Source organism: Pseudomonas sp. UBA7500, from assembly GCF_002478435.1.
Lineage (GTDB): Bacteria > Pseudomonadota > Gammaproteobacteria > Pseudomonadales > Pseudomonadaceae > Aquipseudomonas > Aquipseudomonas palmensis.
Genome location: NZ_DLNW01000044.1, coordinates 1 through 54,434 on the forward strand (window position 1 = coordinate 1; position 54,434 = coordinate 54,434).

The 54,434-nt window shown below is 58.3% G+C and carries 58 protein-coding genes and 5 pseudogenes (1 of these 63 running past the window's edge); 24 read left to right on the forward strand and 39 right to left on the reverse strand.

Going from position 1 to position 54,434, the window contains the following annotated elements; genetic code table 11:
- The first annotated feature begins 88 nt into the window (after positions 1–88).
- Together B4I46_RS16960 and B4I46_RS16965 are read left to right on the forward strand one after the other, a co-directional pair.
- The gene (locus tag B4I46_RS16960; protein ID WP_286901068.1) at positions 89–1,144 is read left to right on the forward strand and encodes a hypothetical protein; all 1,056 of its coding nucleotides are present in this window, start codon (positions 89–91) and stop codon (positions 1,142–1,144) included.
- Positions 1,145–1,941: 797 nt separating this feature from the next.
- On the forward strand, positions 1,942–3,129 hold the full coding sequence (locus B4I46_RS16965; protein WP_286901070.1) for a DUF4236 domain-containing protein: 1,188 nt from the start codon (positions 1,942–1,944) through the stop codon (positions 3,127–3,129).
- A 42-nt stretch (positions 3,130–3,171) separates the two neighbouring features.
- Here B4I46_RS16965 and B4I46_RS16970 read toward each other — a convergent pair whose 3' ends face one another.
- From B4I46_RS16970 to B4I46_RS16980, 3 genes are all read right to left on the reverse strand, one after another.
- Positions 3,172–4,440 (reverse strand): VWA domain-containing protein, encoded by a 1,269-nt coding sequence (locus tag B4I46_RS16970; protein WP_286901071.1) that lies wholly within the window; start codon positions 4,438–4,440, stop codon positions 3,172–3,174.
- Positions 4,441–4,545: 105 nt separating this feature from the next.
- A complete protein-coding gene (locus B4I46_RS16975) occupies positions 4,546–5,094 on the reverse strand; it encodes a DUF1523 family protein (RefSeq protein ID WP_286901352.1) in 549 nt (182 codons plus the stop codon).
- Between the two features lie 207 nt (positions 5,095–5,301).
- Complete coding sequence (locus B4I46_RS16980) at positions 5,302–6,387, reverse strand: lysozyme inhibitor LprI family protein (protein WP_286901072.1); 1,086 nt, start codon at positions 6,385–6,387, stop codon at positions 5,302–5,304.
- Between the two features lie 288 nt (positions 6,388–6,675).
- On the opposite strand from B4I46_RS16980, the gene B4I46_RS16985 reads away from it, so the two are divergent.
- From B4I46_RS16985 to B4I46_RS17010, 6 genes and pseudogenes are all read left to right on the forward strand, one after another.
- A complete protein-coding gene (locus tag B4I46_RS16985; RefSeq protein WP_286901073.1) occupies positions 6,676–6,810 on the forward strand; it encodes a hypothetical protein in 135 nt (44 codons plus the stop codon).
- A 249-nt stretch (positions 6,811–7,059) separates the two neighbouring features.
- Complete coding sequence (locus B4I46_RS16990) at positions 7,060–8,328, forward strand: hypothetical protein (RefSeq protein ID WP_286901075.1); 1,269 nt, start codon at positions 7,060–7,062, stop codon at positions 8,326–8,328.
- A 24-nt stretch (positions 8,329–8,352) separates the two neighbouring features.
- On the forward strand, positions 8,353–9,204 hold the full coding sequence (locus B4I46_RS16995; protein WP_286901076.1) for an SH3 domain-containing protein: 852 nt from the start codon (positions 8,353–8,355) through the stop codon (positions 9,202–9,204).
- Between the two features lie 86 nt (positions 9,205–9,290).
- Positions 9,291–9,653, forward strand: a pseudogene (locus tag B4I46_RS17000) (transposase); the annotation flags it as partial.
- 260 nt (positions 9,654–9,913) lie between these two features.
- Entirely contained in the window at positions 9,914–10,612 is a 699-nt protein-coding gene (locus tag B4I46_RS17005) for a hypothetical protein (RefSeq protein ID WP_286901077.1), read from the forward strand.
- Positions 10,613–10,801: 189 nt separating this feature from the next.
- The gene (locus B4I46_RS17010; RefSeq protein ID WP_286901078.1) at positions 10,802–11,944 is read left to right on the forward strand and encodes a glycerate kinase; all 1,143 of its coding nucleotides are present in this window, start codon (positions 10,802–10,804) and stop codon (positions 11,942–11,944) included.
- Between the two features lie 158 nt (positions 11,945–12,102).
- Here B4I46_RS17010 and tnpC read toward each other — a convergent pair.
- From tnpC to tnpA, 3 genes and pseudogenes are all read right to left on the reverse strand, one after another.
- Positions 12,103–13,658, reverse strand: a pseudogene (gene tnpC, locus B4I46_RS17015) (IS66 family transposase).
- A gap of 81 nt (positions 13,659–13,739) precedes the next feature.
- Complete coding sequence (gene tnpB, locus B4I46_RS17020; protein ID WP_286901080.1) at positions 13,740–14,075, reverse strand: IS66 family insertion sequence element accessory protein TnpB; 336 nt, start codon at positions 14,073–14,075, stop codon at positions 13,740–13,742.
- The gene (tnpA, locus tag B4I46_RS17025; protein WP_286901081.1) at positions 14,072–14,404 is read right to left on the reverse strand and encodes an IS66-like element accessory protein TnpA; all 333 of its coding nucleotides are present in this window, start codon (positions 14,402–14,404) and stop codon (positions 14,072–14,074) included. Before tnpA ends, tnpB begins: the two co-directional genes overlap by 4 nt.
- A 53-nt stretch (positions 14,405–14,457) precedes the next feature.
- Between tnpA and B4I46_RS17030 the strand changes: the two genes are divergently transcribed.
- Together B4I46_RS17030 and B4I46_RS17035 are read left to right on the forward strand one after the other, a co-directional pair.
- Complete coding sequence (locus B4I46_RS17030) at positions 14,458–14,781, forward strand: hypothetical protein (protein ID WP_286901083.1); 324 nt, start codon at positions 14,458–14,460, stop codon at positions 14,779–14,781.
- 214 nt (positions 14,782–14,995) lie between these two features.
- Positions 14,996–15,190 carry a hypothetical protein gene (locus B4I46_RS17035; RefSeq protein ID WP_286901085.1) on the forward strand — a complete coding sequence of 65 codons (195 nt, stop codon included), beginning with the start codon at positions 14,996–14,998 and terminating at the stop codon, positions 15,188–15,190.
- A gap of 65 nt (positions 15,191–15,255) precedes the next feature.
- Here B4I46_RS17035 and mobH read toward each other — a convergent pair whose 3' ends face one another.
- Entirely contained in the window at positions 15,256–16,968 is a 1,713-nt protein-coding gene (gene mobH, locus B4I46_RS17040; RefSeq protein ID WP_286901087.1) for a MobH family relaxase, read from the reverse strand.
- A 223-nt stretch (positions 16,969–17,191) separates the two neighbouring features.
- On the opposite strand from mobH, the gene B4I46_RS17045 reads away from it, so the two are divergent.
- The 3 genes and pseudogenes from B4I46_RS17045 to ltrA all read left to right on the forward strand — a co-directional run bounded on the left by B4I46_RS17045 (position 17,192) and on the right by ltrA (position 19,795).
- Positions 17,192–17,386: a hypothetical protein gene (locus B4I46_RS17045; RefSeq protein ID WP_286901089.1), complete on the forward strand. Its 195-nt coding sequence runs from the start codon at positions 17,192–17,194 to the stop codon at positions 17,384–17,386.
- 124 nt (positions 17,387–17,510) lie between these two features.
- A complete protein-coding gene (locus B4I46_RS17050; RefSeq protein WP_053868010.1) occupies positions 17,511–17,876 on the forward strand; it encodes a histone-like nucleoid-structuring protein, MvaT/MvaU family in 366 nt (121 codons plus the stop codon).
- 499 nt (positions 17,877–18,375) lie between these two features.
- Positions 18,376–19,795 (forward strand): annotated as a pseudogene (gene ltrA, locus B4I46_RS17055) (group II intron reverse transcriptase/maturase).
- A gap of 81 nt (positions 19,796–19,876) precedes the next feature.
- On the opposite strand, the gene B4I46_RS17060 reads toward ltrA, so the two are convergent.
- The 3 genes and pseudogenes from B4I46_RS17060 to B4I46_RS17070 all read right to left on the reverse strand — a co-directional run bounded on the left by B4I46_RS17060 (position 19,877) and on the right by B4I46_RS17070 (position 21,890).
- On the reverse strand, positions 19,877–20,815 hold the full coding sequence (locus tag B4I46_RS17060) for an ArdC family protein (protein WP_286901092.1): 939 nt from the start codon (positions 20,813–20,815) through the stop codon (positions 19,877–19,879).
- A gap of 87 nt (positions 20,816–20,902) precedes the next feature.
- Positions 20,903–21,226: a hypothetical protein gene (locus tag B4I46_RS17065; RefSeq protein WP_286901093.1), complete on the reverse strand. Its 324-nt coding sequence runs from the start codon at positions 21,224–21,226 to the stop codon at positions 20,903–20,905.
- Positions 21,227–21,525: 299 nt separating this feature from the next.
- Positions 21,526–21,890 (reverse strand): annotated as a pseudogene (locus tag B4I46_RS17070) (DUF3085 domain-containing protein).
- Between the two features lie 464 nt (positions 21,891–22,354).
- Between B4I46_RS17070 and B4I46_RS17075 the strand changes: the two are divergent.
- Positions 22,355–22,717 (forward strand): hypothetical protein, encoded by a 363-nt coding sequence (locus B4I46_RS17075; protein WP_286901095.1) that lies wholly within the window; start codon positions 22,355–22,357, stop codon positions 22,715–22,717.
- Positions 22,718–22,721: 4 nt separating this feature from the next.
- On the opposite strand, the gene B4I46_RS17080 is transcribed toward B4I46_RS17075, so the two are convergent.
- Genes B4I46_RS17080 through B4I46_RS17095 form a run of 4 tightly spaced genes read right to left on the reverse strand, consistent with a single transcriptional unit; the run spans position 22,722 to position 26,904 of the window.
- Positions 22,722–24,260: a conjugal transfer protein TraG N-terminal domain-containing protein gene (locus B4I46_RS17080; protein WP_286901097.1), complete on the reverse strand. Its 1,539-nt coding sequence runs from the start codon at positions 24,258–24,260 to the stop codon at positions 22,722–22,724.
- 9 nt (positions 24,261–24,269) lie between these two features.
- A complete protein-coding gene (locus tag B4I46_RS17085; RefSeq protein ID WP_286901098.1) occupies positions 24,270–24,575 on the reverse strand; it encodes a hypothetical protein in 306 nt (101 codons plus the stop codon).
- The gene (locus B4I46_RS17090; protein ID WP_053868017.1) at positions 24,572–25,927 is read right to left on the reverse strand and encodes an integrating conjugative element protein; all 1,356 of its coding nucleotides are present in this window, start codon (positions 25,925–25,927) and stop codon (positions 24,572–24,574) included. Before B4I46_RS17090 ends, B4I46_RS17085 begins: the two co-directional genes overlap by 4 nt.
- Positions 25,927–26,904 (reverse strand): TIGR03756 family integrating conjugative element protein, encoded by a 978-nt coding sequence (locus B4I46_RS17095; RefSeq protein WP_286901099.1) that lies wholly within the window; start codon positions 26,902–26,904, stop codon positions 25,927–25,929. Before B4I46_RS17095 ends, B4I46_RS17090 begins: the two co-directional genes overlap by 1 nt.
- Between B4I46_RS17095 and B4I46_RS17100 the strand changes: the two genes are divergently transcribed.
- On the forward strand, positions 26,903–27,031 hold the full coding sequence (locus B4I46_RS17100) for a hypothetical protein (RefSeq protein ID WP_256127447.1): 129 nt from the start codon (positions 26,903–26,905) through the stop codon (positions 27,029–27,031). The genes B4I46_RS17095 and B4I46_RS17100 overlap by 2 nt on opposite strands.
- A gap of 93 nt (positions 27,032–27,124) precedes the next feature.
- Here the strand turns inward: B4I46_RS17100 and B4I46_RS17105 are convergent, their stop codons facing one another.
- Genes B4I46_RS17105 through B4I46_RS17145 form a run of 9 tightly spaced genes read right to left on the reverse strand, consistent with a single transcriptional unit; the run spans position 27,125 to position 34,550 of the window.
- Complete coding sequence (locus tag B4I46_RS17105; protein ID WP_053868019.1) at positions 27,125–29,866, reverse strand: conjugative transfer ATPase; 2,742 nt, start codon at positions 29,864–29,866, stop codon at positions 27,125–27,127.
- Positions 29,866–30,285, reverse strand: coding sequence for a TIGR03751 family conjugal transfer lipoprotein (locus B4I46_RS17110; protein WP_286901101.1), 420 nt, complete (start codon positions 30,283–30,285; stop codon positions 29,866–29,868). Before B4I46_RS17110 ends, B4I46_RS17105 begins: the two co-directional genes overlap by 1 nt.
- Complete coding sequence (locus B4I46_RS17115) at positions 30,248–31,756, reverse strand: TIGR03752 family integrating conjugative element protein (protein WP_053868021.1); 1,509 nt, start codon at positions 31,754–31,756, stop codon at positions 30,248–30,250. The genes B4I46_RS17110 and B4I46_RS17115 overlap by 38 nt, the downstream gene beginning before the upstream one ends.
- A complete protein-coding gene (locus tag B4I46_RS17120; protein ID WP_053868022.1) occupies positions 31,746–32,552 on the reverse strand; it encodes a TIGR03749 family integrating conjugative element protein in 807 nt (268 codons plus the stop codon). Before B4I46_RS17120 ends, B4I46_RS17115 begins: the two co-directional genes overlap by 11 nt.
- Positions 32,552–33,190: a PFL_4703 family integrating conjugative element protein gene (locus B4I46_RS17125; RefSeq protein WP_053868023.1), complete on the reverse strand. Its 639-nt coding sequence runs from the start codon at positions 33,188–33,190 to the stop codon at positions 32,552–32,554. Before B4I46_RS17125 ends, B4I46_RS17120 begins: the two co-directional genes overlap by 1 nt.
- Entirely contained in the window at positions 33,187–33,588 is a 402-nt protein-coding gene (locus B4I46_RS17130) for a TIGR03750 family conjugal transfer protein (RefSeq protein ID WP_286901104.1), read from the reverse strand. Before B4I46_RS17130 ends, B4I46_RS17125 begins: the two co-directional genes overlap by 4 nt.
- 7 nt (positions 33,589–33,595) lie before the next feature.
- The gene (locus B4I46_RS17135) at positions 33,596–33,973 is read right to left on the reverse strand and encodes a TIGR03745 family integrating conjugative element membrane protein (protein ID WP_286901106.1); all 378 of its coding nucleotides are present in this window, start codon (positions 33,971–33,973) and stop codon (positions 33,596–33,598) included.
- Positions 33,974–33,988: 15 nt separating this feature from the next.
- Positions 33,989–34,228, reverse strand: coding sequence for a TIGR03758 family integrating conjugative element protein (locus B4I46_RS17140; protein ID WP_041167230.1), 240 nt, complete (start codon positions 34,226–34,228; stop codon positions 33,989–33,991).
- Positions 34,215–34,550: an RAQPRD family integrative conjugative element protein gene (locus tag B4I46_RS17145; RefSeq protein WP_197885018.1), complete on the reverse strand. Its 336-nt coding sequence runs from the start codon at positions 34,548–34,550 to the stop codon at positions 34,215–34,217. Before B4I46_RS17145 ends, B4I46_RS17140 begins: the two co-directional genes overlap by 14 nt.
- Positions 34,551–35,075: 525 nt before the next feature.
- On the opposite strand from B4I46_RS17145, the gene B4I46_RS17150 reads away from it, so the two are divergent.
- The 4 genes from B4I46_RS17150 to B4I46_RS17170 all read left to right on the forward strand — a co-directional run bounded on the left by B4I46_RS17150 (position 35,076) and on the right by B4I46_RS17170 (position 36,750).
- Complete coding sequence (locus B4I46_RS17150) at positions 35,076–35,369, forward strand: DUF6555 family protein (protein WP_197885017.1); 294 nt, start codon at positions 35,076–35,078, stop codon at positions 35,367–35,369.
- 34 nt (positions 35,370–35,403) lie between these two features.
- The gene (locus B4I46_RS17155; protein WP_197885016.1) at positions 35,404–35,553 is read left to right on the forward strand and encodes a hypothetical protein; all 150 of its coding nucleotides are present in this window, start codon (positions 35,404–35,406) and stop codon (positions 35,551–35,553) included.
- Positions 35,554–35,568: 15 nt separating this feature from the next.
- Positions 35,569–35,793 carry a DUF2188 domain-containing protein gene (locus B4I46_RS17160; protein ID WP_197885015.1) on the forward strand — a complete coding sequence of 75 codons (225 nt, stop codon included), beginning with the start codon at positions 35,569–35,571 and terminating at the stop codon, positions 35,791–35,793.
- A gap of 516 nt (positions 35,794–36,309) precedes the next feature.
- Positions 36,310–36,750, forward strand: coding sequence for a response regulator (locus B4I46_RS17170; protein ID WP_197885014.1), 441 nt, complete (start codon positions 36,310–36,312; stop codon positions 36,748–36,750).
- Here B4I46_RS17170 and B4I46_RS17175 read toward each other — a convergent pair.
- Entirely contained in the window at positions 36,747–37,163 is a 417-nt protein-coding gene (locus tag B4I46_RS17175; protein ID WP_286901112.1) for a low affinity iron permease family protein, read from the reverse strand. The two genes, B4I46_RS17170 and B4I46_RS17175, sit on opposite strands and share 4 nt — an antisense overlap.
- A gap of 254 nt (positions 37,164–37,417) precedes the next feature.
- Between B4I46_RS17175 and B4I46_RS17180 the strand changes: the two genes are divergently transcribed.
- Together B4I46_RS17180 and B4I46_RS17185 are read left to right on the forward strand one after the other, a co-directional pair.
- Positions 37,418–38,992 (forward strand): PAS domain-containing protein, encoded by a 1,575-nt coding sequence (locus tag B4I46_RS17180; RefSeq protein ID WP_286901114.1) that lies wholly within the window; start codon positions 37,418–37,420, stop codon positions 38,990–38,992.
- Positions 38,977–40,056: an ATP-binding protein gene (locus tag B4I46_RS17185; protein WP_286901115.1), complete on the forward strand. Its 1,080-nt coding sequence runs from the start codon at positions 38,977–38,979 to the stop codon at positions 40,054–40,056. Before B4I46_RS17180 ends, B4I46_RS17185 begins: the two co-directional genes overlap by 16 nt.
- A gap of 224 nt (positions 40,057–40,280) precedes the next feature.
- Here B4I46_RS17185 and B4I46_RS17190 read toward each other — a convergent pair.
- The 3 genes and pseudogenes from B4I46_RS17190 to B4I46_RS17200 all read right to left on the reverse strand — a co-directional run.
- Positions 40,281–40,505: pseudogene (locus B4I46_RS17190) on the reverse strand (hypothetical protein); the annotation flags it as partial.
- 76 nt (positions 40,506–40,581) lie between these two features.
- Positions 40,582–41,046 carry a hemerythrin domain-containing protein gene (locus B4I46_RS17195; RefSeq protein WP_197885012.1) on the reverse strand — a complete coding sequence of 155 codons (465 nt, stop codon included), beginning with the start codon at positions 41,044–41,046 and terminating at the stop codon, positions 40,582–40,584.
- Between the two features lie 101 nt (positions 41,047–41,147).
- A complete protein-coding gene (locus tag B4I46_RS17200; RefSeq protein ID WP_286901353.1) occupies positions 41,148–42,902 on the reverse strand; it encodes a glycoside hydrolase family 15 protein in 1,755 nt (584 codons plus the stop codon).
- Between the two features lie 348 nt (positions 42,903–43,250).
- Here B4I46_RS17200 and B4I46_RS17205 point away from each other — a divergent pair, with 348 nt between their 5' ends.
- Positions 43,251–43,391, forward strand: coding sequence for a hypothetical protein (locus tag B4I46_RS17205; RefSeq protein WP_286901119.1), 141 nt, complete (start codon positions 43,251–43,253; stop codon positions 43,389–43,391).
- Between the two features lie 24 nt (positions 43,392–43,415).
- Here the strand turns inward: B4I46_RS17205 and B4I46_RS17210 are convergent, their stop codons facing one another.
- From B4I46_RS17210 to B4I46_RS17240, 7 genes are all read right to left on the reverse strand, one after another.
- Positions 43,416–43,859 carry a DUF421 domain-containing protein gene (locus B4I46_RS17210; protein ID WP_209868259.1) on the reverse strand — a complete coding sequence of 148 codons (444 nt, stop codon included), beginning with the start codon at positions 43,857–43,859 and terminating at the stop codon, positions 43,416–43,418.
- Between the two features lie 10 nt (positions 43,860–43,869).
- Positions 43,870–44,322, reverse strand: coding sequence for a hypothetical protein (locus B4I46_RS17215; protein WP_209868260.1), 453 nt, complete (start codon positions 44,320–44,322; stop codon positions 43,870–43,872).
- Positions 44,323–44,387: 65 nt separating this feature from the next.
- A complete protein-coding gene (locus tag B4I46_RS17220) occupies positions 44,388–44,891 on the reverse strand; it encodes a CinA family protein (RefSeq protein WP_286901122.1) in 504 nt (167 codons plus the stop codon).
- A gap of 389 nt (positions 44,892–45,280) precedes the next feature.
- Positions 45,281–46,138: an SDR family oxidoreductase gene (locus tag B4I46_RS17225; protein ID WP_197885009.1), complete on the reverse strand. Its 858-nt coding sequence runs from the start codon at positions 46,136–46,138 to the stop codon at positions 45,281–45,283.
- Positions 46,139–46,233: 95 nt separating this feature from the next.
- Positions 46,234–47,559 (reverse strand): SDR family oxidoreductase, encoded by a 1,326-nt coding sequence (locus B4I46_RS17230; RefSeq protein WP_286901123.1) that lies wholly within the window; start codon positions 47,557–47,559, stop codon positions 46,234–46,236.
- A gap of 36 nt (positions 47,560–47,595) precedes the next feature.
- A complete protein-coding gene (locus B4I46_RS17235; protein ID WP_197885007.1) occupies positions 47,596–47,829 on the reverse strand; it encodes a PLD nuclease N-terminal domain-containing protein in 234 nt (77 codons plus the stop codon).
- A gap of 18 nt (positions 47,830–47,847) precedes the next feature.
- Positions 47,848–49,050, reverse strand: a complete 1,203-nt coding sequence (locus B4I46_RS17240) for a zinc-dependent alcohol dehydrogenase (RefSeq protein WP_286901125.1) — start codon at positions 49,048–49,050, stop codon at positions 47,848–47,850.
- A 244-nt stretch (positions 49,051–49,294) separates the two neighbouring features.
- Here B4I46_RS17240 and B4I46_RS17245 point away from each other — a divergent pair, with 244 nt between their 5' ends.
- Positions 49,295–49,900 (forward strand): DUF488 family protein, encoded by a 606-nt coding sequence (locus B4I46_RS17245; RefSeq protein WP_232109334.1) that lies wholly within the window; start codon positions 49,295–49,297, stop codon positions 49,898–49,900.
- Positions 49,901–49,910: 10 nt separating this feature from the next.
- On the opposite strand, the gene B4I46_RS17250 is transcribed toward B4I46_RS17245, so the two are convergent.
- Both B4I46_RS17250 and B4I46_RS17255 read right to left on the reverse strand, forming a co-directional pair.
- The gene (locus B4I46_RS17250) at positions 49,911–50,066 is read right to left on the reverse strand and encodes a hypothetical protein (RefSeq protein WP_197885006.1); all 156 of its coding nucleotides are present in this window, start codon (positions 50,064–50,066) and stop codon (positions 49,911–49,913) included.
- Positions 50,067–50,307: 241 nt separating this feature from the next.
- A complete protein-coding gene (locus tag B4I46_RS17255) occupies positions 50,308–50,640 on the reverse strand; it encodes a hypothetical protein (RefSeq protein ID WP_286901128.1) in 333 nt (110 codons plus the stop codon).
- Positions 50,641–50,793: 153 nt separating this feature from the next.
- On the opposite strand from B4I46_RS17255, the gene B4I46_RS17260 reads away from it, so the two are divergent.
- Positions 50,794–51,027, forward strand: coding sequence for a hypothetical protein (locus B4I46_RS17260; RefSeq protein WP_197885039.1), 234 nt, complete (start codon positions 50,794–50,796; stop codon positions 51,025–51,027).
- A gap of 182 nt (positions 51,028–51,209) precedes the next feature.
- On the opposite strand, the gene B4I46_RS17265 is transcribed toward B4I46_RS17260, so the two are convergent.
- The 3 genes in view from B4I46_RS17265 to B4I46_RS17275 are tightly spaced (at most 33 nt apart) and all read right to left on the reverse strand, a layout consistent with a single transcriptional unit that may run on beyond the window.
- Positions 51,210–51,938 (reverse strand): TIGR03747 family integrating conjugative element membrane protein, encoded by a 729-nt coding sequence (locus B4I46_RS17265; protein WP_286901129.1) that lies wholly within the window; start codon positions 51,936–51,938, stop codon positions 51,210–51,212.
- A 33-nt stretch (positions 51,939–51,971) separates the two neighbouring features.
- Positions 51,972–54,098 (reverse strand): type IV conjugative transfer system coupling protein TraD, encoded by a 2,127-nt coding sequence (gene traD, locus B4I46_RS17270; protein WP_286901131.1) that lies wholly within the window; start codon positions 54,096–54,098, stop codon positions 51,972–51,974.
- 9 nt (positions 54,099–54,107) lie between these two features.
- Positions 54,108–54,434, reverse strand: the 3' portion of a protein-coding gene (locus tag B4I46_RS17275) for an integrating conjugative element protein (protein ID WP_349681956.1). The gene runs 93 nt beyond the window's last position; 327 of the gene's 420 nt are visible here — the last part of the coding sequence; its start codon lies beyond the right edge, outside the window; it ends in the stop codon at positions 54,108–54,110.

The window sequence follows — 54,434 nt, forward strand, 5'->3', positions numbered from 1 at the left end:
TGAACCCGCCTCCTACTCGATCAGGTGGTTCGGTCTGACCACGTAGCTTTGCGCGCACACATGATGCGCATGGATTGCGGAGTTTTAAGTGTTTAAGAGAATCTTGATTTCCAGTGCTGTGGTCACGATGCTGGCTGGCTGTGGCCAGGCAGTAAATGACGCACGTCTGTCTATGGCACTCAATGAGTTGAGGCAGAATTGTTTTGGCAACGACACATATAGCTGCCGCAGTCAAACGATTGACTTTAACCAGAAGGTTCTTGAGCTAACCCCGTTCAAAAGCGACGCCGCGAAGGAGAACATCACTAAGCTCTTTGGAGAGGAGGGATGGTCGCTGTATCAAGATATCGCTGACGAGTTTGTAGAAGACGGCGTGGACGCGCTTGAGGACTTGAGACCTAATATTTTCGCGCGAGTTTTCTTCGGTGATTCGCAACCTGTGTCCCCAAAAGGGTATGTAATGACCTTAAACCCGGAGGACATGGGCCGTGCGTTGAGCGAAATACAAATGGAGTTTTCTGTTCGTGCTAAGAAGGCAGGACTGAAGCCAGACGATCAGGCACTTCGGAGTTACCAAATGATTGCCGATGCCTTGAACAGCAAAGGTAGCCCCAGCTCTGTCGAGCCAGTGCCTAATGCCGACGTTGATACCATGGCAGCAGGTCCGGCCGAGCCGCAATTGAATAACCCAGTTGCGACCCCACCCCCAGTCGTGATGGCTCAACCAACTGCTGCAGCACATTCGTTCCCTGAACTGACTGGCGCCATCAATGCCTACATTGCGGGGCTCGATACCGACGGCGGTGTAGAGTACCCAGAAGGTCGCCAAATCATTCAGGTGGATCTGAATGGTGACGGTGAGTTGGATGCCGCAGTGCTCTATACCATCGAAGGCTCAGGCGGCTCACAGACGGCGTATCAGACGCTCTCTGCGTTCTACCATGCGCCAGAGGGTTGGCAAGCTCAAGGTGGCGATGCTGCGATCAGTGGCGCCGTTCGGGAGGCGCGTGATGTCGGCAGCCGCACTATCTTCATTGACGCCCTGGTTCAGGGGGATGACGATCCGCGTTGCTGCCCGACGCAGCCATACCCTCAACGCTTCCAATGGAGTGGTGACAAGTTCATCGAGCTTCCTGGCGCCTAGTCGCAACTGGACGGCTTGAGCACGCCCCATCCTTTTAGTCAGGGCCCTATCCAGGCGCAGATCTGGCAGGCCCTGACTAAAAAATCTGGAACTCCCCTGCATTTATCTAACTCGCATGGATTGAATTTTATGCGCGTGTGTAAAGCTCTTGAAGATCTAATTCGGCAAATATGCGACTGATATATAAGGACTTCTTATATTGACTCCGTCATACTCGAAGGCCAGGAGATTAGTGTTTCTCCCACGGGCTAATGAAATTGAAGGATTGTTATGCCATCGTATCGCGAGGATCTCAAGCAAGTGTGCGCCGAGTACCGTAAATGTCTGCGAAGGTGCCGCAGGCTCCGTGTAGACGCGCTTGGTAAAAACAGCCGACCATACGTAATGACACCCGATCAAGACCAGGCACTACGTGATCTAAAATGGGTAATGATGAGCATAAGCGTATCGCCCAGTTGTATGCCGACAATGATGGGCCAGTTCCGAGTAAATACTTGGCTGATGTATCGTTCAGCGGTTTACATCTCGGGCCAGGTGAGGGTATGAGGCCCGTGCATTTTTTCTCAGCAATGCTCGTGATCATATTAACGGTTATCTTTTTTTTCATGCGTCCTGCCTGAGCGGCAGAATGGTTACAATGATCACAGCCCCGCTGAAAAGACTCAGCACACGAAAAGTGATCAGTAATCGCCTCTAATTTCGCTGGTCGGAGTGGAGAATACACCTTTGCTTTTTTTGGGCATGTGGCCTTATCATCTTTGGATAAGTCGGCACGCTTACTCAAAGGGTATTGGGCTATGGGGTTTCGCTTTAATCGTCGGATAACAATAGTGCCTGGAGTTAGGCTGAACATCTCACCTAGCGGTCTGTCCGCCTCAGTTGGTCCAAGGGGTTTGAGTATGACCTTGGGACGCAACGGCACTTTCCTCAATGCCGGACTGCCGGGTACAGGGTTGTCTTATCGTCAGCGGTTAGACGGCGGCCGCCAATCACCGGCGGCCAACTCGACCGCTTCATCAGACTATTCAGGACCAATCAGGATCAGCGTGCAGGATGATGGGACACTGTCTATTGTCGATGACACTGGTTGCCCGCCACCTGCTTCAGTGGTGAGGCGCGTGAAGAGTGAGCAGTCTGCAGAAATTGAGGCGCTGCTTACCAAGGCCGCTGAAAAGTTGAATCAAGATCTCGCTGATTGCCTGAGTGTCCATGTCGGCACACCGCGGCCCGGGAGTCTGCCGGCATTACCACCGCCTTTTTCGATGCCGATTCCGACTGCACCTGCTTCAGTTGAGCCTGGCCTCATTGATAGGCTGTTCAGGTCTGGCAAAGTTGAGGCTGACCGCCTCACCAACGAGCAGCTGTATCAGCAGGATCTAGCGGAGTGGGAGGCAGCCCGTGACGCGTATGACAATGAGCGCTCGGAAGCTGAGAAGACCTTCCGCCTGGCTGGGAAGGGATTCAGTGCTCACATGGAGAAAGCGCTTGATTACGTGCTGAGCGGCATAGCCTGGCCCAAGGAAACGAATGTTGCCTATCAGTTCACCTACGATGCAGCCGGGATAGCTTTGGATGTGGATCTACCTGACGAGGGTGATACCCCGCGGCGTACTGCCGAGGCAAAAGGCAATGGAAAACTCACCTTCAAGACACGAAGTGATGCCCAGGTGCGAAGGGACTTTGTGGGATTGTGTTACGGCTCTTTGTTCAGGGTCGTTGGCGAGATATTCGCGCTGCTGCCGGCAATCAATCGCTGCCTGGTGTCAGGGTATGTTCAGCGTAATGACCCGTCGACCGGTCGCCTAGAGGAGCCGTATATCTTGTCTGTAGTCGTGCGGCGGGAGGACTGGGACCTTTTGGACTTTGGCCGCATTGAGCACATAGATCCTGTCGGCGCGCTGAATAGCTGGGGTGCTCGGGTCGACTTGGACCGAGCTGCGCGATTCCGGGAGATCCAACCGTTTGACCTTGATTATCTGGGCTGAGATGAACTGCGGCACCGTGGTGCCGCAGCTTTCATACAATTACTAATTGATGACTCCTAGAGCTTTGGCCCCTTTGAGCCATGCGGGGAACTCCTCCATTAGTTTGTCGTACAGACCGTCTTCGGTGAGATCATGGAGGTCATCCATTGCAAAGAAGCTGCAGTTGTCGATAGCTCGGCCAGCCAGATCGTCAAGTCGCTCCAGGATGCCGTAGCCGTTTCCGCCCAGGCCGACAAATTGCCAGAAGAAATTCTTGGAGGACGCTTCGATCATCAATTTTGTGATTGCGCGATTCTCGTGCACACCACCATCGCTGATGAAGATGATGTAGACCGGGGTTTTGTCTCCGCTTTGATTGTAATAGTCCATCAGCAGCCGCATCACCTTGGGCTCGTCGTTTACGCGCTGGCCCACATCCCACTTCCGCCAACCACCTTGCTCAGTGTCGATGTAGTCGCTGTAGTTCGAGAGAGTGGCTGGCGAAAGCTGAACTGGTTTGGCCCCAAACCCAAAAACATCCAGCTCGCCGTCATCGTCGAAGGCAACGGCGAGTGGCATCAGCCGGTTCATGGCTTCTTGCACTCTGCCTCGGCTGTACTGGCCATTCATAGAACCACTCACATCGAGCACGAAGGCTAGCTTAGCTCTCACCTTGGTGAGGTTGTTTTTCTCCAGGCTGATCTGAGCTTTTTTTGCCAGGCTGAGCAATGCTGGCGCTTGGGCTGCGACCTTCTTCTCGAGAGAGAACGTCCCCTGGACAAGAGGCGGCGCAGCTGGTGCTGGTGCTGGGGCCGCGGGTTCGTCGCTCACCTCTCCGCCGAAGTGGCGCACAAGCGCGCTCAAGCCTTCTTTGAAGCCCTGCAGGTTGGCGAGCATACGCCACTCGCCACCCTTGCGATAAATGTCGGCAACCATAATCGCCTTTTCAACGGAGAAGGTGCCGCCAGAGAATTCACAGGTTGCGGCGTTTGGTGCACCTGGTCCGCTGACGACAAAGCGACTTGATGAGATGTCTTTCATGGCACCCGCGCCGTCGATCGCTGCGGTGAATACCAATCGATCAATCGTTGCCGGCAATGCGCCCAGGTTGATCTCGAACTGGCCTGGCCCAATCAGCCGGATGGCATCACCAGGTGCGGAGGTTTGGTTGAAGAACACCATGAAGCGGTCATCGGACAGTTTCGACTGCTGATCAAGCCCGAAACAGGCTACGTCGATCACGTGGCTTGACTGAATGGAGACCACAACCGTGAGGCGGTCAGAAATACCTATGCTGGACAGCGGCAGGCGCTGGCCCTGTGTGATTTGCATACTGCGTCCTTGAGAAGTCAGGTCCGGCGGTTGAGAAGCCAGGACAGCGTCCTGGCGGTGCCCAACACAGCTTAACGTCCGTGGGAATAACGGCGAAGGTAAAGCCTACTGGTTCGGGACCATTGGCCTATGCCGGGCGCGAAGCTTTCGGCGGACGAGGAGGGTGATCGCAAGCACTAGAATGAGCAGCCCGCCGAAGAATAGGGTAACGAAAACTGGGAAAGGCTCGGATTTGCTGGTTGTGGCCTTGATGTCAGTGATGTTTGGGAACATCGAGAAAATCTGGAAGCGCCAGCCGTAATACCGGATGACCGCGAGCTGGTTAGCGTCACGCGAGTAATCCTGGGCCTTAGCCTGCAGGTCGGCGCTATCGAATTTGAAGTACCAGGGGAATCCCCAACCGGTATCTTCATTTCGATAGACCGCTACCTCACGTTTTGCGTCGGTTGAAACAGTGTTGATGAAATAGACATCTCGGGTTGGACCATCAGCCGGATTTTCAGCGCTGATCACACCATCCGCATCCATGCGCTTCACCTCGACGCCAGTCACATGAACGACCTCATGGCGCGGCAAGTAGAAGTGGAGGCACAAAGCGATTGCCGTAACCAGCACCAGGCTGAGGATTCCAAGCGAACGTTTTACCCAGGGCATCAAAGTGATCACTCTTGTGAAATTGGCAATATGCAGGGAAACTGGGGCACCTGCGCTGGAGAGTTGTTGCAAACTACTTCAGGCAGGTCGGAGTATATGCTGCCATATCAAGGTGAATGGGCCTAGCAATCTCCCACCCGCCTTGATGCATGGCTGACCCTAATGGGTATGGCGCGCGTGCGTTGGGCGGCGCACGGCGCAGGGGGCTCACGTTAGCGCAGGCACCCGATTGAACTCGAGGCACTCACCCACGGGGGTGAACTTTGGGTTGCGACAAACCCATGCGGTTAGAGCTGTGTACGCTGCGGATAGCACCGTAATCAGCGCCATGGTTGCCTTTCCCTGACGACGCATCCGCGATTCGAACCTTGCTTGGGATTCGCCCTTGCGACGAGCACCACCGTTGAACAGCGAGGCAATCAGCATCCCGATGACGACATAGAAGACTGTGATGAGGGTTAGCTTTGCCATCAACGTAAGGAAAATGCTCAGGCCCCCTCTGTTGTTTTTCACTGTGGCATAGATCGCATAGGTAATCGCGAGGACGAAGCCTGTTATCACCGAGAAAACGGATACGACGCCAGGCATTTCGAGCCATTTACACACCGCGGCCGTGACGATCCCGAGTGCAGGAAGTACGTTAGTGATCAAGGCGTCGGTATAGTCACTGTAAATGGTTGCAGTCCCACGATGGTGGCGTACAACAGCCCAGATGGAGAGCAGTAGGCCCAGCACCAGGGTGTATTTCCAACCAGGACCGTTGATGAACCACGTAGCTACGGGATTCGATTCCTGTTGAGCTTTAGTGCTACCCGGGCGGACTGCCGGCAGTGTGGATGCTTGAGGTGGAGTGCGTTGTGCCATTTGCGCTGACTGGCGCTGCTGATTCGCCAGGGCCGCTGCTTGCCTTTCGCGCTCGGCGTCCGCGGCGCGACGTTGTGCGGCTTCCCGTTCTTCTCGGGCATGCATTGCCAATACGCGTTCGTCACTCGCGATACGCTCCAGTTCCTGAATCCGACTTCCAAGGGCCTTATCCAGGCACTTCTGGTCTTGGCATTGATTTCGGATCTGAAGCCACTGCCTTTGCGATTGACGAAGCCCCTCTGGGTTGGAGGACACTGCGACGGCCTTCTTGTATGTACGATCGAGAACTCCATCCACTCCGGATAGGTAGCCATCTCGGCAAATCTCAGTCTCTGCGAAGCCCGACGCTTTTGAGCAGTCGAAACTTGCTGCTGAAACGCTTCCTGCGGCCAAACCCAGTACCAGCGCGATTGCGCCCTTTGTAAGCATTTTGAACTCCTTTAAAGACAGCTATTCCTGACCCTCCATCTATCGGCTGGCGGGCGATGTAGTAAAGAGCCATCGTGGCATTTTGTCACTACGTAAGCGTCCGGCGAACTCACCTTCCGAACTCCAGCATCAATGCAAGCTTGCCTAAACCGCCCGCCTAAGGAGGGTTAGGCCGTGCATCCGCAGTCCCTAAAAAGCTCGACCCAATTCTGTACGCCCAATTTGGGATGACACGCGCCCTGAAGCCGGTATCCTCCGGGTTTCTTTCGGAGCCAGCTGGAGGGCTACTTGTCGCGTTCGAACGAAAAAGGCGGTCTGGCGCACCTGGTGCACCTTGAAGGCATCCCATTTCTCATCCCGCTAGACAAGGTCGACGCCCTCCTGGCGCTGAATCGTCCAGAGCAGCGTGTGGACTGGCGATGACGGTCACGCTCAGAGGCCGCAATTCAGACACATCCCTGGCGTGAAATCATTATGATATTGCCGCGGGCTGCCTGAGAGCTTCCATATCAGGGAAGGAACCTCTTGAAACCCGAAGATCGGCAGATAGGTTCAGGAATAAAGCTCGGCTCTCACCTGATTCGGCACACTGCTTTTGGATAATGCGTAGCTTCTGGCTTTCGGAGCTGCAGGTGCCGTTTCTACACACCAACACTGACAAGGAACCGTTGGATGCTCCTAGTTTTGCTCGCGTGCCTCAACGCTGTCTGTTTGCTAGCAGGCCTCCTCTTCAACGCTGAGCTCCTAAACGTCGCCGGCGCGGACATACCGCTGAAGAAAATGCAGGATCTCGAAATATACAGCCAGATCCTGGCGTCAGTGACCGTCTGCCTGACTGGCTGGCGAGTGTGCATCTGGGCTCATCGCCGTTGGGGAGGGGAGAAGTACCTCTGGCACAGCGTGGTAGTAATGACATTGGTCGCCGCTCCTGCAACGTGGTGGGTTCAGGGGGAGGCGCCGGATCTCATCGCTGAGAAATTCCCTCACACCCTCCGGGTATCCAGCCTCTACGCCTATGTCACTAAAAAGGGGCTGCTCTACGATTCCGTTCAAATCCCAGGGCTTCCCTATCAGGATTACCGGGAGCACGGCGAGGGCAAGGCATTCATTGCAAACCTCGGGATTTTGATGAGTGCGCAGGGGACCTACGTAGAGAAGATCGACGGGAACTTCCCAGCATTTGCTGAGGCCGTTTTCAAAGGTTACACGCGCCGCAACGGCGATGCGCTCTACGAGCGCCTCCAAGCTGAAGTGGTACCAACCACTCTGGATGTCATCCGCGCGTATGCCCAGCTTGAAGCACTCCGGGCTACTGGCATAGGCAATAGTGAGTGGAAACCCATCCGGCTGCCCAAGCCTGGCGAGGACCTCGGGTTTGAGCCAACAGTTGCTGAATACGCCCAGGCGATCAAGCCAGGCCTGCGTAGTCGGCCGCAGGTCGCTCAGTCTCCTGAGGTCATGTACATGGCCAGCCAAGCGCTAGGGCCAATTTACGTGAAGGGGATGAACGTGCTTGCCAGTCGCGAGCAATTCGAGAAGTACCTTCCGCAGATCGCCCGCAATATGGCCACCGATGTTGCGCACACCGACATCCGCGGTGAGCAAGGCCTGAATGTGCTCAAAAACATGTGGTTCGTCCCCTGGTCGCTGTTGAGCGGGCTCTTTCTTGGAGCACTCAACCTGGTTGGCCTGATCTTGTCCGCCTGCGAGCGGCGGGGACTGATTCGAGGCCGCCAGTGGCTGCTGCGCACCTTCTCCATCGCTGCAATCGTGGTTATCCCCCTAATGGCCGGCAATGCCCTTGTGCAATCTGAAGGGTACAAGAAGGCCTTCCGCAGCATTGATCACGGGCAGACCCTGGTTGCGGGTGTTTTTCATTGGGCGATGACTGCTGAAGCAATGCTCTACAACCTCACCAAGCCACTGCTTAAAGCAGAGTGACTGTTCGTAAAAAGGAGTTTCAACGTGCGTAAGAAGTTTGTCGCCACTTGCTTGGCTATCGCCATCGCTAGCACGACCGGGTGTGCTCAACTGGGAATCAACAAACAGCAGGCCGGTACGATCATCGGCGGCCTCGCTGGAGCTGTCGCTGGCGCGGCAATGGGTAAGGGCACCGGCAAGATTGTGGCAATCATCATTGCCGGCAGCCTCGGCAGCTACCTTGGCAACCGTATCGGCGCCAGTCTCGATGAAAAGGACCAGCAAGCCCTGGCGCTGCGTACCCAGGAAATCCTGAACCAACCTGTAGCCCCCAACCGACCCACCACCTGGGCGTCGGACCATTCTGGGGCGACTGCTGAAATTGTGCAGGGCAAGGAGTTCACGCAGACCAAAGTCGTCGAGGTCAAGCGTGCCCCTACAATCCAGGCCGTTCCGTCGATGCGCTTGATCAACGAACCTTACGTGACCAAGTCGAGCGTGAATGTACGATCCGCCCCGAATTTGAAGGCTGGCAAGGTCGGCGGTCTTGCTCCGAGCACAGAGTTCACCGCGGTCGGCTCCACGGGTGACTGGGTTTTGGTTGGGCGTAAAGGAGTTACAGTGGGCTATGTGCACAAGTCCTATGTGCAGCCGAAAGAGCAAGCCGTAGCCCAGCGCGCGGCTCCAGCTGCCAACCTGGACGATATGGACGTGAAAGCAAACAAAGAGACTCAGGCATTCGACTTGGACTCCATCCAGTCTCTGCAGACTCAGCAGATCGCGGCCGAAACATCCTGCCGCCCGGTGACTGTGAGCCTCAAGTCCGCAAGTGGCCAGCCTGAGCAGCAGCAGAACACCTTCTGCAAGCAGAACAACGGCACTTGGGAACTGATCTAAGGATTCTCCGATCAAGTCAGCACAGTCCATCTGACCTGTGCTGAAATAGCCCTCCGTCCAACTGCCTTCTACAAGTCCGCCATCCCATGAGTCAGATGAGCTTTTCCGATTTCGAGTACGCCGGCAAGCGCAAGCAAACCCGTCGCGAGCGTTTCCTGGCCGAGATGAAACAGGTGGTTCCGTGGAGTGGACTGGTGGCGTTGATCGAGCCTCACTACCCAAAGGCTGGCGGTGGCCGCAAGCCTTATCCTCTGGAAACCATGCTGCGCATTCACCTGCTGCAGAATTGGTTCTCTTTGAGCGATCCCGCCATGGAAGAGGCGCTGTACGAGATCACGTCGATGCGCCAGTTCGCTCGTCTGACGCTCAGCGCTCCGATCCCCGAAGACACGACGATCATGAACTTCCGGCACCTGCTGGAGAAGCATCAGTTGGCGGCCGGCATTCTGGAACCAATGGAGCTGAGCAATTACTGCGAGGGCTTTACGGGCTGTTCGGTGCTTCCCTGGATGGGGCCACAGAAGGCGGCCTGGCTGATTGGGCAAAATACCAGGTTGGATCAACCATCGGCCGCGGCACTGCTGGCGCATACATCCATGCTGATGAGTTAAAGCTCAGCCATAGTGGGGATAGTAAAAGCGGCAAGATCCATATCCAGCTGTTGGGTGTGGACCAGGGCAACCAGTACCTGTCGCACCAAGGGTCAGAAATGATCTTGGTCTCCGATGTACCTGATGAGGTTCAGCCTGGTGATGAGATGGGGCCGCATGGGGAAGTTGTTAAGCCCAAGTACTCGTGGGGTGCCAACATAGCCGTTCGATCACCGGTGACGGGATCATTCCTGATTGCAGCCTCGGGGCAGTTCGGAACCAAGGTCGACCTGGATCTAACAATCACGCGCTCCGACGACGGTGAAGGGACCATGAGTTTTGTGGTCACTCACCGCAGCGATGGGAGCGAGGTGGGCCGTATCGTGCGCGAAGCTCGGTTCGCCGCTTTGCCTGAGCTGGATGCAGTCCAGGAAACACTCAAAACTGGGTTGACCGCCTTCATCGTCGGCGCCTACGACAAAACCGCTAGCCAAGCCATCCTGACTGACGCTGCCGGCAGTTTCGCTCGTAAGACCAAGGTTGAGAGCTATGCGCTGACCTATAAGGGATTCGATTCGCTCAAGGTGCCTTACAGTCAGGCTGGCAATTCGGGCAGTGCGTTCTGCGGTTCTGCAGGCCTTGCAAACTGGCAGAGCGATTTCGGTAGCAAGGGTAATGCGCACAGCGACTCGGAGTGTGCTATCGCGTTGGCCTTGGCGAAGAGCGGCTCGTTTGAGGAAACCTACACGCTCCATCCTGAAAAGACCTTGTTTGCATCCCTTTTTGTTACCCCTGGATTTGAACTCCAGACCGATTAATCCGTGACCTGCGACCCGGTACTCCTGGGTTGCAGGATATTCACCTCGCGCCTCTAGCCCCGCTTCCTTTGTCGGCCTGAACAAACGGCAGCCCCTTTTTGTCATCTCGACTATAGAACCTGCCATGGAACAGGCTTATTATCGGGAAAACACAAAAAAACCTGACCGATTGATCAAGGATTCCCAAAGATGAAAGTCGTCATTGCCCCCGATTCCTTCAAAGAAAGCCTTTCAGCTGAGGCCGTTGCGGCGGCCCTGGCGGAAGGGGTACGAAAGGCCGTCCCCAACGCTGAGATTGTGACCGTTCCAATGGCTGATGGCGGGGAGGGTACTGTCGCAGCTGTTCTCGCCGCAGCCGGAGGCGAACTGCGATCCACCCAGGTCAACGGACCCCTTGGTACGGAGGTCACGGCTAGCTGGGGTTGGCTTCCAGATATCCGCACCGCGGTGATCGAGATGGCTGAAGCCAGCGGCCTCCACCTGGTGCCTGTCGGCCAGCGCGACGCAACGCGGACCTCCACTTATGGCACTGGCCAACTCGTTCAAGCGGCACTTCGGGCCGGGGCTCACCGGATAATCATGGGTTTTGGGGGAAGTGCTACCAACGATGGTGGGGTAGGGATGCTTCATGCTCTTGGGGCCAAGTTCTTGTGCGATGCCGGTACCGAGTTGCAGCCTGGCGGTTTGGCCCTTCAGCAGCTGGCCCGCATCGATCTGTCAGGTCTGGACTCACGGCTGCAGGACGTCCGATTCGAAGTGGCATGTGACGTTGACAACCCGCTCACCGGCGAGAGAGGCGCCTCGCATGTCTTCGGCCCTCAGAAGGGTGCAACGCCTTCCCAGGTCCGGGAACTGGATTCGGCGCTGGGCGTTTATGCCGACATCGCTGCAAACTTACTGGGCAAGGACGTGCGCAATTCACCAGGAGCCGGCGCTGCGGGTGGAATCGGATTCGCAGCGAAAGCATTTCTTGACGCAAGCTTCCGCCCGGGTGTTCAACTAATCGCCGAGCTGGCCGGCCTGGCTGACGCGGTGAAGGGGGCCGACCTCGTAATCACCGGGGAGGGTAAATTGGATCAGCAAACCTTCTACGGCAAAACCCCTGCAGGCGTTGCAGCTGTTGCAAAAGCGGCGGGAGTACCGACGATCGCTATTGCCGGTACCCTTGGTGAGGGCTACCAGCTCCTGCGCGAGATTGGTATCTACGCGGCGTTCTCTATCACCGCCGGGCCTATGACGCTCGAGCACGCCTGTAGCCACGCCGCGGAGCTGCTTCGTGATCGAGCATTTGATGTGATGAATGTTTGGGCTCTCGGCGGTGCGAACTCATAAGGAATCGCACGAGCTAACTGCTCAGGTTTAGTCCACGACTTGCTAGCGTGCCTTAGTGAGTAATTGATGTTACGACATACACTAGCATGCATTAATCAATGCAAAGCTATGGTAAGTGTTGATACAGAGTAAGCGTACTGGCAAACCGTCTTGCACGACTAAGCCGGACGCCACCTATGCGGCAGCAGCGTTGCAATCTCACTCGCCCGCTGCGTAGGCAAGCGCGTCAGCACATCCTTCAGGTAGGCATACGACTCATGCCCATTGTTCCGGGCCGACTGGATCAAACTCATGATCGCAGCGGCGCGTTTGCCCCTGCGAAGAGCCAGTTCTTGCGCCCCAGTGCCCACGGCCGTATCTGGTTCTCACACCAATTATTGTCAATGGGTACAGCCCCGTCATCCAGGTAGCGCGACAACGCAGTCCAGCGTTTCAAGCTGTAATCCAGGGCTTTGCCAATAGCCGAACCGTTGTGCACGATATCGCGCTGGGCAACCATCCAGGCATGCAATGCATCCATCACTGGTATCGCCCTTTCTTGCCGTATTCGGCGGCGTATGTCCGATTCCAGATCCTTGATTTCCCCCTCGATCTCGCACAACGCCTGCATGTAACGCAAGGCTTGTTCAGCCAGCGTGCTCTTGTGCGTCGCATGCAGTTCGAAGAACTTGCGTCAGGCATGGGCCATGCAGCCGATTTCAGTCACGCCGAGTTCGAAGCTGGCCTTGTAACCGCCGAAATCATCGCAGATCAGCTTGCCCTTCCAGTCTTGCAGGAAGTTACGCGCATGCTCGTCGCCCCGGCTGAGGCTGAAGTCGTAAACAACAGCCGAGGTTTCGCAAAACGGGCTGGTGGCGTAAGCCCAAACGTAGGAACGATGGGTTTTCTTGGTGCCCGGCATGAGCATTTGCACCGGCGTTTCATCAACATGAACGACCGGCTGTTCAAGCACCACTTCGCGCAGCGCATCGACCAGTGGCTGCAACTGCACACCGCAGGTGCCAACCCATTGGGCGAGGGTCGAACGCGGGATAGCCAGGCCGGCGCGGCCAAACATGGCTTCCTGACGGTACAGCGGTAGGTGGTCAGCAAAATTCGCAATCATGACGTGGGCCAACAAGCCCGCAGTCGGGATGCCCTTATCGATCACCTGCGCCGGCACCGGAGCCTGGATCAGTGTTTCGCAACTGTTGCAGACCCACTTGCCACGGATATGGCGCTCCACGGTGAACACGCCAGGTGTGTAATCGAGCTTCTCGCTGACATCTTCACCGATGCGTTTGAGCGTGCAGCCGCAGGCACACTCCCTGTTGTCCGGCTCGTGATGGATCAGCGTGCGGGGAAACTCTGGCGGCAAGGCGCGACGCTTGGGTTTCTGCTTTTCCTAGGTAGGTACCGGAGTAACTTGCAGCGACTCCAGCTCCGCTTCAATGGCAGCAATATCAGTGTCGATCATATCGTCGAGCAAACTGGCCTGTTCCGGGCTCATTTGCTCGCTGCGCTTGGCGAACTTGAAGCGCTTGAGCTGGTCGATCTCGTGGCTGAGTTTTTCGATCAGCGTTTTGTCGTGATGGATCTTCTTGTCCATGACCTGAACGGTCTTGCCCATCGTCTCGACTTGCTCGTCGAGCGCCGAGATGCGTTGCGGCAACTGCGCCGCCAGAGCGCGCAGTTGTTCGGGGTTCAGTTGGTCGAGGTCGGGGATCGAAGTCATGCCGCCGATCTTGCCAGATCAGCGTAAACAGGACGACAGGCTGATCGGACAATTGCCCTGCCGGATGGGGCAAGGTTCGGCTTAGAGGATGGAAATGGCGTTTCCGGGGCCAACTCTTCCCCATGGCAAGCCCAGTATCAAGGCGTGTAGCTGTTCGGCGCTCAGCTCCATTTGTGAACCGTGACGCGTGCCAGGCCAGGCGAATTTACCTTGGGAGAGCCGACGTGCCGCCAACCAGATGCCCAACCCGTCGTGCACCAGCACTTTCATGCGGGTGGCGCGGCGGTTGGCGAACAGATAAGCGCAGTGCGGCTGCGCCGCACCGAACACTGAAATCACGCGGGCCATGGCAGTGTCGGTACCGGCGCGCATGTCCATCGGCTCGGTGGCGAGCCAGATGGCGTCGATGCGGATCATCGCAACAGCTCTCGAAGGAAGCTTGCGCAGGCGGTTGCGCTGTCCACTGGCCAAGTCATCTTGATGGGCGTGCGCGGGTGCTGGATTTCCAGGCTAATACTGGGGGGCTGAGCATGCGTTCCAGCGTCGAGCATCTGCGGATGCAGCGGGATGAACGCAGGCTGAAGAGCCACGGCTTTTTGATTGTGCAGCCGAATCCATTTGTGGACGAGGTTGGCATTGAGGCTGTAGCCCAAGGCGATGTTTGCGATGGAGGTACCGGGCTCGGAGCACTCCTGGATGACCTGGGCTTTGAAAGATTTGCTGTAGGTACGGCGCTGAGGGTGCATGGAAAATCCGCTTGATGGGCCAGAAATGGTGTCCACTTAATTAGGTGGACACCATGGCCTTCGGCGGTTGCGTCAGGAAGATGTGTTGGCCGGACGGATACGATACAGACTCGGCGAAGCTGAAAAAGCTTGAGCAGGAACTGGTTGAGTTGACCAGCAGGCTGAGAATCGGCACATGCTACATTGCTGATGCAGACCTGGCGATTGAGCAGCAAGCCTTCCATGTGAAGGACTTCACCGCCTCTAGCCTGAAGCCCCTGCTCAGTCCTGCAGCTGAGCTGTTTTCCAGAATGCATGCCGGCGAAGTGTACAAAGGCTTGGGCGTTTCGGAAGGCGAAGATGCATTGAAATGGAACTGTCTTCGCCGAGGGCCATAAGCCTGCATTGGACGCAGAAGGGAAGCTTAGCCGGAGGCAGCGCCAGGATCTGGCATTGTCACCCTACTAGCCCGAGCTCGGAATACCGGAGGAAGCTTCTTCCTCGATGAGCCAATTGCGCATTTGGATGACCTAAATCGAGTGGCAATCTTGGATATCTTCCGGCTGGTGTCCGCCTCGATACCGTCCATGAACCTAATCTTGACTACTGCCAATGATTCGCTGGATCGGCGCATGGCTCAAAAAGTTTTCCAGCATTACGGACAAGCATTTGTTGAACATGATTCAATTGGAAGGTTACTCCCGCACCGGAGCTAAAATGACAGTTCAGGGCAATGCGGCGGTGCCTAATAACCCCGGTCAAGCCGAGACAACTGAAGGATCAGCCTTAGCGTATCCAAGCGGCTGAAGCGTGGCAATCCTTTGGAATCCGTCGTCATAGAGTAGGTCCAGCCCTAGCCACGCTGTCAATCGTCAAGTTTGCAAATTTAGGAAGGGGTTGTTTGGGGGGGGCAGCAGACCAACGAGATTGGCGTCACGCAGGATGTAGCCGTTAAGGGATGTGGTTTTCCGCGGGCCTCGTACAGTACAAGTCCAAATGTTCTGGCTATTGGGCTTTCTGAGATGAGCATTCAGCTTTTCAAATTGACGTTGGATTCGTCGCCAGGCTTCGCTTTCAGGATCTTCCGCTGCTAGCTCTGGATGCTCCGCAGCGTAGCGCTGGAAAATGCCCGGCGTGACCAGGAAAAAGGTGCCGTCCACGGTGTGGACCTTTGCCTTGCTGTCGTTGACCATTAAGCGATGACTATGAATTCCTTCGCGCAGCCATTCGAGAAAGGCAAGCCCCGCGCCATCTTGTGGTGGCGCAGCGGTGGAGTACAGGCTTTCCGCGCTTGGTCCAGTTTCAACCTCGCTCGGTTCTTGCAACATGTCGATCAAATCGTCGAGATAGTCAAAATCCTGGTTCGGGTGCTCGGGTACGGGCTGTTTTCCTTCCGGAGTTGGTTGCGGTAGGTCCAAAGCCGACTCGCAGGTTTCACCGGTCGGCAGGGAATGCTCCATCATCGGCTCAACCGTTCCTTTAAAGCAGTCTGGCCGGGGTTCATCGGCCCAAATCAGGCTCGGTTGCAGGCGGAGAAAGGTAAAGCGATGTTGCCAGTCATCGTCTGTTACGTTGGCACTCCATACCGCTTTGCCCCCAGGTGTCGCGTCCACTAATCCGTGTGATTGCAGTTCATCGAACATGGCGATGTTGGAGGAGGGAATACCGTCCACCGATTGAGCCAACAGGTAGGCACGCAGCCTGTCGGTCGCGGTTTTGCTGACCAACCACAGATGGTCGGCGGTGAGCCAGCCGGCCGCGCCGGGCTGGTTGAGCTTGAATTCGTTCTTGATCAGGTGGCGCAACCCCGTCAACAGGTGATGCTGCAGCGAGTGCTTGGGTGCTTGCAGTGCCTTTGTCGGGTTGGCACCGATGTTCTGTGCCGTGGATACCCGGTCGGCTTGCAGGACCAACTCTCCGAGCGTGCCGGCGAGCTCGTAGTGGTCGGCTAGCAAGGACAGCAAATGCCCCCACAAGACAGGGTAGCTGCTGAGCCAGTCGAGTAGGCCAGGACTCAGGATCTGCATATACAGCAGCCCAGCGGCGGCACCGTGTAGCTGGTAATCCCGGTCGGGGTGGTAGCGGAAGCGATAAGGCTGATTCAGGGGGCCGTGCCAAGGGTGCCAGGGTTCACCGTTCTGGTACTCCACATGAAGATCGACGGCGATTTTTCCAACATCATGGAGCAGGGCGCCGTAGGCAATGGCGGCACTCCAGGCGTCAGCCTGCGCGGCCTGATCTTCCGGAGCGGCACCACTGGGGAGTAAGTAGGACTGGCGTAACTTCAGGCTGCACGCCACCAGCTCCAAGCCGTGGTCGAGCATGCCACCTGGATAGGCATGGTGATGGCTCTCACTGGCCGGTAGTTGCTGTACATAAGTGGCAAAGCGACGTATCGGTTCGAGGTAGAGTTGTTCGAACTGTAGCGGGGAGAGGGCCGTGTATTGCCAGATGCGCTCGAGCAGCCTTTTCCGGTGGCTGACAGCGAGCAGTGATTCCGCCGACAGTGGTTGATGAAAGCCCACGGCGGCGGGAGAGGTCTCTTCGGGAAGGCCTTTTTGCGGTTTGAACCACCAGCGTCTCATCGCAGTACCTGCCTTGCGTTCAAAAGGTCCTTTTGCCTTTTCGGATAAGCCTCTTACCCTTGCGCCCCCTTCCATTGACACCATTACCCTTTACCGCCTTGACCTTTTTCGCGAGTGCGATAATCCGAAGTCTGGCGCGTCGGGTTAACCGGTCGATCGGCATAGCCGACCCTTTCGAGTGGGGGTAGACTGCCCGGCATCATGTTTCTGATCTGGGGCGCTGATGACGCTGAGTGATGCGGTATTGATCGTACTGCTGGCGGACCGGATTCATGGCACAGATGCTGCCATTCGGTCTGCCGCCAAACGCTGTGCGAAAAAGTTGCCGCGCAGCCAGCGCGACAGCTTGTTCAAGATTGGTAGCAGCGCCGTGCCTCGCGAGGTGGTGGCGCACCTCCGTCAGAACTTGTCTGATTGATCTGTCACTGAGTTTTGCAATTAATGAGCATGAAATGACCCTTAGATTGGGAATTAATACTCGGATGTTGAGTGTGTCTCAGTTAGTATTCATTCACGTGTCTCATACCTAGGAACGATTTCTCATGTCCAAACTTGCCGAATTCAAAGCACTGGAAGCGCAACTGGCCGCGCAACTTCAACAGCTGGATGCGATGAAAAACGATTCCGGCCTGAAGCAGGAAATCGAGTTTGAACAGAAGCTCAAGGCCTTGCTGGAAGAGTACGGCATGAGCCTGCGCCAGGTGATCAGCATTCTGGATCCGTCCAAGGGTGTGAGCGTGAGTGCCGCAAGCGTGTCGAGCGGTGCTCAGCGCAAGCCGCGCGAGGTCAAGCGCTACAAGAACCCGCACAGTGGCGAGGTCGTGGAAACCAAGGGTGGCAACCACAAGATCCTCAAACAGTGGAAGCAGGAACACGGCTCGGACGCCGTCGAGAGCTGGCTGGAGTAATCGACTCCGCATAAGCGGTCGATGCTGACCCTGCAGAAAAACAAAGGCCCCGAATTGGGGCCTTTTTGCTGGGTGCGCCAGGCATGGCGCGTTGCGCGTAGCGCAACCCGCTTGGTTGTGGTGGCCAAAGCGGGTGACTTGGAGGTGAAAGTCCTCTACACACCCGGCAAGGGGAAGTGTTAGCCGGAGGCAAGGGTGTCGTGGGTGACCGCGAATCTGAAGGAAGCCCGAGGCAAACTGCTGGCCTGACGAACAGGAAGCGGATAGAGGCGGCACAGCGGGGTGAGGCGGCCCAAATCGTCAAAGCCCAATACTTGCACGGGGCGCTGTGACGTAAATCCGACAGGCATAAGCAGGAAGGTCGCGCGAATTACCCTGGGAGATCTGCACGTTTGCCGATGTGCTACCGAGCGTCGAGAGGCGACGGGATGAACGTGCAGAAGTCAGCCGAAGCCGTAGTAAGTGGCGGATAACCGCGCCACCAAGGGCCGAACAGGTTATGCCGCTAGTAGGCGTCACTGTCTCGTTGGTAGCCGTAATGCAGAAATTTCCTACAACGGAATCTGTCACTCCGAATCCCGGCCAGAAGCCGAGGGTGATGCCTGACAGTGCAAAGGTGCCGGCGGCGTCAGCGACGTGGACGAACGCGGAGCCGGACACGCTGATGGAGCGGGTGCTTGCACCGGCCAACCTCAGGCGTGCGTATCAACGCGTGGTCAGCAACAAGGGGGCTCCGGGTGCCGATGGCATGACGGTCGCTGACTTGGCGGGCTACGTGAAACAGTATTGGCCAACCCTCAAGGCCAGGTTGCTGGCCGGTGAATACCATCCCCAAGCAGTGCGAGCGGTTGAAATTCCCAAGCCGCAGGGCGGCACACGGCAACTGGGAATCCCCACCGTCGTGGATCGCCTGATCCAGCAAGCATTACAGCAACAACTCACGCTACTCTTCGATCCGCTGTTTTCGGACTACAGCTACGGTTTTCGTCCGGGCAAAAGCGCTCACCAAGCCGTTGAAATGGCCCGCTCCCATGTGGCGTCGGGGTATCGCTGGTGCGTGGAACTCGACCTGGAGAAGTTCTTCGATCGGGTCAACCACGACATCCTCATGGCTTGTATCGAGCGCCGTATCGGAGACAAGGGCGTGCTCAGGCTGATCCGTCGCTATCTCGAAGCCGGTGTCATGTCGGGCGGTATCGTCAGTCCGCGGCAGGAGGGGACGCCGCAAGGCGGCCCGCTCTCGCCGTTGCTGTCGAACATCCTCCTGGATGAACTCGACCGCGAGTTGGAGCGACTGGGTCATCGCTTCGTACGCTACGCCGATGATGCGAGCATCTATGTTCGCAGTCCTCGGGCAGGCGAGCGGGTGTTGGCCAGCACCGAGCGCTTCCTGTGCCATCGTTTGAAATTGACGGTGACGGAAGAAGAGCCAAGTGGCAGAGGCTTGGAAGTGTGACTATTTGGGCTACGGGATGAGCAGGCACCAGCAACCAAGGCTGCGCGTGGCAACGATGAGCCTGGGGCGCTTACGCGAACGACTCAGAATATTGCTGCGCAGTGTAAGGGCCCGCAAAGTGGCGACCGTCATTGAGCGAATCAACCCTGTCCTGCGAGGCTGGGCTGGCTATTTCAAGCTCAGCCAGAGCAAACGCCCACTTGAGAAATTGGATGGTTGGGTCAGGCATAAACTTCGCTGCGTCATCTGGCGTCAATGGAAACGGCCCTCAACGAGGGCGCGCAACCTGATGCGCCTGGGCCTGAGCGAAGAACGTGCCTGTAAATCGGCCTTTAATGGCCGAGGCCCGTGGTGGAATTCGGGGGCGTCTCATGTGAATCAGGCGCTACCGAAGAAGCTGTGGGATAGACTCGGACTGGTCTCGATACTGGATACGATCAACCGACTTAGCCGCATGATCTGAACCGCCGTGTACGGAACCGTACGCACGGTGGTGTGAGAGGACGGCGGGTGCGAACCCGCCTCCTCCTCGATTTGAGGGAAATCACGCAGTGAGTCGCTCCGGCGCTTCTGTGGTGCGGTCGGCCTGCAGTGCCAGCAGGAACTCCGAGGCCTCACGGGCCTGGCCACTGGCGCGGAAAATCGCACGCTTGTCTTCCTTGAGGATCTTCAGCCAGGGGGCCAGGTACTCCTCGTGGCGCAATTCTCCCTGGGTGGCGGTCAGTGCGCAGAGAAACGCTGCACCCATTTCCGCGACCAACTCCTCGAAAGCATAGGCTGCGGAACCGAACGCATGCCCGCCGGTGATGCCATCGCGATTCAAGCGCGATCGATGACCCGACCAGTGAGTCAGCTCATGCAGGGCCGTCGCGTAGTAGCTGCCGACGTCCTCGAATTGAGCCTTGGTGGGCAACTGGATGCGATCGCGCAGCGGCTGATAGAACGCGCTGTCGCCATAGCAATGCTCGATTTGCGCGCCGCTGGCTAGCAGCAGCTGTTCGGCCGGGGCATGGTCAATAAAAGCGGGTGGCTCGGTGTGCTCAGTGGGGCCTGGCTCCTCGTCAGGCAAGCCTTCGGTCTGCTCGATGTTGAACAGGCAGTGCGTGCGCAAGAGGGCAAACTGCACCATCTTGATATTGCCCTGGTCATCGCGAACGAGCTGGCCGTCCTCGTCGTGCGCCTCCTTGCTCATCGGTTTGTACAGCACCGCGAGGGTGGATTGCTCGCCCTTGCGTACATGGCCACCCGCTTTGCGTGCCTGGTTGATGGTCAGCCAGCGATCCTGGGTGAAACCTCGCAGGCGCGCCTCGGCCCACAGCAGTGGAATGTTGATGCCGGTGTAGGGTCGTCGGGTGATGGCGTTGATGGGAAAAGGAGATTCAGCTTTTGAACCGGTGGTGGTCCAGGGTTTGATCCAGGGGATCACGCCTTGGCTCAAGGCGCTGACGATCTTGTTGGTGACATCCAGATAGATATCGGACATGGCGTTCTCCGGGCGTGTAGGGGGAACGCTTCCCAGCCGGGAAGGGTTCCCGGTGGGGCAAGTGAGGCAGTAGCGGTGCTGACAAGGTCAGAGGGCGGCGATATCGACTACGATCTCGCCGGGTAGCCGGATGAGCAGAAAAGCCGGGCCCCTGTGTGGCGTGATGCGATCCAGCTGAAGCTGCGGCAGGTGAGCAGGTACTGAAGTGCCGTTGTGCCGCAAGCGGTCGAGTTGCAGTTCATTGGGGCAGTGTGAAGCACGCGGTGCCGAAGTCAGCACGCTGTTGAGCAGGTCTGCCAAGCGCAGGCCTGACTGTCCAATCGGTTCCTCGCCTGTGACAGGGTCAATGAACTGCTGCCAAACGCCTGGGCTCAGCACCACCGCATCGGAAAAGCGCTTCATCCTGGACATTGGGACCTCCGCGTAGCTGATCCCGCGGCACCTCATGTGAGGTTCGTGCGTGGACCTGCTCAATCTGAACAAGGCATTGAGCTGGGTGCGTCCATGTATTAAACCGCGCTTGGACGTGAGGTCAATCTCCGATCTACACCTCATATGGAGGGCTCTATCCAGGGAGTTCCAGCGAAGACTTCCGTCCTTGGACTCCTGACAAACGGCGATCTTCAAGCGACTGAAGATGGATGCGAGAGGCGCCCAGAGAGGCCCGGTTAAGGTGCCGCTCTGGGTACGCGTATAGCTCGCTTCTGCGTTCAAGACTTGCCTGCCGGATCAACCTCGGCGGCCAGGTACAGGTGAGTGAAGGTGGCCTCTACCACCAACGATCCTGCAGTGCCGCGAAGGCTGGCGAGGACAGGATCATCGATGTCGAAGTACTCGGCAAAATCATCGCCGCCGAATTCTTCGCGGGCCGATTCCACCAGGTGTCGAAGTCGTCGACGCTGGGGTTGCAGCCAGTGGCATAGGCCACGCGTTTGCGGCCGCCACCGTCCGGTTTGCTTTCGCCGATCTCGGACATGAGGTAAACACCGTGGTCCTTGACCAGTATCAGTCTGCAACCATTGATACCGGCCTCGGCCAACACGGCGTGAAGTTCAGTGCCTGTGAAACGCAGCATGATGAGATCCTCCAGAGGGTGCGGATGAACGCCACCCGCGTGGGAGAGTTCCCAGCACTGGAATGGATGTGAGTAAGGTGCAACGAAGAGGCAGGTTCAGTGAACCCGGGGATTAGAAAGCGTTCATCACCGGGGAGCGGTGACCATACGAGCTGCCGAACGCGAATCGCATTTCGGGGTAACCATCACATGCGTGACGTAGCCTCAAAGGTTATGGCTACCTGGGATGCCAGAAAAACCAGCGATTGCACAAGTGGTTTACCAAGCGAACCGATATTGAGTCAATGGCGCTTTTCAGTGGAGGCAATGTTCCCTATCCAATGAGCACCACCGGCGATAATCCGGGTTGTCCAAGTGATCAACGGTCATGGAATTCAGCGACAGAGGAGTAAGCTAAAGCTTGGATCCAAATTAACGGTAGTGGTTTGGCCGCAAGCGCGGTGATGGGTAAGGGAGGTAATCAAATGTCGACTCCAGCTTCTGCCAGTTCCGGCCGGACCGGTCTCGGCAGGTTTCTCATTCGCACTGCGGTTGATGCTGGTCGAATGATGCAACGACTCGAAACGAAAGTGCTGCACTCTCGCATATTGGTTTCAGTACCTTGCAAGTATCGGCGATTTGGCTTGCAGGTTATCAAGTTGCTCCTCGTCCTTGCGGTTGCGTCAGTTGCACTTTTCCTGGCGATCGGAATGGTCGCTCTCTGGGCTATGGCGGCACTGCCCATTACGGCGTCCGATGATGAGGAACCTGGTGTGCATCAGGTCAGTCACCCTCAACATCAACACAAGTATCCAGAGCTGTATGACGAGTACGGGGCGCTCAAGTAGAGTCTTATTTGAGTTTCTGGACACCTGTCATTAGCTGTGATGAGCCTCTTCCTGCTTGTGTCTGAGCGGCCTCTGTTCCACGAGTAAGAAGGGTCTGGATAGCACTTCCCACGTTGTATCCCGCCCAACTCATTGCACCGATAAAGATCATCGGTAGCAAAACAAACATTGCGCCCATGACGTACTCGATCACCTGCGCGGTGACCGTTCCGTCCATGAAGCCTGCTGTCGGCAACGACAACAGCGCCTGGTCTGTGACCGATACCTGGTTGTACAGCGTTTCGAGCATGCTCGAGTCGATCCAGCGCGCGAGCTCCCACCAGAAGGTGAGCATGTGCAGCGTGAACAGCGCGAACGTGATCGTCATTAGCGCTTTGAGCTGGTACGTGCTGATCAGCAGTACCAGCGGCAGGCTGATAATCGTGCCCATGATCAAGAAGGCCTGGACCATCGGCAATGCTGCGCGTAGCGCATTCATTGCCGGGAAATTACTGAACGAGCCTAGGGCCAGGCCGGTGTTGGTGGCCAGGTCGTTCAGCCCTTGCGTCAGCGAACCGCCGCGGGCGCTGCTGCCGTAGTCCTGGAACACCTGCCCAGGCGCCATGCTCAATGACTGCTGCCGTGGGCTCACCAGCTCGCGCAAGGTGGCGTCTTCGACCTCCGTAGAGGTGCGCCCCGTCAGCCAGCCCCGTAGTTGCGATAGCAGTGATGGATCGACCTCGGCCACCAAGCGATCGCGCAGTCCGATCGTGCCGTCGCTCCACCATTGTTTGCAGGTGGGGTAGCCAGCGCCGTTGTCGAGCTGCGGCAGCGAGGTGTCGCGGATTTCGTCGTACGGCCAATCGACTCTGGGCATTCGCGAGCGGTCAGTATCGTAATAACCCGGTGTATTGAGCAGGTAGGTCGAGCCTATCCAGGACGCATCGTAGCTTTGCGACTCGTCCAGCTCGGGGCGATTGGTGAACAGCCGCGAGCGCGAAAAGCCGTAGCAGTCCCTGGTGAAGTCGGCGACTTCCTGCAGAAGCACTTGGTCATTTATGCGCGAGCTGTCGATCTCCATGCGCATCGCGCGGATGTCGGGCGCGCAGGGAATCGACGCAGTCGCGGCGGCAGTGATGCCTTTGCTCATGGCATGCACGAGAAACCACCACACCGGCACGTTCGCTGACTTCTCGCCGATGGTGTTGAAAGTCGTGCCCCAGGCCGTGTCGGCGGGCCTGGCCATTGACACTCCACAGCGCTGGCTCGCGGCATCGTCGAAAGTCAAGGAGGACAGGTTCAGCGGGAAGAACGGCATGCAGCCGAACAGAATGACCACGTAGCTCATCCACAACCGGTTCTCGACGCGAGGGATCGACAGCAGGCCCTTGTTGCCCTCGTCGGCACCCTGTTGGCGGGCCGACAGCCACTCCTGCAGGATGATTGCACCGAAGGGGGCGGCGAACAGCCCGGTGTCCGCCAGCGTGTTCCAGATCCCGTTGTTGATGATCCAGGCCAGCAGCGACAGGTAGTACTCGAGGTAGCTGTTGGTGCTCATGTTCATGGCTGCACCTCACACGCGACACAGCTCGACAAGGATGATCGAGCTGAAGCCGATCAATCCCAGACGCTTTAGCCGTTGCTGGTCCACAGGCGCATGCCGCCTGCGCAACGCTGCGGCCCAGCCGGTGAAGATCAGGGTGTACAGCAGGGCGCGCCACCACGCGAAGTAGGTGGCAGTTGCCCGCGTTGGTGCGAGCCAATCCAGCTGGGCGGCGAGGAGTTGGATTGCCATCAAGGCAATCAGCAACATGATCAGCATGGTGCCGAGGATCAGCAGCACGTGGACGATCAGTGATCTCATAGATGACGTGATCATGGCGTGCTCCTCTCCTGGTCAGCCCGACGCAGTCGGTCCGGCTCCGGATCGCGCTGATCAATGCTGCGCGAGGCGTCGGCGCCGCCGGCGTGACGATCGAGGACCAGGCTGGCGGTGTTGGTGGCCAGCGACTGGCGTACTTGCAGCTCGGTTTGTAGCAGGCGAATCTCCCGTTCCAGCGTTTCGACGTTGCTGTTGAGGGCAGTCGTGGCGGGCTGCGCCGATGCCACGTTCGGCTCATGGCTGCCGGCGAACAGCGTGCGCTGCAGCAGCATCGCCTTGTAGATCACGCTGGACAGCGCGGTCTCACTGGCGAGGCGCCGGGCCAGCAAGTTCTGGTCAGGGTCATCGCGCAGCCCCTCGATGACGCCGCGGGAGACCTGCAGCAAGGGACTGGAGACCTTGCCGAGGTTCTCTGGGGTGGGCTGGTCGGCGCCCGAGACCATCCGTTGAAGTCCCTCCAGGTTTTCTGCGTAGGTTTCCTGTATTAGCGGCGACAGGCCCGTACCGGCGGTGACGCGCAGCGTCTCGCAGTCATCGCAGGTTTCCACCTCGGTTTCACCGAGCACCTGTGTCGCCCATTCCGAGGCCTCCTCGGGGCTCGACCAGGCTTGGCAGATAGCGCCATTCTGGCAAGCCGATCCGAGGGCGGAGGTGTCTTCGACGGATCGGTTGTGCAGCAGGTTGTAGCCGGCCTTGACCACGTCAGACGTCACCCGGATGGGTTGCTGTCCGTTACCGCCGGCCTTCTGCCCACCGACCCAGCTGACGCCGTTGTTGCCGTTGTTCGACTCGGTATCCTTCACCGCCATTACCGCATCGCCGCCGGACTGCTCGAGGTTGTGCTGCATTTCCTGATTCTGGGCCAGCGCGCCCCAGCCGGCTTGGTCGACATTGTCGGCCATTTTCGCCGCCATCGCCTGGCAGGTGAGCTTGGAACGATCGAAGTCGATGCGCCCCTGCAGCACGCCATTGCTCAGCAGCTCATACAGCCCGGGGTTGGCGCGCTGGATGATCATTGCCGGCAGCGACATGACCGCCTGTGTGGCGTTCTGGATGACGTTGCCCATGATCTGCTGGAAGCCTTGGGTGGCGCCATTGAGTTGGTTCTGCAGGGTGTTCGAGAGGTTCATGTTTCCGCACATCATGTTGGCGCGCCACGACATGCCCACGCCGAGGCCATTGGGTCGGTAGAGCGAGGAGGGCGCTCCCGCCGCCGAACCGCCGCCGATGGTGTACATCACGCGGTCATCCAGCACTGGCGCCTGGTCACCAAGGTGGTAACCGTTCTCGGCGGCATGGCCCGTGGCACACACGAGGAAGCACACCAATCCGAGCGCGAGGTTGTTCATCATTGGCCTCCATCAAAGTCGATGCTGAACAGGAAGGTCTGGCCCATGCGCTGGCAGCAGCGGTAGGGCCGCCACAGCGACCAGGCGTAAGCGCCGTCGGTGCTCTGGACCGTTGGGCTGGGGAAGATGGCGCAGGTGTTCTGGATCACCGGGACCAGCAACTGCCAGCGGTGATTGTTGACGTTGTTCTCCATCACCGGCTGCGGCGGCCAATAGCCGGGAGCCGGCATCGGCTGCAGCGGCCAATAAACGTGCGGCTGGCCGACGCGGGTGATGAAGTCGCTGGCGCGCTGGGCCATCACGGCCGCCGCTTTGAAATCATCGGGCTGCACCAGAAAACCGTGGCGCGGATACACGCTGCCCCACATCTCCCCGAGAGCCTGGTTGCCGATTTCACGCATACCCGGGACCAGCGCCTGCGGATAGACGGATTCGGGAACGGCCTGGCGCCAAGCCAGCGGATCTAACGTGCTGAGGTAGTAGGGCGCAAACGGCAGCGCCCCACTTGGGCAGGCATAGCCGAACGTATGCGCCAAAGCGGTGAGGGCAGCCCCGCCGGGATGGCCAATGCCGTCGACATTCTTGAACCTGGGCAGGTTATCGCGCTGCGGCGAAGGCGTGATCAGGTTGCCACCCCCTTGCGAGGCCGGCGTGGGCGCCGACAGCGCCGACATTTCGCTCCAGGGATTGGCGCCGGTGTCGGCATAGCTCGATACCACCAGCTCGGGAATGAAGTGACGGATCTTCGGTGAGGTCCGCACCGTGCAGCCGAACGGTGTGCACAGCAGCCAGTAGCAGATTCCTACGACCCGATATTCCAGACACTGCAGCGAAGTGACGGAGGCTATGAGGGTTGGCGTGGTCAATGCCAGACACTGCTCGGCGGCGAGCATCAGAGCTGCCGCAGTGAAGGCACGGCCACGGCGAGCGGTTCTGGGTTTCGGCGCTTGGCTTCGGGTGAAGGCGGTGAGGTTCATGGGCAACGCTCGTCAGGTTGCAGCGGTGTGCATCCGTGCGCCAAGTTTCAGCATCCCTGATCCGGTGCTGGAGGAGGGCGGACAAACCGAGTCCGGGGTGATCGGTTTCGTCGGGCGCTCGATTTAGAGGCGCGAGATGAGCAAAATGCTGAAGGAGTACATATGTGCTCTTTCCGATTTTTTCTAAGCAGAAGGGCTCGGATAGCCCTGACGGTATCGTTCACGAGATGCCGCGCAGGCGATCAATCTCCGCCGCGATCTGCAGGGCGGCTTCCAGCTCGGACTGCTGGTGCTCTTCCATCAATCGCCAGCGCTGGGCTTTTTCCTCGGGTTCGGTCATGGCCAACGCGAGGTACAGGCTCGGTGGGACCGCGCGGAACAGAGTCTCCAGATTCTTCGACAGGACCACGCCCTCGGTGTATTTGCCCGAGGCTTTGCTCGCGGAGAGCAGCAGTGCTTTCTGCGCCGGGGTGAGTTTCTTGAAGCGGGCGATCTCCTCGATTTCTGCTGGCGGCATATTCAAGCAGATCCACCACTCGATCATGTTGAGCATGGTCTGCGCCGCATCGGGCAAGTCGGCCATGTTCTGCGTTGCCAGCCAGAACCAGGCGCCGAGCTTACGCCACATCTTCGTTCCCTTGACCACGAAGGGTGCCAGCAGCGGGTTCTTGGTGATGATGTGGCCTTCGTCGGTAACCATGATGATCGGTCGCCCCAGGTACTGATCGCGCTCGGCGATGTTGTTCACCGTGTTCATCAGGCTGATGTAGCTGATCGACATCTGCGCCTCGTAGCCCTCACGGGCGTACGTGGCGAGGTCGACGATCGTCACGTCGCTCTCCGGCCAAGGGGTGCCGGGCCGGTCGAACAAGGCACCTTCGAAACCCTGGCAGAACAGGTCGATCGACTCGGCCATCTCCTGCGCGCGCTCGCGGCGTTTGTCCGGAAGGTGAGTGTCGCTGGCGACCTTACGCAGGGCATCGCGAACATGCCGGGTCAGCACCTGCTGCTCAGTCGCCGCGCAGTGCCGGGCGGCATCGAGGATGCACTCGCGGATCAGACTGCGGTCTGCCCGGGTCAGGCGCGCCTCTTCCTTAGCTTCGCCGCCGGTGATCATCAGCCTCGCGGTGATCTCCAGTTCGCCCAACACATCGCGCTGCTCGTCATTGTCCGGCGCGGCCTCATCCAGGTCTTCAGTCGACAGACTGGCGACCTGGTCCGGATGTTCGATCAGGCGTCGGGCATGGGCGAACGGCGCCAGGCTCACATCACTGCCTGGTTTGAGCTGAACCTTGTTGACGGACAGCCCGAGGGTGGCGAAATAGTCACCCTGTAGACCAAAGGAGTTGCCCGCCTCGACGATGAACAGCCGCGGCCGGTACACGGCCATGACCTGCATCAGGATCGAGACCAGGGTGGCCGACTTGCCGGCGCCGGTCGGGCCGAACAACAGCAGGTGGCCATTCATCGAGCGGTCGAAGCGTGACAGCGGATCGAACGAAAGCGGCGCACCGCCACGGTTGAAAAAGGTGATGCCCGGGTTGCCGGTACCGATGCTGCGTCCCCAGAGCGGCAGTAGGTTGGCGACGTGCTGGGCAAACAGCAGTCGGGTGTACCAATTCCGTGCGTCCCGCGCCGGGTTGTAGACCATCGGCAACCAGCGCAGATAGCTGTTGCACGCGGCCACTTCATCGCCCTCGCGCACCGGCTGCAGGCCGGCGCCGAGCAGGACGTTGGCAGCCTGGACCGAGCGCTGGCGCAACTGCTGTTCATCGGCACCGCGCAGGTACAGCGCCAACGTGCCGCGGTACAGCTTGTGCTGGCGACCAATCAGCGCGCGGGCCTCTTCCACGTCCTGGCGGGTTTGGGTCGAGGCGAGGTTCTCGCCGATGGCTTTGCGCGCCAGGCGATTGAGCTGCTCCTCGAGCACATCCTGGGGCGTTATCACCAAGGTCAGGCTCATCACCGCCTGCTCGGGCAACTGGTCGAACAGGGCGTTTAAGGCTTCGCCCTTGCGCGTTTCGCCGGTCAACTGGCCGATATGCGGTGGCCTGCGCAGCTTGTCGACCACCATCACGGTGTGCGGCTGCTGATCGAAGTACCACAGACCTTGCTCGCTATCGGAGCACGGCTCCTGAAAGAACAGCCGCTCGGCGAAATCGTGGTCGAACGGCAGCGGCAGCTCCTCGCCGCCCTCCGTCTCCGTGTAGGGCACACGTCGATAGAACGCGGCAGGCGTTTCGTCGGTGAGGGCAGGGGCGGGGTTGAACCAGGGCAGCAACCAGGCGTAGAAATCACGCCCGGCTAGGCGTCGAGGGCTGACCCCGCAGGCCTGCAGCGAGGCCACCAGGCGATCGCAGGTGCGGTTCAACAGCTGAACCGAGCTTTGCCCATCATCGTCAGCCTGCTCTCCGAGCCAGCGGTAGACCACTAGGCGAATACGCCGATTGCTGCCGCGCCACGGCAGGTGAGACACCACGTGGTCGTCGAACAACCCGCCCGGTTTGCCGACGGCTTCAAGATGGCGGTGCATTGAGGCGAGGAAGGCCTCGGTGAACGGCGTACCTCGCGCGCGCGGCGCGATGTAGCACTCCAGGCGTTCAAGGAATGGGGCAAAATCAATGTTGTCCTGACAGAAGAACTGCACCACCCAAGGTGCCTGATCGAGCTCGTCGAAGCTGTCCTGCAGTGCATCTTCCAGGGCGTCGCGTGCCGCCATTAGCCAATCGGGCTCACGGCCCTCGGTGCCGATCGGCTGCAACTCGAACACGGCGCCCACGGAACGGTTGTCGTCGAGCAGAAAACACTGCTCATCCTCGAGGTATTCGACCCAGGGCAAATGGTCGGCAAAGCTGGGGTTGTGCGCGTACTGAGCGGCCTCATCGGCCAGAGTGGCGCGCCGACGCCGCGCTGCGCGCCAGGGCTGCCAGCGCGGCGGGTCGCGACTCGCGTCATCGGCCATCACAGATCGTCCAGGCGCTCGCCGGGCAGCGCGTATTGGACCTTCTCGTACAGCGGGAACACGGTCGAGTAGCCAGGCACAGGCGTCTCTTGGGTACCGGCCAGGTGCGGGTAGACGTACATGACCAGGTCTGGGTTAGGCAGGCGCGGGAACTGTGCACGGATTTCGTTGGCCGCCGTGCGCGTGTAGGCGCTCTGGTCGTTGATCAGGCGCTCGGGATCCAGCACCGGGCGACGCAGTTCGCCACGCGCCTCCAGCAGCTGCTGCTGAGTACCAACCGAGCCACCGCCGTTCCAGATATCCAGCATGGTGTGATCGCCGTGGGGCAGCATTTCTTCCTTGCTGGTGGAGCAGCCGGCCAGGTGCAGGCCGAGCAGCAGGCTAATCCAGATCCAGTACCGAGACGGATGGGCTTTCATGGTTCACTCTCCGGCCTTTGGGTTCGTAGTCGATGCTGATTTCGTGGTCCAGGTGTAGAGCCACCTTGGCCCCAGGGGGCACGTAGATGGCGGCGAAGGCTTCGCCGTAGAGCTTGTTGATCCACGCACGGATGTCGCCAATGCCACCGCTGATCACCGAGTTCAGCGCGCTGTTACCGCTGTCCTGGGACAGGCTCAGACTGCCGCTGGCCGAATTGATGAACGAGGTGTTGGTCTGCTCGCTGCCCAAGGCTGCAGCGAAGCCGGCGCCGGCTGCGGTGATCAGGCTCTGGCTGCCCAGGTATTGCTGCGCGTTGGAGCGGCGCTCGCCGGAAATGCAGGGAATGCCGTACGGGTCGGAGATGTAGCCCAGGCCGCCGCGGATCTTCTCGGTGTCCGAGGTCTGAGTGCTGCTGCGATTGCGGCTGACAACCTTCTGCGGCTGCGGCACCGTGCGGACAGTACCGTCGCTGAAGACGAAGGTGATCGACTCGACTTGGCCGCGCACGCAGGACAACGTCCAGTCACCGGCGGCAGTGCCGCTCATGACCGCGCCGACCACGTCCGGCAGGTCGATGCCGTTGGCAGTTAGGTTGTCTGGCCCCACCAGCACCTTGAACGGATAGGGATCGTTCACTGTGCCGTCCACCGGCACCCGGCCAATCAGCGCGGTCATGGCGATCGAGCCCATCAGCGTCGAATTCTCGGGGATGGTGTAGACGGGCCTGGCGCCTTCGGTACGGTCCTGAGCGTTCTCCAGATCACGCTCGCCTTTGGCGACGGCACGCAAGCGGTCCTGGCCACGGTCGATGGCGTTGTTGTCCAGGGCGTGCAGGTCCTTAAGCTTTGAGGTCAACGACGACAGCGGACCATCAGCTTTGCCGGTATCCTCTTGCCCGACGCGTGCATCCGACGGTTCGATCCACTGCACCGCATCTGGCGGTGCTTGAGCCCCTGCAAACTGCTGCTCGTCGCCCTGTTCAAGACCGAAGCCCGCAGGTACATCTGACTTTGCGGCTGGCTTGCCAGTGAGCTGGTCCTTGAGCCTGGAGAGCAGCCCCTGGGTCTCGCGGTGTTGCTGCTCAGCCTTCTGCCGAGCATCGTTGGCCTGCTGGCGCTGCTCGGTGACTTGTTGGGTGACGCTGCTCAGCGTGCTCTGGATGCGCGTGTCGATGTTGCCTTCGCGCGTGCGCAGCCGGTTGTTCTCGGTCTGCAGCGCATCGTTGCCTTTCTTCAACGTCAGCATTTCGCTGCGCATCGCTTTTACCTGGCCGATCAGCGTGGCCACGGTGTCGCGCGGGGTGTCGCCGGCGATGCCCAAGGCTTTGGCCTGTTCCGCACTGAGCGTGGCATTCTCCGGATCGTGAGTTGGCTGGCCATCCGGGGCGGTCACCCAGGACTTGATGATGATCAGCACGATGGCCAGCAGGACCGCAGGCACCAGCCACTTGAGCAGGCTGTTAGCTTTCATGATCGGCAGCCTCCGGTTTTGGCGGGGGCAACAGCAGCGCATGCTTCAGGTCGCCGCCGCGGGTGACGAGGTAGGCCACGGTGGTGTCTTCAGGCGTACCGGTGAGACCGAGGTCCGCGTGCTGGAAGGTTGCGGCGTACAGCGTGGCCTGCAGGTGACGCGGGTCCAGCGCCACCTTGCCCGGACCGCGATTCACGATCTTCACTGCGGTCACCCAGTAGTCGCCCAGCCGCCAGGCCGCGAGTGCCTTGATCGAAACCCGTTCGGTGGGCAGCAACGAGCTGAGTGCCACAGAGCCGCTCAGCGGCACTCGTCGCACACCGGGCAGTGGGGCCACGGTACGCAGGGGCGCATAGAGGTTCTGCGCCGCATAGCGGGTGAGCACCACCGGTACTGGCGTCGCTGCAGGTGTCGCCTGCTTCGCAGCTTCCACCTCCGGTACCGGAGCCTGGGCCACGATCTTGACCGGCTCCAGCGTCTCGCTGCCCTCAAGGGCCTCGATGTCGATCAGGATGATGTCGCCTGACTTCACCGACTGCAGCTGCAGCCGGGTAGGGGGAAGGGGTTCTGCGGCACGCAAGTACACCGTGCCGCCGACGGATTGCACCCTTAGCTTGCCGGCGATCGCGCCGGGCAATCCCACGCGAACATCCTCATCCAGCAGCAGGATGCGTTCCTGGCCCACCGTAAGCGGTACGGCCAGCGGCAAGCGATCCCAGTATTTGACCTCGACGGCCCCAGCGACTGAACACCATCCGGCGGCCACCACCAGCATCAGGATCAAGAAACGCGTCATCACGCACCTCCCGGCAGCGCCAGCTTCTGCGGTGTGCCTTCGTAGCAGTCCAGGGCGAGGCCCCACTTGTTGTGCTCGGGGTCGACGTCAAAGCGCACCACGCGCAGCGGATAGCGAACCACCACGCGTTTCACCGGCTCAGCGGCGTAGTACTCGTCGGCGTTGAGGTCAAGCTTCACCAGCCAGCTGTGCTTATCCAGCTGCTTCACCCGCAGGTCGGGGTCGTCGCTGTAGCCGCGGCCCAGCACCTCATACACGCCGCGCACCCGGCCGCGCAGTTCGCCGGCAGCCTTGCGGTACTCGAAGTCGCCGTCGAAAAAGGTCTTGCACGCCGGCGTCAGGTAGGGCTGCAGGGCAAAGATGGCGCGGTGGTAGTCAACCTCGCCGTCGGTGGGCCAGCGGTTGAGCTGGCCGAAGATGTACAGCGCGAAGGCGTAGATGTTTTCCGGGGGTACATCCCACCACTTGCGCGTACTGCCGGAGCGCAGATCGGGCGGCACGTGAATGGTCAGCTCGGAAGGCGAGGACTGCCAGCCGTACCAAAGCCCGCAGCACAGAAGCGCCAGGATCGAAACGGCCAGTCGAAGGCTGAAGATATGCGCCTGCTGCGCATCCACCTTGTTGCGAAAGCGGCTCATGGCGTGACCCTCGCATGTCGACGCGTGCGGCGCACGGTCCAGGGGCCCGAATGCAGGATCAGCTGGTGGGTACCAATGCTCCAATACACTGCCAGGTGCCATTGCAGATGCCGGTAAAGCCAGGTTTCGGGGCGGGCGCGCTTGGCTCGGCGGAGTAACTTGCCTCCGCCTAGCAACACCAGCGCCATGCAGATGAACATGCAGGTGGGGAGGGTGGCGATGGAAGCGGTGGCCACCGCCAGCGGTGCACCGAGGATCACACCTAGCCCGGCACCGACCACTAGCGCGACCCACATCTCGTCGTTGGTGAGCCCGCGAAGAACGGCCGGATCACGGTTTAGGCGTTCCGGCAGGAAGGTCAGCGTACCGTCAGGTAGGGTGGCAGGGGCTTCGGACATGGTGACCTCACAGGATCGTCGCGGCTTTGGTGAGGAACCACAGGATCACCACCACCAGCAGCGCGCCGACGCCGACCACGACGCCAAGGTCCTTCCAGGTCTTGCGCTGGTTCTGCACGTCGGCGTAGACGGTGAGCGAATGCCAGGCCACACCGAGGAAGGCGAGGGTGGCGATCAGCAGGCCGAGCAGGATGCCGCCGTCGTAGGCGTAGTTCTTGATGGTGTCGATCAGTCCAGAGCCTTCGCCGCGGGAAGGCGCCTCCATGGTCGGCAGGTCAGCCCAGGCTAGCGTCGAGCTCAGCAGCACCAGGCCCCCGAACAGGACTTGAGAATAGGATTCCCGCAACAGAACGAGCGAGCGATGGCAACGACGGGAGAGATTCATGGCAAAGTCTCCTGCTTACGACAGCATGAAAAACATCAACACGATCAGGGCGAGGGCCAGACGCAGCGTGCTGCCGCCGAGCGCACCGAAATTGAGGTTGCCGGCCGCCCAGCCGCGGTAGCCGGTCCACAGGGCCCAAGTGCACCAGAGCAATGCGAGCACCAGCACTGATGAGCGCCACAGCACCGAGCTGAGCTGGGGAGTAAACCCGGCCACGGCAGAGAACGCGCTGAGTTGGGCGTCAGTCATGCTCATCGGATGGCCTCGCGAGGGACGCTTCAGTGCGATAATCACCGGTCAGCTCAGCCATGTCAGCTGGCTGCGCGCGGCAGGGCGATAGGTATGTGTGGATGCCTTGACGCACACGTTCAAGGTCCGCAGCGAACCTTGAATAATCGAAGCGATAGCGGGCCCCTACGGCATCGACAGAAACGCTGTTTGCACGGTCGACCAACTGCTCGATGGCGGTGATCTGCCGTTGCACCAGGCCGAGATCTGAACGCTCCGGCGAGTCCTGAGCGGTGGAGCCAAGCGACACCAGACAGGTAAGCAACAGGGCGGAAGAGGAAGTGTTCATGGCGAAATCCAGCCGGGTATTTGGCATTCACCCTGAGTACTTAGAGCGCGTTTGGCATGGGTTAAAGGGATCTGCGAGCTTTCGCTTTAGGACAGAAGGAAGCAGCGGGAGCACCTTGCACCATCCGTAGCTCCGACTCTTAGCGGTCTGGCCACCATCAGCACCGGTAGCTAAACGGTAACTGCCAGTCTTTGATCGAAAAGCAGCTGACAAGAAAATCGCCACAGTTCCTCAATCCCGATCATGTCATGTGACTGCCGGACATCCATGTGGGGCGGATTTCAAAGCATCGTGTGCGGGATTGCCCTTTAGCTCGGGCTGCGGAAACTCACCGACTTTGGCAGTAGCCGATAAACATTCAAGTCTGTGGACCCCGAGATCGTCCATAGCAGTGATGTCCGGGGCTATATTCCGTCGCATCCCGCCCCTCTCAGTAGCGCCTTCTCTGCCTCACCGCTTGGCTTCGAGACTGAATTTTTGCTAATACATTGCATCAATAGCGGATAGGCAGAAGGAGGGACTCTCATGGCTGGACAGCAATTGTATGTAATTGAATACGAACTCCACGGTGAGCAACGCACGTTTATCATCCGTCTGGAGAAGATGGACAACGCCGCCGCGTGGCATTGGGCGAGCTGCGATGCCGGTGTCGGCATCATCCCAAGGTTTGGTCAGCACAATATCAAGCTGGTGAGCCGTCCTTTGGCCGAGCGCTATGGCGTTTCCGAGGTCAGGTGGAGGCTAGCGGGGCAGGGGCCGGAATTCGTACCTCCGCCTATTGATTTCAAGAAGTTCTCGGAAGGGGCTAGTGGCGCGTAGCGCTATGCAATGGATCAGTTTTGGAGAATCAGTTATGCAGACTAAGACCGAGGGAACCGAAGAGAAGGGGCCAAGCGACATCCCCTTCATCAATGATCCGGAAAAGCCTAGTTCGCCGCCTCTGAATGATGCGGGCGCAGTTGAAGCGGAAGAAGACATTCAGGCCGATGGCCAATCGATATAAAGAAGGGATGACACTATGGACAATTACCACCTCAGCCCGACGTCAGATGGATGGGAGTTGAAGAAAGCCGGTGCCGACCGTGCATCCAAACGAGCTGCGACGAAACATGAACTGGTAAGCATGCTGTCGGATTTCTTGGATGGTAAAACGGCCTCTGTGAAGATTCACAAAGCAGATGGCACGATTGAAGAGGAGCGCACTTACCCCCGCTCAGCTGACCCACGTCGAACCAAGGGGTGAACACTGTCACAGCTCGTGATCTCGGCATTGATATCACGAGCGCCGAAGGGTTGTTCAGGTGGTTGCTCGCCAGTTTCCTGATGGGAAAGCGGATTCGCTCAAGCGTCGCAGTGCAGACTTATCGAGTACTGGTCGACCAACAAGCTGCGGATACACCGGGTAGGCTCGCTCGCTGCTCGCATTCGACACTCGTCCGTTTGCTCGGCCAGGGAGGTTACGCCCGTTACGATCAGTCGACTGCCCGGCGTCTGCATGTGATAGCTAGCATATTGGAAAACGAGTGGGGAGCTCAGCTTGAGGCGCTGCAAGCTGGCGACCTCAGCAATGAAGGTTTTAGCCGTTGGCTCCTGTCATTCGAAGGGATAGGGCCAAAGACCTTGGAGATCTTTATGAGAGAGGGCCAGGGTCAGTTGCCGGTAGGCAGCGAGGTTTGAATGTTGCATGGCCATATGCCGCCATCGACGTAGTCAACCATGAGTGGAACACTCAATTCTTCCGCTATGACTGGAGAGGCTGATGAAACTGGATGTCGAGGGGCTGTCGCTGTCAGGGATGACGGTCGTTGTGGTAGAGGACGATGAAACCTTACGAACACTTTTGGTGGATATCCTCGTGGAGCTGGGAGCAGGCTGCGACGCTTTTGGCAATGCCGAAGATGCCTTGATGCACCTCATGCGTTTGAAAGGTGAGTGCGCCTTGATGGTTGTAGACCATGGGGTTCCTGGCAGCATTAAAGGCATGGAGTTCATCTCCATGGCTCATGAAAAATGGCCCGGGTTGCCTGCCATCCTCACCTCCGGCTATCAACTGAATGCTTCAGAGGTAACACCTCCCGTTATCTATCTTTTCAAACCCTGGTCTCTTGAAGAACTCATCGTCGCGATAGACCAAGCGCTTCCACACCGAAAACAGCAACCGATTCAAATAGCAGGAGGGCGGGTACTGAGACGTATCTAGCGCTGCAGGGTGTCGCCCAGGGCCTCATCTGTTGATGGTTCGGTAGGGTCAGCAGGGCGGCTTTCGCATGCACTTCCCATCGCACGGTACTCCTTCCTGAGCTCGTGTATTTGCCGGTTGTCCAGTGCCTCCAAATCAAGCACTGAGCGCTCTGCTGACTTTGTGGCCCGGATGAGCTCATCCAGCTTTACATGGATGATGTCATTGTCACGGTTTTGAGTGTTCTGGATTAGGAAAACCATCAGAAAGGTGATGATCGTGGTAGACGTATTGATGATCAATTGCCAGGTATCGTTGTAATGAAACCAGGGGCCTGAAGCCGCCCACATGGCGATCAGTACCACCGCGATCAGGAATGTACTCGGCTTGCCAGAGTGATTTGCAAGCCATTGGCAGAACTGGGCGAATTTCATGATTGGTGTCCAAAAGGGGTCACATTTTTCTGACCACACTGACGCTGGGAAATTTTTTTTACATTTGCGTAGTGCAAGCTGCGCCACATCTGAAATTTGGATAGACAGTAGCTGTTGCCCGTACGGTGGCTGGATCCCGCCTTCTTCACCTCTCTTCAGCCGCCAGGTGTTTGGAGCGCAAACTGTCTGACAGCCAGGCTCAACGCCTGATCATGGTTTAAATTTAAGTACTCCATCTGAAGGTTTGGGCAACCATGAGCGCCGGCGATCATCAATCAACTATAAGCACAAGCCTCGCAACGCGAGGTGATTTGTCCGAACCGTGGGGCCTCATCGATTGGCGCTCAACTGCCATTGGCGATAGAGCTCAGTGGTCGGATGCACTGCAGCATGCTTTTGCATTTCTGCTTACCTCAGATCTGCCATCAGCGCTTCTGTGGTCGCCTGATCGTGCGGTGCTCTATAACGATGCGTGGATTCCAGCCATGGGCCATCGTCATCCTGAGGCGCTTGGCCAGCCCGCTCATGCGGTGTGGACGGCGGTTTGGGGGCGCGTAGCGTCGCAGCTTGATGCCGTAGTGGAAAAAGGTGCCTTACTGCTCCTATCCGATTCGGAATTTCCAGTTAGGCTCGATCGCGAGAAACCTTGGGCGTTTAGCCTGAGTCCTATGAGAGGTGCAGCCGGGGAGGTGAGTGGAATCCTCGTGCAAGGACAGGAGGTGCACCCTTCGGCAATGGAGCCCGTTCCATCGCATATCACATTAGGTCGTGATCGACGAATGTTCGATCAGGCACCGGGCTTCATTACCATTCTCCGAGGCCCCGAGCACGTGTTCGAGTTTGTCAACGAAGCCTTTCGACGAAGTTTCGGTGACCGAGGTTATCTGAATCACTCGATACGGGAAGTCTTTCCTGATTTGCAGGGTCAAGGATATTTCTCCTGGCTCGACACGGTCTATTCAACCGGTGAACGTTTCGTCGCAACAGGTCAGCCGATTTCGCTTTCCTGGAGCCCGGAAGGCAAAGCCACACGCTTTCTTGATTTCGTCTACGAGCCTATCTTTGACGACAGTGGGGGCGTGACCGGAATTTTCTGTGAAGGCTTCGACGTTACCAATCGAGTCGAGACTGAACAGGCTTTGAGGGAGGAAAGCCGGACGCTCGGCATCCTTCGGGACATCAACGCCGTATTCGCTAGTGATCTCAATCTCGAACGCATCGTCCAGAATCTGACCGATTCCGGAATGGCCCTGACTGGTGCGGCATTCGGTTCCTACTTTGCCAACGAAGTTGATGCGACCGGCGCTCATCTAAAGCTCTATACACTGTCGGGCGCGGATCGCTCGGCATTTGAGACATTGGGCCATCCCCGCGCCACCCCCGTGTTTGCACCTACTTTTCGCAACGAGGGCGTTGTTCGTTCTGCGGACATCCTGGCCGACCCTCGTTATGGCCAGTTTGAACCCCATCGCGGCATGCCCAAAGGGCATCTTCCTGTGCGCAGCTATCTGGCTATCTCGGTGGTATCCAGAAGCGGGGATGTACTCGGTGGGTTGTTCTTTGGCCACCCCGAGCCAGGCCGTTTTACTGAGCGACATGAACAGCTGATGGTAGCGTTAGCGGCGCAGGCGGCGGTAGCCATCGACAACGCTCAACTGTATCGCCAGGTGCAACAGGCGAAGGCGACACTTGAAGATAGGGTAGCCCAACGCACCGAAGAGCTTTCACAGGCCAACGAAGCGTTGCGCCAAGCGCAGAAAATGGAGGCGCTCGGGCACTCACCGGCGGCATTGCGCATGATTTCAACAATATATTGGCTGCCATTCTAGGGAGTGCGGATCTGCTTTCCCGTCGATTGAGGCAAGGCAATTCGGATTCCAGCGAGCTACTGCTCAATGGCATCCAGGTCAGCGCCAAACGCGCCGCCTCGCTCACCCAGCGACTGCTGGCGTTTTCGAGAAGACAAACATTGGATCCCCGTCCTACAGACATCAATGTTTTGATCGAAGACCTGAGGGATCTGATCAGTCGCTCAGTTGGGCCAGCGATTACGGTCATCACACAGCTAGAGCCTGAAATTGGATTGGCTCGGATTGACCCGGCGCAGTTGGAAAGTTCGCTGTTGAACCTGGCGATAAATTCTCGGGATGCCATGCCCAATGGTATCGGGGCAATTTCTATCAGCACGGAAATCATAGAGCTCGAAGCCGAAGCAGCGCTCCGAGCTGACCTTACCGCTGGTGAATACATTGTGATTGCGGTGGCAGACACGGGAACAGGCATATCTCAGAGTGATATCAAGCGCATCTTCGACCCTTTCTTCACCACGAAGCCATTAGGGCAGGGCACCGGACTCGGACTTTCCATGGTGCATGGATTCGTGCGCCAATCTGGAGGGCAGGTGGATGTTCATTCCAAAGAAGGTGTGGGCACCACGATTCGCCTCATGCTTCCTCGCTTCGAGGGACAGTTGGAGGTCGATGAGGGAGACCACTCAAGAAACCGCGAGACTCCAAGCGAGGGTGGGGGCAGAGTGCTGGTCGTTGACGATGAGCCAATTGTGCGAATGTCCATGGTTGAAGCGCTGCTAGATGCTGGATACGACGTCGAAGAAACCGAAAGCGGAACCGGCGCCTTGAACGTCCTACGGACGGGTCGTATCTATGATTTGCTGGTCACCGACGTCGGTCTGCCAGGCGCGCTGAATGGTCGCCAGGTGGCTGATGCTGCTCGTGAATTGATTCCTGATTTGCGTGTTCTGTACGTCACCGGTTTCGCTGAAGCATCTGTGCTGAAGGGTGGATTTCTCACGCCGACCACTGCAGTCATAACGAAGCCTTTTGACATCCGCCTGCTGGTTGAAAAAGTGGCTGGAATGCTTCAGCAACGCTAGAAAATCATGAAGGGGCTACAGCCTCAAATGCTGGGTCTGGCTATGGGGCGCAACCTGGCATGGAACTGTTGCGGGGAGGCGGCCGGAGGCATGGAACTCAATACCAAAAATTAGGGGTTGATTTGCCCATGCGAATTTGAGAACAACGACTTTTCCCCGTCTGAGTTCTTCCAGTGTCCTGGCCGTGAATCACCTCCGCGGTGTGCTTTCTCAGAATTGCTTTTGTTCTTTCTCCAGCCCCTGAGGTTCATGAGGCACAGCACTACCTGCAGCACGATTAACGCCCAAGCTTCTGCGTGCCAGCCCCAGACTGACCACAGTATGTTGCTGGCAATGAAAAAACAGAACCCCACCTTGCGCCGTCCGGGACGGCGCGATCCGATACACCAGGCTGCCAGCACAGTAACCGCCATGGCAGGCCATTCCAGCAATTCGATCCAGTTCTCCATCAGAGGCAGTCCCAATCATTAAGCTAATACGCGCTTGCCAGACCGGTTGAACCGAGTCCGGCGAAGCGCTCTGAAATCAAGCTGCCCGCTGCTCGCCCTTGAGCAATTTTCTCTGCGCCTCCATCGTGAGGCCTAACTGTTCAAGTTCGTCTTTGTCTAGAAGCTTCTTCGCAGTAGGGAACAGCTCGGCTTCCTCCTCCTCGATATGATGTTCAAGCAGCTCTTTCATCACCTTCACTCGTCCGGCAAATTCGAGTGTGCCGGTTTCCGTATGAAGCAGATCAGGGAGCACTAGTGAGTCGACAGTACGGTGCTCTTCCTTGGCTTCGTAATACATCTTCGCCTCCTCCTTGCCACCGGCCTGTTTTATCGCCGGATAGAGGATTTCTTCCTCTAAGGCAGTATGGATTTGCAGTTCCTGCTCAATCCGGTGAAGCAATTCAGCGCGCTTCTTGACGGCACGTTCCGTGGTTGATGAAAGCTCTTCCAGTAGCTTCTTCACCACCTTGTGATCTCGAATCAACAGGTCAATTGCATTCATACGCTCACCTCATCGCGGTCGGGAAAATAGTGAATTCTTGTGAGTTGAGTCGTAGTTGACCCATGGGGTTCAACGCTTGTGATGGCTGGTGCGCGCCCCAATCACCTTTTTGGCCCTTCGCCGCCAAGTGCCAGGGCAGCGCGTAGCGCCGCAAGGTGGGTCAAGCCCTGTGGCAAGTTGCCGAGAAAGTGACCGGTAGCGGGATCAATCATTTCGGAGTAGATGCCGATGCCATGATCCAGGCCGTTCACCGCACCGTGAAACGCCGACTGGGCGCGCTCGCATTGCCCCAGCAGCGCCCAGGCTTCGATGAGCCAGAAGGTACTGGCCAGGAAGCAGCCTTCTTCTTCACTGGCTTGGCTATAGCGGTAGTGGAAAGGGCCAGTACCGAGCTCCGACTCCACGGCTTCGAGTGTGCTGCTCAGGCGCTGCCGTGAGGGGTAGCCAAAGCGCACTGCAAGTGCGATCGACGCATCGAGACGGTCACTGCCTGCGTAGAATACGTAAGCCTGGCGCTTTTCACTCCAGCAATGTTCCTCGATCCATGCCGTAATACGCTGCCGCTCTCGTTGCCAGCGCTCCCGGCATGTAGTCGGTAGGTGGCCGCCATCGGCCAATTCGATGGCCCGGCTCAGCGCCTGCCAGCAACTGATCTTGGACAGCGTGTAATGACGCTGTTCGTGCAGCTCCCAGATACCGGCGTCGGCCTGCCTCCAGCTGTCGGCGCATTGATCGGCCAGCCCAGAGAGGATCATCGCGCTTGTCGCATCGAGGATATTGCCGCTGTCGATAAAGCAGCGGGCGGTCTCGAATATGTCGCCGAATACTCCATGCTGGAGCTGGTCGCGAGCGTCGTTACCCACCACCGGTGGCGAGTTTTTGTAACCCGGCAGGTCTACCGGGCGGGTGCACTCTCCGATTGCACCGTCGAGTGTATAAAACACACGTGGGCCATGTTCACCTAGCCGATTCAGCAGCCAGGTGAAGGCTGCCTTGGCCTCAGGCTGCGCGCCGATAGCGAGGAAGGCTTCAATGGTATAGCCGGCATCCCGGATCCAGGCGAAGCGGTAATCGAAGTTCTTGTTCCCGCCTATCCGCTCAGGCAGCGACGAGGTGCCCGCCGCCATGATCGCGCCGCTCGGTGAGGACAGCAGAATCTTCAATGCCAGCGCATTGCGGACAACCAGCGATTTGAACGGGCCGTCGTAGATCAGGCCTTTCGACCATTGCTGCCACTCACGGTGGGAGCCATCGATACGTTCGTCGATGAGTTCGAGCGGGGGAAGCACCAACGGCTCATCCCGGCCCGCGACGATAGCCAGTACGGTTCGCAGTCCCTGGCCAACGCTGATGAATGCCCTGACGCCCATATCATCCTTGCGATCAATACGCACCTGGGTGTCGTGGATGAACATGCCGAGAATGTGCCCGGCATGGAAGACACAGCCGTTGTCGTTCGGTGCGAGGTAGGGACTGACGGTGTCGGCTTGGGTGCCAAAGTCGATGGCGATCTTGAAATCGACTTGCCCTTCGATCCCCTCTATGCGTCTGGCGAGTTCGGCCCATGGCAAACGGCCCGCTGTCCCGCTGTTGAGGGACTCGGTCAGCCGGGCCCGGCCACTGGGCGTGACGAACAGTGTCTCCAGTACATTACTGTCCGGAAGGTAACGGCGTTCTGCGCGGCAGTTTTCGCATGGCGTAATGGAAAAGAATCCACCTGAATGGGGCGCGAGTAATCGGTCGAACAGCGGAGGGGAATCCATGTGGGGTACACACCACCAGTCGATAGATCCATCCAGGCCAATCAAGGCTACAGAGCGCCCATCGCCGAGCGCTCCGTATTCCTCCAGCAACAACCAACCGCCGTCATCCCGCTGAGGCTCCCCGTGTTGCCATCCATCGAGCGATGTAATTTCCACGCGACGCCTCCGAGATAGGTTGTCCTGTTCGGACATAGCCGTCGAATACAGAGTTCGTCTCAATTTCCAGCTCGTGAGCTTTTAAGGATTCACAATAAAGGGAATTTCAAATGGCCATCGAAATCTCAATAGCGTCACAGGCGCCAGTCGCCTGACTTCAACCCTCCACTAACAAGAGCAAAAGGAGGCTTCATGACTTGTCTGATTTGCGCCGGGCATGCTGAGTCCGTTGAATGTGGTACCGGTTGGGAGGAGCGCCATTGCTCGCAGTGCGGGAGCTATCGCATGTCCCAAACGCTCGTTCTGGTGATGATGGAAGAGGAGCAAATCTTCGATACCCCCCGGATGCGAGAGTGGCTCATTACCCGGCGCGGTTGTGTGTCCGTCCCCGTTATCGAACCTCATCATGCCATCCTCGTCACTTGAATCAGCACAGGCATAAGAGCGTCGTCACTCGTCGGGAATGATCGAGATCTTTCCATTGCGCTCGACGATGGCAAATTTGATCTGCTCTACTTTTTCGAGACCTTGACTGTCTCGCGCCGATTCGAGGATGTCGTCTTCCGTTAGCCGAGCTCGACGCATGCGATGGTGGAGAAAACGGCCATTCTCGACGACCAGCGTTGCGTGGCCGTCCAGCAGTCGCGCCAAGGGCTTGGAATTAAGTTTTGCGAGCGACAGTCCGACATCCAGCACTATCAGCGTCGCAATGACCAACATGGCATTGGTGAAGGAAAAGTCATCGCCCAGCAAAGCCTGCTGGGTCGCTTCGCCGATGATCAGTAACAGGACGAAGTCAAAGGTGGTCAGGTCGGCCAGTGAGCGTCTGCCGGCGACGCGAAACAACAGCATCAATGCGATGTACATGCCGGCTGCGCGGAGGATCGAATCCATCAATCGCTCCTCAAGGAAATAGGAAGGTGGTGAAGTGGACAGCACTGGATGGGCCTGCACGCACCATACCTTCAAGGGTGCCCACATACTCGCTGCGCACGGTGAGGTAGAGCGTGGCACTACCATCCTCGCTAGTACCCAGTTGCAGCAGAATGGCCTTGCCCTGTGAGAGCGAGGCTTGTGGTTGGGGTTGCAGTGTTTCGATACTGGCTTCGCGCAGTAGTGAACCATCGAGTAGCACCATGATGGGGTCTCGGGCGCTACCGCGAACCGTGATGCGCAAGGAATCAGTCGTGCCGCTACGGCTGAGGCGTTGATACTCGACATGCAAACGGCCATCCGCGCTTGTAACCTGGGCATTGCTGAGCGGGCCATTGCCGAAGACGCCGGCCAACCCAAGTAAGACAACGACCACCAGCACGTACCAACCCACGCGTTCGAAGCGCCAAACGCGCTGTTGCATGGCCATGTCTTCCTGAACAGGGTGCTGTCTGGACACCAGTTCATCATCCGTCACAGTTTTAGCCCTCAGGCGCGCTCCCCACGTAGCCAGCGCTTGTGATAATGGATCAGGCGGGTGAGCCCATAGACGGCACCGTCGTGCATGACCTGCGCTCGCTCACCAAAAAAAAGCTGGGTACAGGTAAACACGGCAATCGGGTCGCCGGCGAACGCCCACGCGAAGCACAGCGTGCCGGGTAAAACCCCGGATGCTGGGCCAGGCCCGGCTACACCGGTTGTTGCAATAACGACGTTGGCATCGCTGTCTTTCAATGCCCCTAACGCCATTTCCCAGGCAACTGGCTCGCTGGTCAGCCCGTACCGCTCGATGGTTTCCGTACTCACACCTAGCAGCCGCTTCTTGGCGGAGGGCGAATACACGACATAGCCGCTTTCCAGTACCTCGCCCGTACCTGGGAAGGCCGCCAGCAAAGCGACCATGCAGCCTGCTGTACAGGACTCGGCAGTGGTGAGTACCAGGTGGTGGTCTTTGAGATAGCCGAGCACGGCCAGTACGGGGTCACTTGCCATCTTGGTGTAGACTCGTTGTTCTTTTGCGGTGGACGCATTTGATGTGCGAATGGTTCACCGTGTTATCGCCAGTCTTTTCTCGGATATCTGATCTGAAATCGGCTAACCGTGATGTCCCCACTGACGGCGAAGGTCGAGCGAGCTCACATTCTCAAACCATCACAGCAGAAAGATAGATACCGAAGGCGAGTCGAAGCTCAAAGAAGGTGGGTCTCACGTAGTCACTTTTGAAGCCTCAGGCTGACGAGAAACGCGTCGACGGTGCGCATTGACCCAATTTCTTCATCAATTACTGATCACCAATCGAGCGCATAAGCGCATAGCAGTCAGCACGAGATGAAGGAATGAGAAAGCATTGAGGCTCGCAATAGCAAGCCTCATCAGCACGCTTAGAGGATTGGTTTGCCTCCGGTCACAGCGTAGCGCGAACCGGAGATGTAGCTGGCTTCATCCGATCCCAGCAAGACGTAGATCGGTGCGACTTCAACCGGTTGGCCAGGACGACCCATCGGGTAGCTCGCGCCGAAGTTCCTGACGGCTTCATCTGGCATGGTGGCAGGAATCAGCGGTGTCCAGATCGGGCCGGGTGCCACGCTGTTGACCCGAATGCCTTTCTTGCCCAGCAGTTGGGAGAGGCCTGCGGTGAAATTGGCAATCGCACCTTTGGTGGCGGCATATGCCAACAGGCTGGGTGACGGGTCGTCAGAGTTGACCGAGCTGGTATTGATGATCGAGCCGCCTTTTGGCATCGAGGGCAGCGCACGCTGGCAAATACGGAAAATGGCGGTGATGTTGGTATCGAAGGTCTTCACCCACTCATCGTCGTCAATCTCGTCCAGGCCCTCATGTGCCATCTGGAAAGCGGCATTGTTGACCAGAATATCAATACGACCGAACTGCGCCACGGTCTTGTCGACAATGTCGTAGCAGTGTTGTTTCTGCGCCAAATCGCCGGGGAGCAGCAGGCACTGACGGCCAGCAGCTTCAACCCAGCGCGCAGTCTCTTGCGCATCTTCGTGCTCATCCAGATAGGAAACAGCAACGTCTGCGCCTTCACGGGCATACGCAATGGCCACGGCCCGACCGATGCCGCTGTCTGCACCCGTGATCAACGCGACTTTACCCTCAAGCCGGTTGTTGCCGGTATAGGTCTGTTCACCACAGTCTGGATACGGCTCCATCTTGCGCTGCGAACCTGGCACGCTTTGCGGTTGGGATGGGAATGGAGGAGTAGGGTAGTCGCTCATGGTGGGAAGCTCCTGCAGTTAAGAACGCTCACTTCAGTTCGAACGGTTGGAGAAGCCACTGTTGAACTGAATGCCGATTTTGAACGACAAGTGGTCTAGCGACGCTTGCGTTGCGAACGGGAGACGGCAAAACCAGCAATAATTCCCAGCAAGGCAGCGCCCACAAACAGTGGTTTTTTGACTTTCTGGGTTCGCCAACCACCTTGTACACTGCGCCGACCACTAGGTGGATTGAACAGGTTCCCAGACGATATCTCGCTACTCGGGCTGCGATCTAGGCCCCATCGCGTCAGCCGGCCTGAAAGCAGTGGCAGTCCCGGTATGAGGAAGCTGACCAGGTGGGCGAAGCGGGCGGCGGCGCCCACAGTGATATGCGCACGAGGGGAAATAGCGCAGGCAACCATGGCCTTTGCCACCAATTCCGGATCGTAGATCGGCCCTGGCGGTGTGAGCGCGTGGCCGGTGTAGTTGCCCCCATCTCTGAAACCCGGTGTGTCCATGACTGCGGGATAGATATCGCAAACATGGATGGCGGGAAATTTTACCAGTTCGCCGCGTAGTGCATCGGTTAGGCCACGCAAGCCGAACTTGCTTGCAGAGTAGGCAGCCGCATAGGGCTGTGCGATCCAACTACCCAGTGACAACGTGTTGATTAAAATGCCGCTGCGCTGTGCCTTGAAGTAGGGAAGGGCCACGTATGCGCCGCGCAGGTAGCCGATCAGGTCGGTTTGGATGACCTGCTCATGGGCCTCGAGGGGGGTATCTTCGAAATTGCCCACTGCGCCCACTCCGGCGTTGTTGACCCAGATGTCTATCCGTCCATGGCCAAATTCGGCCGCGCGTGCAGCGAGTGCTTCGACCTCATCGCTTTTAGTGACATCGGTGGTGATCGCCACAGCGTCAGTACCGCAATCTGTGCACTCATCCAGCACATCGAACAACGCTTCCTCATCGCTTGCAGCAAGCACCAGACGAGCATCTTTGCAGGCAAACGCTAGCGCAGCGGCCCGGCCTATGCCACTGGAGGCGCCCGTGATGACCACAACTTTGCCTCGCAGAGGGCCTTTGATCGGATAGGTGTTAGTGGCATCTGCCGATTCCAGGTTTTGTTTGCCGTCATCAAGGGACGCGATGGTTTCACTGGCCTCGATTCTGCAAAGCTCGAGCGATGTGCCATCGACCAATGTCAGGATCAGCCCCTCAATGGTGCCCGCCGCCCGATTCGGGAATACGGGCTCGCCCTTGGCATCCAGACTGTCGTAAATGAAACGAGTACCTTCTAGCCAACCTAGTGCGGTCAAAAGCTCTGGGCAGAGGTAATACTTGCCGTCGAGAAAAAAGCCCGGGAATTGATGAGCACGCTCGACATTTTCCACACGATAGCGTTCGCCGTTTTTCATGCCTGTCGCTTGATCAATCATTTTGTGAACTCCTTCGGTCAGTCGAATGCAGGATGCTCAACCTTTGCTGTGCTCATCGGATGTCGGCCCTGTGCCGCGCTTGATCCCGCGCGGGCCGGCGATCCCCCAGATAGCTAGCCCCACAAGGGGAAACACGACAATCAGTAGTGCCCAGAGCGCCTTGGTTGCATCGGACTTGTCGCTTCTGAACACACTGACAATGGCCCACAAGTCAACAAGCAGGAGAATCGCCGCGACCGCGATCCAGAAGTACATGGCTAGATCGTTCATATTCTTGTCTCCCGTGCCTTACACGTAGTCAGGGCCCAAGGTTCCGGCGACAGCCCCGGGAACGAGGATGACCTTGCGGCAGTTGTCCTGTTTCTGGTCGAACATCTTGTAGCCCAGAGCCGCTTCTTCCAGAGCAAGACGGTGGGTGACGATCAGTTCGGGTTGCAGGCGCCCGGCCTCAATGTGTTCGAGCAGCTCATGCAGGTATTTATGTACGTGGGTCTGGCCCATCTTGAACGTCAGTCCTTTGTCGAAAGCGTCACCGAACAGAAAGCCGTGGATGAAGCCGGCATAGACTCCCGGAACGCTGATCACCCCCCCGCGTCGAACTGCTGCAATGCTCTGACGCAAGGCTTTACCGCTGCTGCCTTCGATCTTCAGCGCGGTCATTACCGTTTCGGTGGTGCTCCCCTTGGCCTCGAAACCTATTGCATCAATGGCCGCATCCACGCCACGCATGCCCGGCGTCTGGCGAATGATGCTGTCGGCGGGGTCGTCATCCTGCTCGAAGTTGATCGGGATAACGCCGTAGGCATCCTGGGCGTAGGCCAAGCGGTAGTCGTTGTCATCGACCATGAAGATCGTCTGGGCACCGAGCATTCGGGCGCAGGCGGCACTGAGCAAGCCGACCGGCCCAGCACCGTAAATAGCCACGGAAGAACCTTGGCCAATCTCGGCATTGATGACCGCCTGCCAGGCGGTTGGCAGGATGTCGGAGAGAAACAGCACCTTGTCGTCGCCCAGGGTGGTGGGTACTTTGAAGGGCCCGACATTGGCCTTGGGCACCCGCACGTAATCGGCCTGGCCTCCCGGCACGCCACCATACAAGTGGCTATAGCCAAACAGGGCGGCGCCCGGTGGGATGCCTTTGTTGTTGATGATCGAACCGCGCCCGGTGTTGGTGGTTTCGCAGGCGGCGAACAGATCGTGCTGGCAGAAGAAGCAACTGCCACAGGCGATCACGAAGGGGATCACCACGCGGTCACCAATTTGCAGGTTGGTCACGCCTTTGCCGACGTCCTCGACAATGCCCATGAACTCGTGGCCGAAAATGTCGCCGGTCTCCGTCTGCGGGATCTTGCCCCGATACAAATGCAGATCCGAGCCGCAAATGGCGGTAGCGGTCACCCTGAGGATGATGTCATCCGCCTCCTGGATGACGGGGTCAGGGACGGTATCGACTCTGACATCGTTGGCTCCGTGGTAGGTCAGTGCTCTCATCGGGATCAACTCCTTCAGCTGCATGGATGAATAATGGGTATGCAGGTGAAGGCATTATGGGCAGCAAAGTTCAGAGCAATATGTCGGGCGGCGGGGCATGCAATGCTTCTGTGAGAAGTGCTGAACAATCATGGCCCTACTAGTATCGAATCATCAGATCTGATGCGAAGCGCGGATGCCCATCGATAGGTCAACGTGCCCACGATGACGTGAGCATTGGCATGGAACCCAAGGTTGTGGCGACATGATGCTCTTGATCGTCATTCATAGGAGGCTGTGGAGTATGAGCAGTTCTGTGATCTATACGATTGGACACTCAAACCGATCCTTCGACGAATTCGTGAGGCTATTAGACAGCTTCAAGGTCGAGTGTGTGGTTGATATACGTACAGTGCCGAAATCCCGAACGAATCCTCAATACAACATCGATCTGCTTCCTGACTCATTGAACCGGTGTGGGATCACTTACCGTCAACTACCCAAGCTAGGCGGGTTGCGCAAGAAGTCGACAACGATTGCAGAAAATGCAAATGCGTACTGGGAGAATCGCGGCTTTCACAACTATGCGGATTACGCGCTTTCCCCGGCTTTTGCTGAGGGGCTAGGAGAGTTGATTACCGTAAGCAAAACGCAGCAGTGCGTGATCATGTGCGCTGAAGCAGTATGGTGGCGCTGTCATCGGAGAATCGTCAGCGATTACTTACTGATCCGAGGAATCCCGGTGTTTCACATCATGGAGAAGGCCAAATCTAGCAAGGCTACCCTCACTCCGGCAGCGCGCCCTCAAGAGCTGAAGGTGCTGTACCCCCGCCCCGAGGAAAAAGTGGATATCAAGAGTCTTACAACCTAGCCTCAAACCTTCAGCCATCAGTTTGTTCTTCAGGCGGCACCTGACCTTCGAGCCAATCTGGAACTTCCATCTCCGGCTCTGGTACCGGCTCACCGGGGTTGTGCGGGATTGGGTCTACGTAAGGATCGAGTGTCAGGGGGATATTGTCTTGCTTTGGATCGGCCATGGCGTTTACACCTCGTTGCATGAATGACTGTTCAAGGCGTTAGGCTGCTGGCGGGAGCACGCGTTCATTCTCATTCCGCGAGAAAAACTTCCGCCACAAAGCTGCCTACGCACTGAGTGAGTCGTTAAAGCGCAGAAGTGCTGCAGCCCGGATTCGGGCAAGGAGCTATCTGCCTTTCAAGGGCACTTGCAATGCGTCCCTGCCGGTCGATGTCGTCCTCGAGCTGAGAAATTTTATCCATTCACCCCCCAGCTTTGGTGTGGATCACGCTATGGGCACCTGAAGTACTTCGCCCCTCTCCAGCAGGTCTCTGTTCCCTCGCAACTACCCTAGCTCGACCTGTAGCCCATACCATCGCTCGACTCATCGTTTCTCCAGGCCGCTTGTCATATGCTTCCTCGTATCTCATCGCGCCTGTCGACTCATAGATACCGATAAAGAGTTGGGTGTCGCCGGTACGCGACAGGCGAACCTGGACGTCCAGGGAAGCGCCATCGTCAAGCAGCTCCTGATGTGTCCTGTGGTGCAAGTTCGGATCTGCCCAAGCCCAAAATACCTCTCCCCGCTGTCGCATGACTGACTCCTCATAATCTTCGTCAAGACAGCGTAGCCCGCGTGAGGCGGTGCTGCTAGCTGAATAGTGTCAGGCTGTGCCCCCTAGGAAAAACCATGGTCTGGCTTGATGCTTTCACATAATCCTACTAATACTAATGGCTTGCGAAGGGGGGTGATCATGCAGACGCGCTTTGTTGTGGTTCCTGCTGTGCCACGGGAAAAGGAGCTTTTTCCAAGGCGCACCGGTTTTCCAGCCGCACTAAGTAACGGCTATGATCTTTACGATACTCAAGAGAAAATTCGATTGAGCTTTAACTTCTCCTCACGCGCTGAAGCGGAGCATGAGTGCGAGTACCGCAATAGCCCGCGAGATCTGAACGACTCAAATGTTGCTGGTCATGCTTAACGTAGGCGAACGGGTCGTGCGCTTGTCTATTGAAATAAGTCGTGGCCACAATCCGGCTTAGATTGATTGGTCGCTGAAAGTATTGAGCGACTATGACGGTCGGCTTACTTATTGAATTGAACGACCTTTTTTTACTTACTTCTAATTAATGGGGCTGATAGTCCGCTGTGAATAAATGACAGTCAAAGATATTTTTTGAATGTTGCAGCCGTGATTGCCACCATCCATCCAAGCAATGCAGCGCATGGCAGGAGCACCCAAATAGGATTCACCGTGAAAGGGAGGGAGAGATAAATTACCCAGGGGCTGACCATCAGCGGTAACAGTGTCCTCTTCGCACGGTGGTATACAAAACTGCTTTCGCGGCCCGCTCCGAATTTGCGAAGGTCACGGCGCATCAAACCGTCGACGGCACCGGTGATCACCGCGAGCAGGAACAAGGGCATCGCCAGTGTGAGAACGGCCAGTCGCACCACAAAAGTGAAGACCGTAAACAGAGCCGCTAGCAGATACTCCTGTGTCACAACGTAGATCTGCGCGAGCTGCCCATGTAATGACGCATCTCGACTGAGCAGTTTCAGCTGGTTATGGAATGTCGCCCATCCAGAGCGCACCACGACCCAGTCGTTCAGGTGTTCGATTACCTTCGCCGTCGCTTGTGCTGGTTCTTGCACAAGAAGAGAATTCTTGAAGTGGCCACTGAGCCAGCCCAGCTCGCTTAGCCCCATGGCATAGCTGTGATGCCAGCCCTGCTCGGGCCAGAACCACAGCATGCCTACGAATTCCAGCATGATGGAGAAGATCAGCGACGCGAACAGCAGGCCGAGTAGCCGCAGGCATAGCTCGAGCGTGCCGAAGATGAGTCCCGGACTTCGCTGTGGAGGAGTCGGGCTGGCTGGGGTGGTAGGCATATGGGGCTCCAGAGTATTCGGTTGCTCATGGCGCTAATTTGAGTGCCTGCGCCCTGGTGGAGGCATCTCGGGATCGAAATCGACCGTCGGTGCACCGCCACCGCTCCTCCACCAATTCCCTGCACTGGCGTTGTAGGATTCGCGCATGCGCGCGGCCAGGATCTGCAGGTCCGCCGGCATTTGATCGTCACTGGCGGGTTTGGGCAGTGGCATACGCACTTTCCATAGCTGCCCCCCTTCCTGGAACGAGAACATCTGCCCCTTGGGCAGGGCGATGATGTGCGCCGGTTCGATCAGTGGCACGGCGGTCGTGGTAACCCGGTCCTGCGAGGAGGAGGTGAAGTCAGTCCGGGCATCAGGATCGGCTGTGTCCGTCGCGCCGGAGACCAGGGTGCGGGTCTGCACGTTTACCTTGGGCAATTGGTTGGTCAGCAGTTCCGCGGTCGCGGTTTCCCGTACCCGCAGCATCTGCAGGGTGTTGAAATTGCCGATGACCTGGCCGGCCTTGGCCCGGTTGCCGATACGTGCCTCGATGTCGCTCAAGGTCTGGGTATAGGCGGTGACCTGAATACCGGCACCACCACCCTTGTTGATCAGCGGAATGAACTCGTCGCCCATCAGCTCGTTGAACTCATCGGCGTGCAGGTTGATGGGCACTTTGTCCGCAGCGCTGGAGGAGCCTGGCAGGCCGTGGTCGATACCGTGTTTGTAGATGTGGCCAGCGACGGAGACCAGGTCGGCGAACATCGAATTGCCGACAGCAGCCGCCACCTCAGCATCGGACAGCGCGTCTAGACCGACGTAGACGATGCCGCGTTTACGGATGACCTGCAGCCAGTCGAAGATCGGCCGCGGATCGTCAAGGTCGGTGTAGTTGGGGGCGAGCAGTTGCGCTGTCTTGCCGCTGGTAAGTTTTTCCAGCAACGGCAGCAGTGAAGCCACGATTTTGTCGAAGTAGGTGCGGTCGTAGCGCACGGCCGAACGCAGACCGTCCATGACTGGGTCGAAGATGCGCTTGGCGGTCAAGTACTGTTCGATGGCGACCACGCGCTTTTCCCTGCCGATCATGTGCCGCGGGATGTTCTTCTCGTTCAAGCGACCCTCGATTTGCACGATCGCTTCCCAGGCCTGCGGATCATGGCGGGCGAAGAAGTGCTGGGCGTATTCGATGAACAGCGCATCGATGTTGACCACGTGCCGCTGGATTTGCAGGTAGTCGGGGCGCCGGCCGAGCTCGATCAGGGCCCGGGCGATGATGTTGACGAAGCGCCAGGCAAACTCGCGAAACGCCGCTGAGTTGCCTTCGCCGCTGAGCTGGCCAGCGATGCGAGTGGCGACTTCGGAAATGCGGCCGAAGCGGCCGATGGCGTTGTAGCGGGCGGAGATCTCTGGCCAGCCCAAGTGGAACACGTAGAACTCATGCTCGCGCCCGGCGCGGCGTGCTTCCACGTACATGCGCTTGAGCAGGTCGGCATCACCCTTGGGGTCGAAGACGATGACCACCTCCTGGCTGGAACGGTGGATGTCCTGGGTGATGTAGACCTCGGCCAGGCGCGTCTTGCCGACCCGCGTGGTCCCCAGCACCAAGGTGTGCCCGTCGCGTTCGCCCAGCGGTAAGCTGGCTTCTTGTTCATTCGGCTCGACGCCATGCAGCAGTGGCGAGCCACCCACCGGTGGCAGCGGGCGAACGGGGTTTAATGGGCTGTCCCAGGCGGTCAGGTGGGGCAGCAGCGACAGACCGGGTGGGGCTTTTTCTAGCAGTTGCTCCATTCGCCGCGCCCACTGGTGGGCAGTCGATGGATTGACGTAGCGGGCCAGCGCCGGGTCCTGCGCCTCGAGCAGACGCTGGGTGTGCAGGCGGGTCCAGCGAAAGCCGCGGCCCATGAACAGGCGCTTGCCGCTCACCGGAATCTGGCGACTGGTTAGCGAATAGCGCGGCAGGCGGCGTATGTTGCGCCGGTAGCGCAGGACGATCCGTGCCTCGTTAAGCCGCTTCAGGCCGAATGCGGTGTAGGCCAGGGCCATGCCTGCCCCCACCTCGGGCGACAGGGCCACCGCCCAGGGCGAATGCAGGCACAGAGCGCCGGCACCGGCGCAGATGCCCACGGTGTACAGCTCCACCGCAGGGCGTAGCAGGGACTCCATCGTATGCTCGCCCATGATGAGCCCTCACTGTTCCAGGCCGGTGGGCGTGATCAGCACCGGGTAGTGCTGCAGCTCCAGGCGTTCGGCGATGTCGTCGCCACTCACCGGCCAGATGTCCAGTCCCGGGGCTGTCGCCTGGATACGTCGCAGCGCCTGGATGTCGGCAACTTCAACGGCCAGACCGCTGGCGCCCAGGTTCTGCAGCCTCTGAGCATACTGGGCCAACCATTCCAGAGATGCGGCGTCGTGCCCGACCAGGAACAGCGGCGTGAACCCGGGCAGCTTCAACGACCTTGGCGGCACGGCACCGGGTGATAGGCGTGTGCTGTGCACGGGCAGGGTCCAATTCAG

Coding starts and splice junctions, on each gene's coding strand:
- B4I46_RS17085 (WP_286901098.1), bottom strand. CDS start 24,575: ATGATCACGTCATCTATGAGATCACTGATCGTCCACGTGCTGCTGATC.
- B4I46_RS17045 (WP_286901089.1), top strand. CDS start 17,192: ATGACGCTGAGTGATGCGGTATTGATCGTACTGCTGGCGGACCGGATT.
- B4I46_RS16980 (WP_286901072.1), bottom strand. CDS start 6,387: ATGCTTACAAAGGGCGCAATCGCGCTGGTACTGGGTTTGGCCGCAGGA.
- B4I46_RS17125 (WP_053868023.1), bottom strand. CDS start 33,190: ATGAGCCGCTTTCGCAACAAGGTGGATGCGCAGCAGGCGCATATCTTC.
- B4I46_RS17090 (WP_053868017.1), bottom strand. CDS start 25,927: ATGAACAACCTCGCGCTCGGATTGGTGTGCTTCCTCGTGTGTGCCACG.
- B4I46_RS16975 (WP_286901352.1), bottom strand. CDS start 5,094: ATGCCCTGGGTAAAACGTTCGCTTGGAATCCTCAGCCTGGTGCTGGTT.
- B4I46_RS17215 (WP_209868260.1), bottom strand. CDS start 44,322: ATGCAACAGCGCGTTTGGCGCTTCGAACGCGTGGGTTGGTACGTGCTG.
- B4I46_RS17130 (WP_286901104.1), bottom strand. CDS start 33,588: ATGTCCGAAGCCCCTGCCACCCTACCTGACGGTACGCTGACCTTCCTG.
- B4I46_RS17135 (WP_286901106.1), bottom strand. CDS start 33,973: ATGAATCTCTCCCGTCGTTGCCATCGCTCGCTCGTTCTGTTGCGGGAA.
- B4I46_RS17065 (WP_286901093.1), bottom strand. CDS start 21,226: ATGTCCAGGATGAAGCGCTTTTCCGATGCGGTGGTGCTGAGCCCAGGC.
- B4I46_RS17255 (WP_286901128.1), bottom strand. CDS start 50,640: ATGCGACAGCGGGGAGAGGTATTTTGGGCTTGGGCAGATCCGAACTTG.
- B4I46_RS17030 (WP_286901083.1), top strand. CDS start 14,458: ATGGCCTTCGGCGGTTGCGTCAGGAAGATGTGTTGGCCGGACGGATAC.
- B4I46_RS17145 (WP_197885018.1), bottom strand. CDS start 34,550: ATGAACACTTCCTCTTCCGCCCTGTTGCTTACCTGTCTGGTGTCGCTT.
- B4I46_RS17235 (WP_197885007.1), bottom strand. CDS start 47,829: ATGAACGATCTAGCCATGTACTTCTGGATCGCGGTCGCGGCGATTCTC.
- B4I46_RS17110 (WP_286901101.1), bottom strand. CDS start 30,285: ATGAAAGCCCATCCGTCTCGGTACTGGATCTGGATTAGCCTGCTGCTC.
- B4I46_RS16970 (WP_286901071.1), bottom strand. CDS start 4,440: ATGCAAATCACACAGGGCCAGCGCCTGCCGCTGTCCAGCATAGGTATT.
- B4I46_RS17050 (WP_053868010.1), top strand. CDS start 17,511: ATGTCCAAACTTGCCGAATTCAAAGCACTGGAAGCGCAACTGGCCGCG.
- B4I46_RS17010 (WP_286901078.1), top strand. CDS start 10,802: ATGAAAGTCGTCATTGCCCCCGATTCCTTCAAAGAAAGCCTTTCAGCT.
- B4I46_RS17075 (WP_286901095.1), top strand. CDS start 22,355: ATGTCGACTCCAGCTTCTGCCAGTTCCGGCCGGACCGGTCTCGGCAGG.
- B4I46_RS17155 (WP_197885016.1), top strand. CDS start 35,404: ATGCAGACTAAGACCGAGGGAACCGAAGAGAAGGGGCCAAGCGACATC.
- B4I46_RS17245 (WP_232109334.1), top strand. CDS start 49,295: ATGATGCTCTTGATCGTCATTCATAGGAGGCTGTGGAGTATGAGCAGT.
- B4I46_RS17115 (WP_053868021.1), bottom strand. CDS start 31,756: ATGAAAGCTAACAGCCTGCTCAAGTGGCTGGTGCCTGCGGTCCTGCTG.
- B4I46_RS17160 (WP_197885015.1), top strand. CDS start 35,569: ATGGACAATTACCACCTCAGCCCGACGTCAGATGGATGGGAGTTGAAG.
- B4I46_RS16965 (WP_286901070.1), top strand. CDS start 1,942: ATGGGGTTTCGCTTTAATCGTCGGATAACAATAGTGCCTGGAGTTAGG.
- B4I46_RS17205 (WP_286901119.1), top strand. CDS start 43,251: ATGTCCCAAACGCTCGTTCTGGTGATGATGGAAGAGGAGCAAATCTTC.
- B4I46_RS17175 (WP_286901112.1), bottom strand. CDS start 37,163: ATGAAATTCGCCCAGTTCTGCCAATGGCTTGCAAATCACTCTGGCAAG.
- B4I46_RS17240 (WP_286901125.1), bottom strand. CDS start 49,050: ATGAGAGCACTGACCTACCACGGAGCCAACGATGTCAGAGTCGATACC.
- B4I46_RS17120 (WP_053868022.1), bottom strand. CDS start 32,552: ATGACGCGTTTCTTGATCCTGATGCTGGTGGTGGCCGCCGGATGGTGT.
- B4I46_RS17105 (WP_053868019.1), bottom strand. CDS start 29,866: ATGGCCGATGACGCGAGTCGCGACCCGCCGCGCTGGCAGCCCTGGCGC.
- tnpB (WP_286901080.1), bottom strand. CDS start 14,075: ATGATCCGCATCGACGCCATCTGGCTCGCCACCGAGCCGATGGACATG.
- B4I46_RS17080 (WP_286901097.1), bottom strand. CDS start 24,260: ATGAACATGAGCACCAACAGCTACCTCGAGTACTACCTGTCGCTGCTG.
- B4I46_RS17100 (WP_256127447.1), top strand. CDS start 26,903: ATGGGCAACGCTCGTCAGGTTGCAGCGGTGTGCATCCGTGCGCCAAGT.
- B4I46_RS17210 (WP_209868259.1), bottom strand. CDS start 43,859: ATGGATTCGATCCTCCGCGCAGCCGGCATGTACATCGCATTGATGCTG.
- B4I46_RS17150 (WP_197885017.1), top strand. CDS start 35,076: ATGGCTGGACAGCAATTGTATGTAATTGAATACGAACTCCACGGTGAG.
- B4I46_RS17170 (WP_197885014.1), top strand. CDS start 36,310: ATGAAACTGGATGTCGAGGGGCTGTCGCTGTCAGGGATGACGGTCGTT.
- tnpA (WP_286901081.1), bottom strand. CDS start 14,404: ATGCACCCTCAGCGCCGTACCTACAGCAAATCTTTCAAAGCCCAGGTC.
- B4I46_RS17035 (WP_286901085.1), top strand. CDS start 14,996: ATGATTCGCTGGATCGGCGCATGGCTCAAAAAGTTTTCCAGCATTACG.
- B4I46_RS17060 (WP_286901092.1), bottom strand. CDS start 20,815: ATGTCCGATATCTATCTGGATGTCACCAACAAGATCGTCAGCGCCTTG.
- B4I46_RS17180 (WP_286901114.1), top strand. CDS start 37,418: ATGAGCGCCGGCGATCATCAATCAACTATAAGCACAAGCCTCGCAACG.
- B4I46_RS17230 (WP_286901123.1), bottom strand. CDS start 47,559: ATGATTGATCAAGCGACAGGCATGAAAAACGGCGAACGCTATCGTGTG.
- mobH (WP_286901087.1), bottom strand. CDS start 16,968: ATGAGACGCTGGTGGTTCAAACCGCAAAAAGGCCTTCCCGAAGAGACC.
- B4I46_RS17265 (WP_286901129.1), bottom strand. CDS start 51,938: ATGCCTACCACCCCAGCCAGCCCGACTCCTCCACAGCGAAGTCCGGGA.
- B4I46_RS17140 (WP_041167230.1), bottom strand. CDS start 34,228: ATGAGCATGACTGACGCCCAACTCAGCGCGTTCTCTGCCGTGGCCGGG.
- B4I46_RS17220 (WP_286901122.1), bottom strand. CDS start 44,891: ATGGCAAGTGACCCCGTACTGGCCGTGCTCGGCTATCTCAAAGACCAC.
- B4I46_RS17195 (WP_197885012.1), bottom strand. CDS start 41,046: ATGAATGCAATTGACCTGTTGATTCGAGATCACAAGGTGGTGAAGAAG.
- B4I46_RS17005 (WP_286901077.1), top strand. CDS start 9,914: ATGATCTTGGTCTCCGATGTACCTGATGAGGTTCAGCCTGGTGATGAG.
- B4I46_RS17250 (WP_197885006.1), bottom strand. CDS start 50,066: ATGGCCGATCCAAAGCAAGACAATATCCCCCTGACACTCGATCCTTAC.
- B4I46_RS17095 (WP_286901099.1), bottom strand. CDS start 26,904: ATGAACCTCACCGCCTTCACCCGAAGCCAAGCGCCGAAACCCAGAACC.
- B4I46_RS17225 (WP_197885009.1), bottom strand. CDS start 46,138: ATGAGCGACTACCCTACTCCTCCATTCCCATCCCAACCGCAAAGCGTG.
- B4I46_RS16990 (WP_286901075.1), top strand. CDS start 7,060: ATGCTCCTAGTTTTGCTCGCGTGCCTCAACGCTGTCTGTTTGCTAGCA.
- traD (WP_286901131.1), bottom strand. CDS start 54,098: ATGGGCGAGCATACGATGGAGTCCCTGCTACGCCCTGCGGTGGAGCTG.